General features: G+C 40.6%; 63 protein-coding genes and 1 riboswitch (2 of these 64 running past the window's edge). Of the genes, 54 read left to right on the top strand and 9 right to left on the bottom strand.

Features of this window, described 5'->3' with window-relative positions; translation table 11 throughout:
• Positions 1–453 carry the beginning of a dicarboxylate/amino acid:cation symporter gene (locus AJGP001_RS16690; protein ID WP_058383986.1) on the bottom strand. It extends 774 nt beyond the left edge of the window, so only the first 453 of its 1,227 coding nucleotides appear in the window; it begins with the start codon at positions 451–453; its stop codon lies off the left edge, out of view.
• A gap of 307 nt (positions 454–760) precedes the next feature.
• Between AJGP001_RS16690 and AJGP001_RS16685 the strand changes: the two genes are divergently transcribed.
• Positions 761–1,681 (top strand): NADP-dependent oxidoreductase, encoded by a 921-nt coding sequence (locus AJGP001_RS16685; protein ID WP_245830221.1) that lies wholly within the window; start codon positions 761–763, stop codon positions 1,679–1,681.
• 44 nt (positions 1,682–1,725) lie between these two features.
• Here the strand turns inward: AJGP001_RS16685 and AJGP001_RS16680 are convergent, their stop codons facing one another.
• Entirely contained in the window at positions 1,726–2,577 is an 852-nt protein-coding gene (locus tag AJGP001_RS16680; protein ID WP_071152878.1) for a MurR/RpiR family transcriptional regulator, read from the bottom strand.
• A gap of 126 nt (positions 2,578–2,703) precedes the next feature.
• Here AJGP001_RS16680 and gnd point away from each other — a divergent pair, with 126 nt between their 5' ends.
• The 10 genes from gnd (at position 2,704) to AJGP001_RS16635 (ending at position 11,838) form a co-directional block, all read left to right on the top strand.
• Positions 2,704–3,588: a phosphogluconate dehydrogenase (NAD(+)-dependent, decarboxylating) gene (gene gnd / locus AJGP001_RS16675; RefSeq protein WP_058383989.1), complete on the top strand. Its 885-nt coding sequence runs from the start codon at positions 2,704–2,706 to the stop codon at positions 3,586–3,588.
• Between the two features lie 94 nt (positions 3,589–3,682).
• Positions 3,683–5,023, top strand: a complete 1,341-nt coding sequence (locus tag AJGP001_RS16670) for a GntT/GntP/DsdX family permease (RefSeq protein ID WP_071152877.1) — start codon at positions 3,683–3,685, stop codon at positions 5,021–5,023.
• 66 nt (positions 5,024–5,089) lie between these two features.
• Positions 5,090–6,634, top strand: a complete 1,545-nt coding sequence (gene gntK / locus AJGP001_RS16665) for a gluconokinase (RefSeq protein WP_078080787.1) — start codon at positions 5,090–5,092, stop codon at positions 6,632–6,634.
• Between the two features lie 645 nt (positions 6,635–7,279).
• Positions 7,280–8,950, top strand: coding sequence for an FAD-binding dehydrogenase (locus AJGP001_RS16660; RefSeq protein ID WP_078080786.1), 1,671 nt, complete (start codon positions 7,280–7,282; stop codon positions 8,948–8,950).
• Complete coding sequence (locus tag AJGP001_RS16655; protein WP_078080785.1) at positions 8,940–9,371, top strand: DUF4181 domain-containing protein; 432 nt, start codon at positions 8,940–8,942, stop codon at positions 9,369–9,371. The genes AJGP001_RS16660 and AJGP001_RS16655 overlap by 11 nt, the downstream gene beginning before the upstream one ends.
• Positions 9,372–9,613: 242 nt before the next feature.
• Positions 9,614–10,081 (top strand): DUF4181 domain-containing protein, encoded by a 468-nt coding sequence (locus AJGP001_RS16650; protein ID WP_071152875.1) that lies wholly within the window; start codon positions 9,614–9,616, stop codon positions 10,079–10,081.
• Between the two features lie 31 nt (positions 10,082–10,112).
• Complete coding sequence (locus AJGP001_RS17575) at positions 10,113–10,265, top strand: hypothetical protein (RefSeq protein WP_169793174.1); 153 nt, start codon at positions 10,113–10,115, stop codon at positions 10,263–10,265.
• On the top strand, positions 10,258–10,560 hold the full coding sequence (locus AJGP001_RS16645; RefSeq protein WP_342743341.1) for a GNAT family N-acetyltransferase: 303 nt from the start codon (positions 10,258–10,260) through the stop codon (positions 10,558–10,560). Before AJGP001_RS17575 ends, AJGP001_RS16645 begins: the two co-directional genes overlap by 8 nt.
• A 156-nt stretch (positions 10,561–10,716) precedes the next feature.
• The gene (locus AJGP001_RS16640; RefSeq protein ID WP_071152874.1) at positions 10,717–11,256 is read left to right on the top strand and encodes a GNAT family N-acetyltransferase; all 540 of its coding nucleotides are present in this window, start codon (positions 10,717–10,719) and stop codon (positions 11,254–11,256) included.
• Between the two features lie 36 nt (positions 11,257–11,292).
• On the top strand, positions 11,293–11,838 hold the full coding sequence (locus tag AJGP001_RS16635; protein WP_071152873.1) for a GNAT family N-acetyltransferase: 546 nt from the start codon (positions 11,293–11,295) through the stop codon (positions 11,836–11,838).
• A 16-nt stretch (positions 11,839–11,854) separates the two neighbouring features.
• Here the strand turns inward: AJGP001_RS16635 and AJGP001_RS16630 are convergent, their stop codons facing one another.
• Positions 11,855–12,631, bottom strand: coding sequence for a nucleotidyltransferase domain-containing protein (locus AJGP001_RS16630; RefSeq protein WP_071152872.1), 777 nt, complete (start codon positions 12,629–12,631; stop codon positions 11,855–11,857).
• An 84-nt stretch (positions 12,632–12,715) separates the two neighbouring features.
• On the opposite strand from AJGP001_RS16630, the gene AJGP001_RS16625 reads away from it, so the two are divergent.
• The 6 genes from AJGP001_RS16625 (at position 12,716) to panB (ending at position 16,638) form a co-directional block, all read left to right on the top strand.
• Positions 12,716–13,402 (top strand): Type 1 glutamine amidotransferase-like domain-containing protein, encoded by a 687-nt coding sequence (locus tag AJGP001_RS16625; protein ID WP_071152871.1) that lies wholly within the window; start codon positions 12,716–12,718, stop codon positions 13,400–13,402.
• Between the two features lie 9 nt (positions 13,403–13,411).
• On the top strand, positions 13,412–14,191 hold the full coding sequence (locus tag AJGP001_RS16620) for an alpha/beta hydrolase (protein ID WP_071152870.1): 780 nt from the start codon (positions 13,412–13,414) through the stop codon (positions 14,189–14,191).
• Complete coding sequence (locus AJGP001_RS16615; protein ID WP_071152869.1) at positions 14,188–14,670, top strand: GNAT family N-acetyltransferase; 483 nt, start codon at positions 14,188–14,190, stop codon at positions 14,668–14,670. Before AJGP001_RS16620 ends, AJGP001_RS16615 begins: the two co-directional genes overlap by 4 nt.
• Positions 14,671–15,021, top strand: coding sequence for a DUF6176 family protein (locus tag AJGP001_RS16610; protein ID WP_078080784.1), 351 nt, complete (start codon positions 14,671–14,673; stop codon positions 15,019–15,021).
• A 29-nt stretch (positions 15,022–15,050) separates the two neighbouring features.
• A complete protein-coding gene (locus tag AJGP001_RS16605; RefSeq protein WP_078080783.1) occupies positions 15,051–15,584 on the top strand; it encodes a GNAT family N-acetyltransferase in 534 nt (177 codons plus the stop codon).
• 217 nt (positions 15,585–15,801) lie between these two features.
• Positions 15,802–16,638: a 3-methyl-2-oxobutanoate hydroxymethyltransferase gene (panB, locus tag AJGP001_RS16600; protein WP_071152868.1), complete on the top strand. Its 837-nt coding sequence runs from the start codon at positions 15,802–15,804 to the stop codon at positions 16,636–16,638.
• 109 nt (positions 16,639–16,747) lie between these two features.
• On the opposite strand, the gene AJGP001_RS17665 is transcribed toward panB, so the two are convergent.
• The 3 genes from AJGP001_RS17665 to AJGP001_RS16580 form a co-directional block, all read right to left on the bottom strand.
• Positions 16,748–18,256 carry a GGDEF domain-containing protein gene (locus tag AJGP001_RS17665; RefSeq protein WP_143039486.1) on the bottom strand — a complete coding sequence of 503 codons (1,509 nt, stop codon included), beginning with the start codon at positions 18,254–18,256 and terminating at the stop codon, positions 16,748–16,750.
• A gap of 94 nt (positions 18,257–18,350) precedes the next feature.
• On the bottom strand, positions 18,351–20,357 hold the full coding sequence (locus tag AJGP001_RS16585) for a sensor domain-containing protein (RefSeq protein WP_078080782.1): 2,007 nt from the start codon (positions 20,355–20,357) through the stop codon (positions 18,351–18,353).
• Between the two features lie 866 nt (positions 20,358–21,223).
• Positions 21,224–21,406 (bottom strand): hypothetical protein, encoded by a 183-nt coding sequence (locus AJGP001_RS16580; protein WP_071152867.1) that lies wholly within the window; start codon positions 21,404–21,406, stop codon positions 21,224–21,226.
• Between the two features lie 342 nt (positions 21,407–21,748).
• Between AJGP001_RS16580 and AJGP001_RS16575 the strand changes: the two genes are divergently transcribed.
• The 3 genes from AJGP001_RS16575 to AJGP001_RS16565 all read left to right on the top strand — a co-directional run bounded on the left by AJGP001_RS16575 (position 21,749) and on the right by AJGP001_RS16565 (position 24,641).
• Positions 21,749–22,240: an RNA polymerase sigma factor SigV gene (locus AJGP001_RS16575; protein ID WP_071152866.1), complete on the top strand. Its 492-nt coding sequence runs from the start codon at positions 21,749–21,751 to the stop codon at positions 22,238–22,240.
• Positions 22,241–22,242: 2 nt separating this feature from the next.
• Entirely contained in the window at positions 22,243–23,115 is an 873-nt protein-coding gene (gene rsiV / locus AJGP001_RS16570; protein WP_078080781.1) for an anti-sigma-V factor RsiV, read from the top strand.
• 149 nt (positions 23,116–23,264) lie between these two features.
• Complete coding sequence (locus AJGP001_RS16565) at positions 23,265–24,641, top strand: polysaccharide deacetylase family protein (RefSeq protein ID WP_078080780.1); 1,377 nt, start codon at positions 23,265–23,267, stop codon at positions 24,639–24,641.
• Positions 24,642–25,171: 530 nt separating this feature from the next.
• Here the strand turns inward: AJGP001_RS16565 and AJGP001_RS16560 are convergent.
• On the bottom strand, positions 25,172–26,506 hold the full coding sequence (locus tag AJGP001_RS16560; protein WP_071152864.1) for a murein hydrolase activator EnvC family protein: 1,335 nt from the start codon (positions 26,504–26,506) through the stop codon (positions 25,172–25,174).
• A gap of 367 nt (positions 26,507–26,873) precedes the next feature.
• Entirely contained in the window at positions 26,874–27,338 is a 465-nt protein-coding gene (locus AJGP001_RS16555) for a universal stress protein (protein ID WP_071152863.1), read from the bottom strand.
• Between the two features lie 185 nt (positions 27,339–27,523).
• On the opposite strand from AJGP001_RS16555, the gene AJGP001_RS16550 reads away from it, so the two are divergent.
• The 20 genes from AJGP001_RS16550 (at position 27,524) to pabB (ending at position 44,401) form a co-directional block, all read left to right on the top strand.
• On the top strand, positions 27,524–28,225 hold the full coding sequence (locus AJGP001_RS16550; protein WP_071152862.1) for a Crp/Fnr family transcriptional regulator: 702 nt from the start codon (positions 27,524–27,526) through the stop codon (positions 28,223–28,225).
• A gap of 149 nt (positions 28,226–28,374) precedes the next feature.
• Positions 28,375–28,497: a cytochrome C oxidase subunit II gene (locus tag AJGP001_RS16545; protein ID WP_071152861.1), complete on the top strand. Its 123-nt coding sequence runs from the start codon at positions 28,375–28,377 to the stop codon at positions 28,495–28,497.
• Positions 28,498–28,522: 25 nt separating this feature from the next.
• Positions 28,523–28,996 carry a cytochrome c oxidase subunit II gene (locus AJGP001_RS16540; protein ID WP_058384009.1) on the top strand — a complete coding sequence of 158 codons (474 nt, stop codon included), beginning with the start codon at positions 28,523–28,525 and terminating at the stop codon, positions 28,994–28,996.
• Positions 28,993–30,645, top strand: coding sequence for a b(o/a)3-type cytochrome-c oxidase subunit 1 (locus AJGP001_RS16535; RefSeq protein WP_071152860.1), 1,653 nt, complete (start codon positions 28,993–28,995; stop codon positions 30,643–30,645). The genes AJGP001_RS16540 and AJGP001_RS16535 overlap by 4 nt, the downstream gene beginning before the upstream one ends.
• Positions 30,646–30,875: 230 nt before the next feature.
• Entirely contained in the window at positions 30,876–31,433 is a 558-nt protein-coding gene (locus tag AJGP001_RS16530) for a methyltransferase family protein (RefSeq protein WP_071152859.1), read from the top strand.
• A 145-nt stretch (positions 31,434–31,578) separates the two neighbouring features.
• A complete protein-coding gene (locus tag AJGP001_RS16525; RefSeq protein ID WP_058384012.1) occupies positions 31,579–31,998 on the top strand; it encodes an organic hydroperoxide resistance protein in 420 nt (139 codons plus the stop codon).
• A 23-nt stretch (positions 31,999–32,021) separates the two neighbouring features.
• Positions 32,022–32,459, top strand: coding sequence for a MarR family winged helix-turn-helix transcriptional regulator (locus tag AJGP001_RS16520; RefSeq protein WP_071152858.1), 438 nt, complete (start codon positions 32,022–32,024; stop codon positions 32,457–32,459).
• Between the two features lie 39 nt (positions 32,460–32,498).
• Entirely contained in the window at positions 32,499–32,975 is a 477-nt protein-coding gene (locus AJGP001_RS16515; protein ID WP_071152857.1) for a glutathione peroxidase, read from the top strand.
• A 262-nt stretch (positions 32,976–33,237) separates the two neighbouring features.
• Positions 33,238–33,975 (top strand): GTP pyrophosphokinase, encoded by a 738-nt coding sequence (locus AJGP001_RS16510; protein ID WP_071152856.1) that lies wholly within the window; start codon positions 33,238–33,240, stop codon positions 33,973–33,975.
• Positions 33,976–33,997: 22 nt separating this feature from the next.
• A complete protein-coding gene (locus tag AJGP001_RS16505; RefSeq protein WP_071152855.1) occupies positions 33,998–34,603 on the top strand; it encodes a TetR/AcrR family transcriptional regulator in 606 nt (201 codons plus the stop codon).
• Between the two features lie 86 nt (positions 34,604–34,689).
• Entirely contained in the window at positions 34,690–34,875 is a 186-nt protein-coding gene (locus tag AJGP001_RS16500; protein WP_058384017.1) for a DUF3934 family protein, read from the top strand.
• Between the two features lie 207 nt (positions 34,876–35,082).
• Positions 35,083–35,859 (top strand): PAS domain S-box protein, encoded by a 777-nt coding sequence (locus tag AJGP001_RS16495; protein ID WP_071152854.1) that lies wholly within the window; start codon positions 35,083–35,085, stop codon positions 35,857–35,859.
• A 96-nt stretch (positions 35,860–35,955) separates the two neighbouring features.
• Positions 35,956–36,132: riboswitch (cobalamin riboswitch) on the top strand.
• A gap of 149 nt (positions 36,133–36,281) precedes the next feature.
• A complete protein-coding gene (locus AJGP001_RS16490) occupies positions 36,282–36,767 on the top strand; it encodes an acyl-CoA thioesterase (protein WP_071152853.1) in 486 nt (161 codons plus the stop codon).
• A 1-nt stretch (position 36,768) separates the two neighbouring features.
• Positions 36,769–39,054, top strand: coding sequence for a ribonucleoside-diphosphate reductase subunit alpha (locus AJGP001_RS16485; RefSeq protein WP_078080779.1), 2,286 nt, complete (start codon positions 36,769–36,771; stop codon positions 39,052–39,054).
• Between the two features lie 12 nt (positions 39,055–39,066).
• Complete coding sequence (locus AJGP001_RS16480; RefSeq protein WP_071152852.1) at positions 39,067–40,113, top strand: ribonucleotide-diphosphate reductase subunit beta; 1,047 nt, start codon at positions 39,067–39,069, stop codon at positions 40,111–40,113.
• Complete coding sequence (locus AJGP001_RS16475; RefSeq protein WP_071152851.1) at positions 40,094–40,546, top strand: flavodoxin domain-containing protein; 453 nt, start codon at positions 40,094–40,096, stop codon at positions 40,544–40,546. The genes AJGP001_RS16480 and AJGP001_RS16475 overlap by 20 nt, the downstream gene beginning before the upstream one ends.
• 456 nt (positions 40,547–41,002) lie before the next feature.
• Positions 41,003–41,407 (top strand): DUF1259 domain-containing protein, encoded by a 405-nt coding sequence (locus AJGP001_RS16470; RefSeq protein ID WP_071152850.1) that lies wholly within the window; start codon positions 41,003–41,005, stop codon positions 41,405–41,407.
• A gap of 26 nt (positions 41,408–41,433) precedes the next feature.
• Positions 41,434–41,781, top strand: coding sequence for a GNAT family N-acetyltransferase (locus tag AJGP001_RS16465; RefSeq protein ID WP_071152849.1), 348 nt, complete (start codon positions 41,434–41,436; stop codon positions 41,779–41,781).
• A 252-nt stretch (positions 41,782–42,033) separates the two neighbouring features.
• Positions 42,034–42,657 carry an anthranilate synthase component II gene (locus AJGP001_RS16455; protein ID WP_071152847.1) on the top strand — a complete coding sequence of 208 codons (624 nt, stop codon included), beginning with the start codon at positions 42,034–42,036 and terminating at the stop codon, positions 42,655–42,657.
• Entirely contained in the window at positions 42,632–44,401 is a 1,770-nt protein-coding gene (gene pabB, locus AJGP001_RS16450) for an aminodeoxychorismate synthase component I (RefSeq protein WP_071152846.1), read from the top strand. The genes AJGP001_RS16455 and pabB overlap by 26 nt, the downstream gene beginning before the upstream one ends.
• Before the next feature lie 57 nt (positions 44,402–44,458).
• Here pabB and AJGP001_RS16445 read toward each other — a convergent pair whose 3' ends face one another.
• Complete coding sequence (locus AJGP001_RS16445; protein ID WP_071152845.1) at positions 44,459–45,496, bottom strand: PTS sugar transporter subunit IIC; 1,038 nt, start codon at positions 45,494–45,496, stop codon at positions 44,459–44,461.
• A 181-nt stretch (positions 45,497–45,677) separates the two neighbouring features.
• On the opposite strand from AJGP001_RS16445, the gene AJGP001_RS16440 reads away from it, so the two are divergent.
• The 14 genes from AJGP001_RS16440 to AJGP001_RS16375 form a co-directional block, all read left to right on the top strand.
• On the top strand, positions 45,678–46,415 hold the full coding sequence (locus tag AJGP001_RS16440; RefSeq protein WP_342743356.1) for a GntR family transcriptional regulator: 738 nt from the start codon (positions 45,678–45,680) through the stop codon (positions 46,413–46,415).
• A 176-nt stretch (positions 46,416–46,591) separates the two neighbouring features.
• Positions 46,592–47,014: a phosphonate C-P lyase system protein PhnG gene (gene phnG, locus AJGP001_RS16435; RefSeq protein WP_071152843.1), complete on the top strand. Its 423-nt coding sequence runs from the start codon at positions 46,592–46,594 to the stop codon at positions 47,012–47,014.
• Positions 47,015–47,051: 37 nt separating this feature from the next.
• Positions 47,052–47,648 (top strand): phosphonate C-P lyase system protein PhnH, encoded by a 597-nt coding sequence (gene phnH, locus AJGP001_RS16430; RefSeq protein ID WP_071152842.1) that lies wholly within the window; start codon positions 47,052–47,054, stop codon positions 47,646–47,648.
• Positions 47,649–48,764 (top strand): carbon-phosphorus lyase complex subunit PhnI, encoded by a 1,116-nt coding sequence (locus tag AJGP001_RS16425; protein WP_071152841.1) that lies wholly within the window; start codon positions 47,649–47,651, stop codon positions 48,762–48,764. It abuts the gene before it with no gap.
• Entirely contained in the window at positions 48,754–49,620 is an 867-nt protein-coding gene (locus tag AJGP001_RS16420; protein WP_071152840.1) for an alpha-D-ribose 1-methylphosphonate 5-phosphate C-P-lyase PhnJ, read from the top strand. The genes AJGP001_RS16425 and AJGP001_RS16420 overlap by 11 nt, the downstream gene beginning before the upstream one ends.
• On the top strand, positions 49,613–50,452 hold the full coding sequence (locus AJGP001_RS16415; RefSeq protein ID WP_058384033.1) for an ATP-binding cassette domain-containing protein: 840 nt from the start codon (positions 49,613–49,615) through the stop codon (positions 50,450–50,452). Before AJGP001_RS16420 ends, AJGP001_RS16415 begins: the two co-directional genes overlap by 8 nt.
• Before the next feature lie 13 nt (positions 50,453–50,465).
• Entirely contained in the window at positions 50,466–51,647 is a 1,182-nt protein-coding gene (phnM, locus tag AJGP001_RS16410) for a phosphonate metabolism protein PhnM (RefSeq protein ID WP_071152839.1), read from the top strand.
• A gap of 210 nt (positions 51,648–51,857) precedes the next feature.
• On the top strand, positions 51,858–52,583 hold the full coding sequence (locus AJGP001_RS16405; RefSeq protein WP_058384035.1) for a phosphonate C-P lyase system protein PhnL: 726 nt from the start codon (positions 51,858–51,860) through the stop codon (positions 52,581–52,583).
• Positions 52,573–53,379, top strand: a complete 807-nt coding sequence (locus AJGP001_RS16400; protein ID WP_071152964.1) for a PHP domain-containing protein — start codon at positions 52,573–52,575, stop codon at positions 53,377–53,379. Before AJGP001_RS16405 ends, AJGP001_RS16400 begins: the two co-directional genes overlap by 11 nt.
• Positions 53,380–53,491: 112 nt before the next feature.
• Positions 53,492–54,532 carry a PhnD/SsuA/transferrin family substrate-binding protein gene (locus AJGP001_RS16395; RefSeq protein WP_071152838.1) on the top strand — a complete coding sequence of 347 codons (1,041 nt, stop codon included), beginning with the start codon at positions 53,492–53,494 and terminating at the stop codon, positions 54,530–54,532.
• A 77-nt stretch (positions 54,533–54,609) separates the two neighbouring features.
• On the top strand, positions 54,610–55,392 hold the full coding sequence (gene phnC, locus AJGP001_RS16390) for a phosphonate ABC transporter ATP-binding protein (RefSeq protein ID WP_058384037.1): 783 nt from the start codon (positions 54,610–54,612) through the stop codon (positions 55,390–55,392).
• Positions 55,393–55,404: 12 nt separating this feature from the next.
• Entirely contained in the window at positions 55,405–56,193 is a 789-nt protein-coding gene (gene phnE, locus AJGP001_RS16385) for a phosphonate ABC transporter, permease protein PhnE (protein WP_071152837.1), read from the top strand.
• The gene (phnE, locus tag AJGP001_RS16380) at positions 56,193–57,035 is read left to right on the top strand and encodes a phosphonate ABC transporter, permease protein PhnE (protein WP_071152836.1); all 843 of its coding nucleotides are present in this window, start codon (positions 56,193–56,195) and stop codon (positions 57,033–57,035) included. Before phnE (AJGP001_RS16385) ends, phnE (AJGP001_RS16380) begins: the two co-directional genes overlap by 1 nt.
• A 107-nt stretch (positions 57,036–57,142) precedes the next feature.
• On the top strand, positions 57,143–57,671 hold the 5' portion of the coding sequence (locus tag AJGP001_RS16375) for an SDR family NAD(P)-dependent oxidoreductase (RefSeq protein ID WP_071152835.1). 215 nt of this gene lie beyond the right edge of the window; only the first 529 of its 744 coding nucleotides appear in the window; its start codon is at positions 57,143–57,145; its stop codon lies off the right edge, out of view.

Here is a 57,671-nt window from a genome sequence, read left to right as displayed (position 1 = left end):
GGTAAAAATAATGCCGAGCAAGTTAAGCTCAGTAAAAGCTGTGAAAATATTAGAAGGAACAATGTTTAATAGCACATTGATGACTCCTGGGTTTTCTGGAACATCAAAGGTTTCATTGCCTTGTAATTGCATTCCCATGCCAGGCTGTAACAAGCTAGCCACTGCAAGGCCCACAATAATGGCAAAAGCAGAACTCAATGTGTAGTAAATAAACACTTTTCCACCCATTCGTCCAAGATCCCCAATGGATGATTGGTTAATGCCGACCATCATTGTGAAAAGAATTAACGGAATGATTAAGAAAGTTAACAAGTTCAGTAACAAATCACCAAGCGGAGCCAAAACAGCCGCCTGCTCTCCAAAAATTAGTCCAACGGCAACGCCGAGTATAAGTGCAATTGTGATTTTTAAAATCAATGATGTCGTAAGGTATCGATTCCATACAGCTTTCATATTTTCACTCCTATTTTCAATTACTGTCAATCCTTATAAAATCTATCGGGATTCATTTCATTAATTTATAACAGTCTATAGCTTAATGTCAAAGCATCTGTTTGCATGACCAATAGAATTCGTGACTGACAAGCACTGAGTTGCTCACTAACGATTTTCAATGACATTATTTTTTCAATAAAAGTTCATAAAATTTGAATCATAAGATTTTGTTGAGATACTAGTAAGTATAATGATTTTTAGTTTGAATATTCAAATAAATTAAGTCGATTGATTATCTATTCAAAGACTAGAGAGGATGGAGAAGATGAAAGCTTACGTCAGAACAAGTGCGTCAACTCAGGAAGTTGAATTACAGGAACTAGCAATTCCTAAAATAACTGAAGCCGAAGTGCTGGTAGAAATTCAAGCTTTTGGAGTAGGGATGCATGATCGGTATGTTGTTCCTCCGAATGCGACCTTTCCTTATGTGATTGGATCTGAAGCAGCGGGTGTCATTATAAAGATGGGGAGTGAAGTTTCCGGTTTTGGACTAGGCGATCGAGTGATTTTGTCGAGTAGCTTTCAACTAAAAGGCGGATGCTGGGCACAATACGCGGCTGTTTCGTGTGAGATGCTTGTAGCAATGCCCCATAGCATTAGTTTTATTCAAGGTGCCGCCATCCCAGTAGCCGGAAAAACCGCTTTAGAAAGCTTGCGGACTCTTGACCTTAAACCAGGAAATACGTTATTTGTAGCTGGGGCTTCAGGAGCAATTGGAACAATCGTGATTCAATTGGCGAAAAACCGAGGGATTCGAGTAATTGGTTCTGCCTCCAGCAAAAATCATCCACACTTACTGTTACTTGGAGCTGAAAAAGCAGTTGATTATTCAATTGCTGAATGGAAAGATCAAATCAAGCAATGGATGCCAGAAGGAGTAGATGCGGCTTTAGCCATTCACCGCGGAACAAGCAAAGATAGTATGGATATAGTAAAAACTGGCGGAAAAGTAGTAACGGTTTCAGGTGACAAAGTAGATTCGGAAAGAGAGACTAAAGTAGAGCAAATGCAGCATCAACTCAGCATACAAGAGGCAGTAAACATGCTAATTCAAGATATGGTAGAAAAAAAGCTCCATCTAGTAATAGAAAATGTCTACTCATTTGAACAAGCACTGGATGCGTTAGAGAAAACAGAGACAGGACATGCCAGAGGAAAGCTTGTTGTTTCTATGGAAGAAGCCTGATTAAAAAAAGCTCGCTCCTATCAAAAGGAGCAAGCTTTTTTTTGTTATAACCGTTTGTGAGCCATCGCTTCGCGCATATCTTGAAGTGCTTTTTTGCCGTCAGTGCCGCGAGCAATCATTAAATTGGTATAAAGCGCATCGATCAAACTCAGTTGGGCGATACGGGAAGCCAATGCTTCAGAACGGAAATCAGTTTCTTCTGAAACGGTATAAAGAGCGATGTCCGCTTCTTTCGACAAAGGCGATTTAGCAAAATTTGTGACAGAGATAATAGTAACGCCTTTTTCCTTCAACACATGAAGAACGTCAAGAATATCAGTAGTCGAACCTGAATGAGAAATAACAATCGCCACATCATCTGATTGCAGTTGAGAAGCGGCCATCAGTTGCATATGAGAATCCAAATTCATAGAAACGTGAAGGCCTAAACGAACAAATTTATGGTAGCCGTCCATCGCGACCATAGCAGAACCACCATTGCCATAAAAGTCGATCTTTCGAGCATGCATCAGTTTATGGGTCGCCTGTTCCATCGCTTCTGCATCCACAATTTGAAGCGTATCTTCAAGCGTTTTGATGTTAGAACGGAATACTTTTTCGGTGACAACGCGAATGCTGTCGCCTTCTTCAATTTTTTCGTGAATATCTTTTAAAGGCGCTACGACTTCCGCAGCAAGCGAAATTTTAAATGCTTGGAAACCTTTAAAGCCGATTCGTTGGCAAAAGCGGAAAATAGTTGATTCAGCTAAACCCAACTCATCCGCGATTTGATTGATGGTCAAATGAATAATGTTTTTTGGATCATGTAAGACATAATCGGCAATCTTTTTTTCTTTTTCACTAAAATGGCGGTAACTACCGCGTATGGCAGCCAGCGCAAATTGCTGTTCTTTCATACTCCGCGCCTCGTTTCTGTCTAAATAGTTTCGTCTATTATACAATAACATGTTGCGTGCGGAAAAATATTTGATACAATTAACTTAATAAAGAAAAAAATTCTTTTTTATGAGGAGGATTCTACAATGGAAATTGGGATTATAGGGTTAGGCAAGATGGGATTAAATCTTGCACTGAATATAGTGGATCACGGCCATGAGGTAATCGGCTATGACAGCCATACCGAAATCAAAGAAAGCGGTTTCACACAAGTTTCTTCTATTGAAGAAATGGTCAAGCAACTAGAAGCACCGCGCACGCTGTGGTTGATGGTACCTGCAGGCGAAATTACAGAAACAGTTATCGAGCAATTAATCCCTTTGCTTGAAGAGGGAGATGCCATTATTGATGGTGGAAACTCGAATTACAAAGATACATTACGACGCGCGGCGATTTTAAAAGAACATAATATGTTCTTCTTTGATTGCGGAACGAGTGGTGGAACAGATGGAGCACGTCATGGTATTTGTTCGATGATTGGTGGCGACGCAGAGAAGTTCAAAACCATCGAGCCCCTTTTAAAAGACATTTCTGTAGAAGACGGTTATTTGTACACGGGTGAAGCAGGTAGTGGGCATTTCTTGAAAATGATTCACAACGGTATTGAATATGGCATGATGCAGTCAATTGCCGAAGGCTTTGATATTCTCAACAAAAGTCCATTTGATTATAACTTTGAGAAAGTTGCTGACGTTTGGAACAATGGCTCGATCATCAGCTCCTACTTAATGGAAATGACCAAAAATGCATTTTCCAAAGACGCGAAACTAGAGGGCATCAAAGGGGTGATGAACTCTTCAGGCGAAGGAAAGTGGACAGTGGAAACAGCACTCGACTTAAATGTACCAGCACCGGTAATTACCTTGTCACTTATGATGCGCTACCGTTCATTAGAAGACGATACTTTTGCAGGAAAAGTCGTAGCCGCACAACGCAACGAATTCGGTGGACACGCAGTAGAGAAGAAATAACTTTTACTTCGTGAAAAGAGACTCTTGTGAAAAAACAGAGTTAATTTACGGAGTATCCAACTATAAATTAGTTACACATTGAGGGGGAGAAAATTTGTCAGGTTCAACGTTGATTATGGTCGCACTTGCAGGTATATTCTTATTGCTATTTTTAGTTATTCGTACGAAATTACACGCTTTTGTAGCATTATTACTAGTCAGTTTATTGGTAGGTATTGCGGCGGGCATGCCACTTAACGAAGTCATTACATCCATTCAAAATGGTATGGGAGGCACACTAGGCTTTGTTGCTGTCGTAGTAGGTCTTGGTGCTATGTTCGGTAAAATGCTAGAAGTATCGGGTGGGGCAGAACGTTTGGCTTCTACGATGATTAGTAAATTTGGTGAAGACAAAGCACCATGGGCATTAGGGGTTACGGGATTTATTGTTGCGATTCCTGTATTTTTTGATGTTGGTTTTATCATCTTAGTACCAATTGTTTACGGTTTGGCTAGAAAAACAGGCAAGTCGCTTTTGCATTACGGAATTCCGCTACTTGCGGGTCTAGCTGTTACGCATAGCTTTATCCCGCCAACTCCAGGACCGATCGCGGTTGCTGAACTGGTTGGGGCGGAACTTGGTTGGGTTATTTTGTTCGGTGTGCTTGCGGGGATTCCAGCGATGATTTTAGCAGGGCCAGTGTTTGGTCGCTTTATCGGCAAAAAAATTCATGTGTTAATTCCAGATTATATGGAACTTGAAAAAAAGGAATACGATAAAGAACTACCAAGTTTTGCGATGATCACTTCGTTGATTTTGATTCCACTTGTATTGATCCTATTAAATACGCTGTCAGCCGTCTTACTAGAAGAAGGCAATACCGTACGTGAGATTTTGACGTTCCTTGGTCATCCATTTGTGGCGCTGACAATTGCTACGTTGCTGACGTTTTATCTACTTGGGACAAAACGTGGTTATTCGCGTCAAGAAGTACAAGACATTGCTACTAAAGCGCTTGAGCCTGCTGGGATTATCATCTTAGTCACAGGAGCAGGCGGCGTTTTCAAACAAGTATTAATCGACTCAGGAGTTGGTGCAGTGCTTGGTGACATGATGGGCGATTCATCGTTGCCGCCAATCGTTTTAGCATTCCTGATCGCCGCAGCAGTTCGTGTTGCGCAAGGATCTGCAACGGTTGCGATGGTAACAGCAGCGGGTCTGATCACGCCACTTCTTGAAATCGTTGGTATGACCGGACCTGCTCTCGGACTTATTGTTATTGCTATCGCTTCAGGCGCGACCGTGTTATCACACGTCAACGATTCTGGATTCTGGTTGGTTAACCGATATTTCGGAATGGACGTCAAGGATACCTTAAAATCCTGGACGGTTATGGAAACCATTATCGGGTTAACCGGTTTCGTGGTAGTGTTAATCATCAGCTTTTTTATCTAAATTAAACTTGAAAGAGAAAAAGGGGATTTCGCCTTTTTCTCTTCTTGTCTATAGAGGAGGGCTCTTATGCCTGAACAGTCATATTATCTTGGGGTAGACATTGGTACGACTTCCACCAAAGCGGTTTTATTTGATAAATCCGGTAAAATCCTAGCGGCAGACACGGTTTTTTATGCGCTCGAAACGCCAAATCCGTTAGTGGCCGAACAAGACCCAGAGGAGATTTTCCGAGCGGTGTTAAGTTCCGTTCGAAAAATCATCCGTAAAAGTGAAATCGATACGAATCAACTGAAACTCGTATCTTTTAGCTCAGCCATGCACAGTCTGATTGCAGTAGATGCTAAGGGGAATTTGCTAACGCAAAGCATCACGTGGGCCGACACAAGAAGTTCAAAACATGCGAAGTACATCAAAGAACGACTAAATGGCCACGAAATTTACTTACGCACAGGTACGCCCATTCACGCGATGTCACCACTATCCAAATTGTTGTGGTTAAAAGACGAAAAGCCGGAAGTTTTTGAGCAGGCTGCTAAGTTTATTGGCATTAAGGAATTTGTCTTTCAGGAATTGTTTGGAGAGTACGTTGTTGATCATTCAATTGCGTCTGCAACCGGATTATTTAATTTGCGGGAACTGGATTGGGACAAAGAGGCGTTGGGAGTAGCAGGCATCACGCCCGAACAGTTGGCGCGACCGGTTCCGACAACCCATCAATTGACAGGTATCGACTCGGAACACGCCTTGTTTATGGGCATTCCTGAAGACGTTCCATTTATTATTGGCGCGAGTGATGGAGTGCTCGCAAATCTAGGAGTAGATGCCATCGAACCAGGTGTCCTAGCTGTAACAATCGGCACAAGTGGGGCCATCCGTACGGTCACGACCGAGCCGAAAACCGATCCAAAAGGACGGACATTTTGTTATGCCTTAACGGAAAATCATTGGGTAGTCGGCGGACCTGTCAATAATGGCGGTATCGTCTTACGCTGGCTACGTGACGAGTTTGCTTCATCTGAAGTGGAAACCGCGAAGCGTCTCGGCATCGATCCGTACGATGTGCTGACGAAAATCGCTGAGACGGTCAATCCTGGAGCGGACGGCTTGCTGTTTCATCCCTATTTAACAGGAGAGCGAGCTCCTCTATGGGACGCGAATGCGCGTGGGTCGTTTTTTGGATTGAGCATTCATCATAAAAAGCAGCATATGATTCGAGCTGTGTTAGAAGGTATTGTCTTTAATTTGTATACCGTCCTGCTGGCGGTCGAGGAATTGACCGGCGAACCAACACGTATCCAAGCATCTGGCGGCTTTGCTCGTTCAGGAATGTGGCGTCAGCTGATGGCTGATGTCTTCGATAAACCCGTAGTTATTCCCGAAAGCTTTGAAAGTTCGTGTCTTGGGGCAGTCGTTCTCGGCATGTATGCGATTGGCGAAGTTGATGATTTCAGCATCGTTTCCGAAATGATCGGCCAAACGCACACGCATGATCCAGATGAAACGTCAGCTGGTATTTATCGTGAGCTCTTGCCGATTTATATCCGCTTGTCGCGCCTTTTAACAGCAGAATATGAGAGCATTGCCGATTTTCAACGAAAGCATTTAGAGTAAGTGCAACATCCTGGACCAGTCTTGCTGGTTTGGGGTGTTTTTTGTCGATTTTCTTGTGGGTAGGTGCGGTTGTACACGATTTTTGAGGAATACGCACGTTCAAAGGAGAATACGCACGTTCAGCGGAAGATACGCACGTTCAGCAGAGATACGCGCGGTCAGCGGAAGAATACGCACGTTCAACGGAAGATACGCACGTTCAGCAGAAGATACGCACGTTCAGCAGAAGATACGCGCGGTCAGCGGAAGATACGCGCGTTCAGCGGAAGAATACGCACGGTCAGCGGAAGATACGCACGTTCAGCGGGAGATACGCACGTTCAACGGAAGAATACGCACGTTCAGCGGAAGATACGCGCGTTCAGCGGAAGATACGCGCGGTCAGCGGAAGATACGCACGTTCAGCGGAAGATACGCACGTTCAACGGAAGATACGCGCGTTCAGCGGAAGATACGCACGTTCAGCGGAGAATACGCACGTTCAGCGGGAGATACGCGCGGTCAGCGCAAGATACGCACGTTCCAGCAAATTTAGTTGCATAGTAGATAGAACTATCAGAAAATAATGAAAAATATCTATAATTTTCCAAACGTACATGATACGATAAAACGAAAAACTCATTGAACATCAAAGGGGATGTCTAAATGGAACCAAGTGCGATTGTGGTAGGAGCAGGGCTTGCAGGGTTAGTGGCGGCTGCGGAAATCGCAGACGCTGGCAAAAAAGTGTTGTTACTAGACCAGGAGCCAGCAGCTTCTTTTGGCGGACAGGCGTGGTGGTCTTTTGGCGGACTGTTTTTAGTCGACTCACCGGAACAAAGGAGAATGGGCATTAATGATTCAAAAGAGTTGGCTTGGCAAGACTGGCTTGGGGCAGCTGGTTTTGATAAAGAGCAAGATGAAGATTATTGGGGCAAGAAATGGGCTGAAGCCTACGTAGACTTTGCAACCTATGAAAAACGAAACTGGCTTGCTGATATGGGCGTCAAATTTTTTCCTGTCGTTGGATGGGCAGAACGGGGTGGTTATTTAGCAGAAGGACATGGCAATTCTGTGCCGCGCTTTCATATCGTTTGGGGAACAGGACCGGGAATTGTCGCACCATTTGAGAGACGTGTTCGGGAACATATCAAGAATGGGTTAATCGATTACCAGCCACGGCACCGAGTGGATGAATTAATGATAAAAGGTGGGCGAGTAACAGGTGTGACAGGATCGTTATTAGAGACGAGTGATGTAAAGCGTGGAGAAGCCAGTTCACGAAACGTTGTCAGCAATTTTCGGTGTGAAGCAAAAGCGGTCATTATCACAAGTGGCGGAATTGGTGCCAACCATGAATTGATTCGAAAAAATTGGCCAAGTCGTTTGGGTATAGCACCAGAAACCATGCTCACAGGAGTGCCTGCGCACGTAGATGGACGCATGCTGGCTATTACCGAAAAAGCAGGTGGGCGAATCGTTAAACGTGACCGGATGTGGCATTACACTGAAGGCATTAAGAATTGGAACCCGGTTTGGAACAAACACGGCATCCGAATTTTGCCAGGTCCGTCTTCGATGTGGTTTGATGCAACAGGTAAACGCTTTTCTGCGCCTAATTTTCCAGGATTTGATACGCTCGGAACACTTGAGACTATCCAAAAAACGGGCTACAGTTATTCGTGGTTTATTTTGACGCAGAAAATTATTGAAAAAGAGTTTGCGCTATCAGGATCTGAGCAAAATCCTGACTTAACCGGCAAAAGCATTCCTCAAGTCTTGTCTCGAGTCCGCGCAGGAGCAACAGCACCGGTAAAAGCTTTTATGGATAAAGGCGAAGATTTTGTTGTCGCAGAGACACTGGAAGAGTTAGTCGCTCGTATGAACAAATTAACGGGGGAAAACTTATTGGATTTTGCTCGAATCAAGCAGCAAATTAGCGCGCGAGATGCGCAGCTCGATAATAAATTCTCTAAGGATTTGCAAATTACGGCGATGCGCGGTGCTCGAAATTATCGGGGAGACCGTCTAATTCGAGTAGCGGCACCGCATAAATTACTGGATCGTAAAAAAGGACCGCTTATTGCCGTTCGTTTACACATTTTGAGCCGCAAAACTTTAGGTGGTCTGCAAACGGATTTATCCGCACGAGTACTCGGTGATACCGGTCAACCGGTACCTGGACTCTATGCTGCAGGAGAAGTTGCCGGATTTGGTGGCGGGGGTATCCATGGATATCGCTCATTAGAAGGAACTTTTCTTGGTAGCTGCCTGTTTTCTGGGAGAGTAGCGGGGAGAGCGGTGGCGAGCGAAGGAGGTGCTGAGAGTGATTGTTGAAGATGTTGGATGGCGGATTTTCCTTTTCCTACTTGGAGTCGTATCGAGTATCTTTTTAGTCAACATGTTGTTAAGGAAAATTCTTGGAGTGGAGAGAAAAGCATTTTTTTCAGACACTCGCGTAAATGATGTGCATAAAAAATGGGATCGGATATTGAATGGCCTCTCAGCAGTAATAGTCTTTATCATATCGCTTGTAGCGATCAATTATGGTCCAGCAGCCTTTTTTTATGTTCTACTGGTTTCTGTGCTGTTGGGGATTATACAGCTATTGGTCCGTTTAGGATTTGAAAAAAAACATGCTGAAAATCCCAATGACTATTTGTATACGCTATTGGAATCGGTAACTGGAACCATTATTTTAATTACTTTTGGGGTGAGTTTATTTCCAGACTACCTTTCGGTGGTGTTTAATATCTAAGGTAGATACGCCCAGTAGCTGAAAGTAGGTTCTGGGTGTTTTTTTGTCGTACCTTAATATATTAGAATAAAACCGTTCAGTACGCTTTAGGGGGCTTGTGTAGGCGTAAGAAAAATACACCCATACATGAGCCTTTACTGACAAGATAAAAAGAATTATCAGAAAATATCTATAATTTTCCATACGCTCGTGATACGATAAAAGACATTACAATATTACTCAACTTCGAAGGAGATATCTAAATGGAATTCAGTGCGTTTGTAGCGGGAGTCCATCTTGCAGCTGTAGTCGGGAGTGAGCTTTCTGAAAGTGAAGTGGCGCTTCGGTTTATCTTTTTCGTAGGTGGAAGCATAGCCAGTATTTACCTAGTGGACAAGGTTCTAAAGAAAATTCTCAAAATAGAAAAAAACAAATCGTCTACGGATAGTTATGTAAACGATCTTCACAAAAAGTGGGACAAAATCATTAGCCTCTGGTCAGGTATTGCTTTGACAGTCATAACGTTTATCCTTTTCAATACGAATGCATCTATAAATTTGTTTCTTTTGTTACCAGTCGCAGCCTTACCATTTTTACCGACAATTATCCAGGTTGGATTTGAGAAAAAATATGCAGAGAATCCCAATGATTATCTGTATACCTTATTGGGATTAGGAATGTCTAGCGGGATTATCATTACGTTGTTGCTGATCTTTTCGCCAGGAATCTAAGCTTAGTAGTCATAATAAAGGAGGAAAAAATATGGGAGACATTATCGCGGTATTTGCGTTATTAGTGCCGGTTTTTATTGCTGCGATGGCATTGAGGTGGGTTCGGATCATCCGCAGTAATTCGGAAAGACAGATAGAACAAAACGAAGAAATCATCGCTTTGCTGAAAAAATCCAATGAATAAACAAAAAGATGTGCTCATTCGGAAATACAACGAAGTTGATTTCCGAACGATTCATGAGTTGAACAAGCAGCAAGGATGGAACAATCTCGTTGAAAAGAAGCAAGAGACACAGCAGGCTTGGGCAAATTCTACGGTGGCTGTGGTTGCTGAAATCGATGGACGAGTCGTTGGGTGCTTAAGAGGATTAACAGATGGTTTCATTTCTCTCTATATTTGTGAATTGTTGGTAAACCAAGATCATCGTAAATTAGGCATCGGAAAAAAGATGCTGCGCTATGCTGCGCTATGCTCATAAGCTATATCCGAAAACTCGTTTGGAATTACTAGCTAGCGACGCTTCACGTAGTTTTTATAAAGCGCAGAGCTATCGGCCATTGTACGGTTTTCGTAAGACGATAGTAGAATAAACTGTTTCACGTGAAACGTTTAAATCTAAAGGAGTGATTTCCTAATGAGAAGTGAGCAGGTTTATATCCGATTTTTTCAGCCGAGAGATGCTGCTGAAAAGCTAAAGCTAGAGGTCGCAAACCGTAACTTTTTTGAAGCCTACTCGGTTACGCGTTATTCAGATTTCTATACGCTTGAAATGCAGCGAGAGCTTATTGAAATTTATGCCGATCAAAAAGAAGATGATTTATCGTATAGCTTTGGAATTTTTGAGAATGAAACCGACGTGTTGGTCGGAACAATTAGTTTAGTGCAAGTGATTAGAGGACCGTTGCAAAGCGCCATACTAGGGTATGCGCTAGACAAAACCTATAACGGTAGAGGCTATATGACAGAAGCAATTGAACTGACCGTGGCATATGCTTTCAAAAAACTAGCGCTACACCGAATCGAAGCAGGCGTTATGCCAGGAAATGATGCTTCAGTTCGCGTGTTGGAAAAAGCAGGTTTCCATCAAGAAGGTATTGCTTCAAAAAATGTTGAAATTAACGGCAAATGGCAAGACCATCAAATACTCGCAATCATCAACCCAAGAGACTTTTAATAATATACGAGTACGCAATCAAAAAGGAGCAGAGCGATGACATTTCCTCTATTAGAAACAAAAAGGCTGCGTTTAAACCAAGTTGAAGAAAGCGATGCGGTGCGATTTTTCGACATCATGTCGCGAGACAAAGTGACCGAATATTACGGAATGGATTCGTTGAGTTACGAAGAAGAAGCTGTAGAAGTTATTCGTTCATTCCGTCTTAGTTTTGAAGTGAACCGAAGCATACGCTGGGCGATTCGCCTCAAAGAGACAAACCAGTTTATCGGAACAATCGGTTTGAATAACTTGAATCCAAAAGCAAAGAAAGCAGAGATTGGCTATGAATTACATCCAGATTATTGGGGTCAGCAATTCATGCAAGAAGCTATACACAGCGTGCTAAATTATGCTTTTACAGAACTCGATTTATACCGAATGGGTGCTGTAACGTTTCCCGAAAATACATCATCTAATCGTTTGTTACAAAAGCTAGGCTTTACAGTAGAAGGAAAACTGCGTGGTTATTTGTATCAACGGAACCAATCTCATGATGCGTTGATCTTTTCTTTATTAAAACCGGAATGGTCATCTAGCTAGCTTTAAAAGCATCATTTTATGTGCTTTCCACTCGTTCAGTGATCATTTTTTGCATCAAGGGCATTATTTTATTAGGGTCAGTTACGTGCTGATGCATCCAGCCAATTTCTTTTGCTAAAAGACATCGAACAATTAAAGCGGCTTGTGCGTGATTTTCTGGCGTCATTAAGGTCGACATTTTCTCGACTTCTGCAAAAATAGTTTTGGGCAGTGAACGACTGATTGCTTTCAATCCAAGTTGCGCGCGTTCGGGTGTATACCGATATAGTAAAACCCGGGACAGATGTTCGAGGACTTGCGACAGCATCTTTACCGCCCAAATCTCATTTCCTCGTGCAGCGGCTTTCCGGTATTGGAATAAAAACCAAGCAACATCAATAACATGGTCGGTGTATTCCTCTTTACTCAGCGTAAGACTTTGCGACGCAACGAATTGTTCAAGTAAATTTTCAGGATCGTAAACGACTTTGAAAAAATCTTTTGCCGTGAATGATTCTACTGTCACCGTAAACAAATCGATATGCAGGAAATTATCAAAAACTACTATAAGCTGTGGCGCAATGACGAAGATGTCATCTTGAAATAGTACAGGGCGATACGCTTCAAGGTGAGACAGCCGCTCTTTCAAAAATAACGATTCTTGTTCTTGGTCGACCAGGCAATACAGGTCGATGTCTGAATGCTCGTCGTGCTCGTTCCTACCCATCGATCCCTTCAGAAAAACAGCCCGCACATATGAACTTTGTATTAAACTAGCCGTAATTTGTTGTACCGCAATTTCTTGAATGAGCATAATCGATTCCTCCAATAACTGAATTTTTTAATTGTATCATATAAGGATAAATATCCCAATTTTTTATAGAGGAGGATTTAAAATATGCGCCAAATTATTGCGATGGGCGGTGGTGGGTTCTCCATGGAACCGGACAATCCACTACTCGATCACTACATACTGAAACAAGCAAACAAAGCTCTACCCAAAATCTGTTTTATTCCAACGGCAAGCGGAGATGCAGATAACTATATTGAAAAATTTTATGATTTTTTCAATCAACAACACTGTGAGCCGAGTCATTTGTCTTTATTCAAACCACATACACGAAACTTAGAAGCGTTTGTATTACAGCAAGACATTATTTATGTAGGCGGCGGCAATACGAAAAACTTATTGGTGCTGTGGAAAGAGTGGGGACTGGATCAAATTTTGAAAAAGGCTTGGGAACAAGGCGTCATTCTTGCAGGACTCAGCGCAGGTTCAATTTGCTGGTACGAACAGGGTGTTACCGATTCGTATGGTGACAAACTCGAACCGCTCGAGGCGCTCGGCTTTTTACGAGGAAGTCATTGTCCGCATTACGACGGCGAAGCTGAAAGAAGACCGACCTATCGTCAGTTTATGAACCAAGGGGTAATGCAATCCGGCATCGCCGCAGACGACGGAGCGGCTGTTCATTATATCGACCAAAAAATTAAAAAGGTAGTCAGCTCAAGACCCTCAGCCAAAGCGTACCGTGTGTTTAAAGGTGGAGAAGAAGAATTGGCGGTTGAGTATTTGGGGGAGTGATCTGCAACAATGATGGATATTTTTTCGATCACATCAGAGAAGTTACAAGACAATCGAATGATTCGAGTTTCTATACCTAAAGATTACCGATTAACTAATAAGCAGTATCCTGTATTGTATATGCACGATGGCCAAAATGTTTTTCGAAACGATCATGCTATTGGCGGCGTATCACTAGAATTAGAAAATTATGTAGACAAAAATAGCTTGGATATAATCGTTGTAGCGATAGATCAAAGGAGGGAGCAACGAAAAAATGAGTATTGTCCGTGGAAAAATGGGGTTTATAGCAAGCCATTTCTAGAAGATAAAACAGTGTCTTTTGGAGGCAGTGGATCAAGCTATATAGAATTTATCGTTGAAGAATTGAAACCTTATATCGATAAAACATATCGAACAAAACAAAGCCAAACCGCAATGGCTGGAATTTCGCTTGGCGGGTTGATTACTTTATACGCAGCTTGTATTTATCCACATATATTCACAAACATCATTCTTTTTTCAGCCGGATTTTATGCCAATCAAGAAAAAATCGAAGAGTTGATAGATATAACAGACTTATCTGTACTAACTTCACTATATATGGACTGCGGTACAAGTGAAGCGGGGAGTAATTCAACCACTAGCCATGAATTTTTGGTTTCGAATCAGAGGATTGCAAAAAAGTTGAACAGAAAGTGTTCTGTTGTCACTTTTAACATATTAGAAGGGGAGAAACACAACTACCTTTCTTTTCAGAAAAGAGTTCCAGAGCTTTTTAGTTTTTTACAAAACGAGGTGCTTTCATGAAAGTAGAGTTAATTAAAGCAGAAGTTTCGGATGCCCCGTCTATTTTAGCAATGCAAAAAGAGTCTTTCATGCCACTATTAGTAAAATATCAAGACATGCAGACAAATCCTGCGAACGAAACACTTGAACAAGTTCTCACTCGAATCACAATGTCGGGCTCATTCTTCTACAAAATCGTAAAAGGACAGAAAATGGTAGGCGCAATACGCGTCAAGTACGGCGGAGAAAACTGTTTTTGGATTAGTCCTATATTTGTAGATCCACAGTTCCAAGGCCTCGGTGTTGCTAAAGAAGCAATGAAGCTAGTTGAAGAACGGCATGCAGAAGCGCATGTTTGGGAGCTCGCGACCATTTTAGAAGAAGAAGCAAACTGTAGGTTTTACGAAAAATTAGGATATCAATCAACAGGAGTAACTCAATCCTTAAATTCTAACGCGACATTAGGTTATTTTAACAAAATAGCAAAGGATGCGGACTAAATGAAACTAACTACAGAGCTTTCAAGATTTAAAGTGAAACAGGGAAAGGAAGTTGTAGTTGAGCAATGGATAGAATTTTTGGAAGAGCATATGGATAATGTATTACTCACACTTGAAGATGAAAAAATGTTCATCGAAACAATTTTTAGCGAAACACTTGATGGCAACACCTATCTTTACTGGTACTCGGTACAAGGAGAAGGGGGTGCAGAGTTGGAAAACTCAAGTCATGAAGTGGATCAAAAGCATATGGAATATTGGAACGACTGCATCGATTCAACTTACTCGCCAGTTGACTTAGAAGCAAAGCTTGTCATGATCCAGAAAAAAGTAAGGTCTGTAATGAATTGATAAAAGTGGAATTAGAGGAGAGACAAGTAATGCTTGAAACAAACCGCTTCTATTTGCGAGAGTTTATTAAAGAGGATTGGAAAGCTGTACATGCCTATGCCTCACAGGAAATAGTTACTCAATACCAACCATGGGGACCTAATACAGAAAAAGAAACGCAACAATATCTAGTAGATGTGTTAGAGCAACAGGTAACAAACCCTCGTACGAGTTTTACTTTTGCAGTGGTATGGAAACAAACAAACGAAGTGATTGGAGCGGGAGAGCTTTCTGCAATAGATAACATGAACCAGTCAGGTGAAATCGGTTATATTCTTCATCCGAATTTTTGGAGAAGGGGAATTGCGGCAGAAGTCACATTATTATTACTCGAATTTGGGTTTAGAAACAAAGAACTCAACAGAATTTCAGCTAGTTGTGATCTTCAAAACAGTGGGTCGCAAAACGTTCTAGAAAAATCAGGAATGGTAAAAGAAGGACTGCTTCGCCAAAACTTACGAATGAAAAAAGGCTGGCGCGATTCTCTGCTCTACAGTATTCTCAAAACTGAATACATGAGCTAGTATTCGTGTTCCCCTAACGCAACTTCTGCTATAGTGACATGAAGGGCAGTATCCTTGTTGAACTGCACCCCTCAAAATTGCTCAACAACTGCATAGTTCTGCCTTGATCTTAAATCGACAGGGACGGAGAAAACCTACAATAAACTTTCTGCCCGTCTGTCCAAAATTGGAAAGATGGGCTTTATTTTTGGTTTTCCTCCCAAAAGGAGAGAAAAAAATGAAGAATACCGCATCACTCATCAAAATGAAAACACAAAACGAAAAAATCGCCATGCTGACCGCCTATGATTACCCGTCAGCCAAGCTTGCTGAAGAAGCCGGAATTGATGTCATTTTAGTCGGCGATTCTTTAGGAATGGTCGTTCTTGGATATGATTCTACTGTAAAAGTAACCGTAGATGACATGATTCATCACGGCAAAGCAGCTCGTCGCGGAGCTCCCGACACATTTTTAGTGGTAGACATGCCATTTGCTTCGTTTCACGGAAGCGCACAACGTATACTGGATAACGCTGTTCAAATTTTTCAGGAGACTGGAGCGGAAGCGGTAAAAGTAGAAGGTGCAGATGAGGTAGTTGACGCCATACAATTATTAACACGTGCCGGCATTCCGGTTGTTGCGCATCTCGGATTGTTGCCTCAGTCAGCAGGTGTTCTAGGCGGTTATAAAGTGCAAGGCAAAACTGCAGATGCGGCACAAAAGCTAATTGAGGATGCACAAGCTTGTGAAGCAGCAGGAGCGTGTATGCTGGTCCTGGAATGTATTCCGTACCAATTAGCTGACAAAGTCACCACAGCTCTCACCATCCCGGTTATCGGCATTGGAGCAGGCAGTGAAACAGATGGCCAAGTTTTGGTTTATCACGACACCTTGAAATACGGATCGCACCATTTGCCGAAATTTGTACGGTCTTATGCAGAAACAGGTGAGATCATGAAAAACGGCTTGATTCAGTACGTCAATGAGGTGAAATCAAACACATTTCCTGCGGAGGAACACCGCTTTACGATGAGGGAAGAAGAACTCCACCAGTTGTATGGAGGAAAAGAATAGGTAAACAAGAAAACCCCGCCATCTTGAAAAAGATAGTGGGGTTTCTCTCTTTAAACTACTGTATTATAGGCCTATAAGAAAGAGGATTTACCTTTTGGAATAAAATCTTCTATATTTTATAGGTGTTGCCTCTCAAAAGCTTATTACTATACATATGTTTATCTGCTCGTTTAAATACTTCTTTAATTTCATAATTCTTGTTCTTCTTCGTTTCATGACCAAAGGAAACAGAAACGACAAGTGAACCTACCTTTTCTAGCCCCGACAACTCATTAATGCGTTCAATAATCAACTCTGCTTCAGAAGAGTCTGTGTTAGGTAACAGAATAACAAACTCATCGCCACCGATTCTGCAAATAACATCATTTGCTCGACAGCCTTGTTTGATTACTTCGGCAGATTTTTTCAATAAGACATCGCCCATGGAATGTCCAAACGAATCATTGATCAGTTTTAAACCATTTACATCTCCAATTATAATAGTCAAAGGTAGATTTTTTGCTGTATCCATTCTTTCTATTTCTTCCTCGTAAAATCTTCTATTATACAAACCTGTTAATTGATCATTATAGCTAAGATATAAAATTTCTTCATTTTGAAAGACCAGTTCTTTGTTGGCAATAGTTAATTCAGCGGCTCGTTTATCTTTCTCTTCGTTTTGAAAGATCAGCTCTTGATTTGCAATAATTAACTCTGCTGCCCGGTCAGCTTTTTCTTCGGTTTGAAAAATAATTTTTTTGTTGGCAATGACGAGTTCTGCTGCCCGGTCAGCTTTTTCTTCAGTTTGGAAGATTAGCTCTTTGTTGGCAATGACGAGTTCTGCCGCCCGGTCAGCTTTTTCTTCAGTTTGGAAGATCAACTCTTTGTTGGCAATGACGAGTTCTGCTGCCCGGTCTATTTTTTCTTCAGTTTGAAAAACAAGTTCTTTGTTTGCGATAACCAACTCGGCCGCCCGGTCAGCTTTTTCAGCAGTTTGAAAGGCCAGTTCTTTGTCTGCGATGACTAGCTCAGCGGCGCGTTTGTCTTTTTCTTCATGTTGAAAAGCCAGTTCCTTATTCGCGATGACCAATTCAGCGGCGCGTTTGTCTTTTTCTTCATTTTGAAAAACCAGCTCTTGATTCGCAATGATCAACTCGGCCGCTCGTCTATCTTTTTCTTCATTTTGAAAGACTAGCTCTTTATTCGCGATGACCAATTCAGCCGCCCGATCAGCTTTTTCAGCAGTTTGAAAGACCAGTTCTTTGTTTGCGATGACTAATTCGGCCGCCCGCTTTGCTTTTTCTTCAGTTTGAAAAGCCAGTTCCTTATTCGCAATGACTAGCTCAGCCGCGCGTTTGTCTTTTTCTTCATGTTGAAAGGCTAGTTCTTTGTTCGCAATGACTAACTCGGCCGCCCGTTTATCTTTCTCTTCGTTTTGAAAGACTAGTTCTTTATTTGCGATGATCAACTCAGCCGCACGTTTGTCTTTTTCCTCATTTTGAAAAACGAGCTCTTGATTCGCAATGACTAATTCAGCAGCCCGATCGGCTTTTTCTTTGCTTTGAAAGATCAATTCTTTCTTTGCATTAATCAGCTCGGCTAGACTTTCTTTGTTTGGTAAGTAAAGGTTATTGCCCATAGCACACTACACTCCAATTTTTTTATGGTGGGATATCTAAACTTCTAAGAATTATGGGTAATCCTCATAAGTTCATACTGCTTTTTTGTCTCTACTATGAAATATTCAAATATTTTTTGCTGAAAGCTTCAGGTGACAAAGGCTTATCGTGAAGATAACCTTGATGAATAGGACAACCATTTTCTTGTAGGAATAAAGCTTCTGCGGGTGTTTCAACACCTTCAGCTAACAATTGACAATCAATCCCTTTGACAAACTGGATCAGTGATTTGAGAACTGCTTCAGATCGGGCATCTTGACCAATTTTGCTGATAAACGATTTATCTAACTTAATTTTATCGATGGGGTAATCTACCAAATAGGCTAGCATAGAAAAACCGGTACCAAAATCATCCAAAGCAATTGAAATTCCTTTTGATCTGCAAGTCATTAAGTTAGTTAGCGTCAGTTCCGAACCGGTCAGTTCTACACTCTCTGTGATTTCGAGTTCAATCTGATCAGCTGGAATCTGATTTTTTTCCATCATGAGAAATAAATCATGAAAGAAAGTTTGGCTTGTGAGTAGCGATGAGGTCACATTAATAGCGGTTTTAGGGAAACTGTTACTGTGCTTTTTCTCTTCATTTATAAAAGTAAAAACTTCCTCTAGCAGATGATTTGTTAAACGTGATATAGTTCCTGTCTCTTCAGCGATGCCAATGAATTCAATAGGAGAAATAGGACCGAGCGTTGGGTGATTCCAGCGCGACAGCACTTCAACGCCGGTGAGATCCCCAGTTGCACAATTAATTTGTGGTTGTAAAACAAAATGATAGCCAATTTCTTGGAGATTTCCTGCCAGACTTTCTTCAATCAAAAATCGCCGGGCTAAATCAATTCCCATCCCCGAATGAAAATGGGAGTAGGAAGAACCATTTTGCTCTTTAGCTTTTCGCATCGCTGTCTCAGCATACGCGATGAGTTCTTCGGCACCGTAAGAATCTTGAGGATAGGAAGAAACTCCAATGCTCGCGTTTACTGTGATCGACTTAGCGTTTTCCAATACCATAGAATTAGGGAAGATGTTCCGTATTTTTTGCGGGAATTCTTCGATTTCTTCTTTTGGTTGATGCAAATGGAGAAGAATGAGTTCGTCGCCGTCAAGTCGACCAGCTAAATCTTGAGGAGACAACAAGTTTTCGACTTTTTCGACGATTTTTTTAATAACTTGGTCTCCAGTTTTGTGATTATAGAGTGTATTAATATGCTTAAAATTATCTAGATTAATATAGATGAGAGAAAAAGGGAGTTCTTTTTGCAGAATTTGTTCAATACTTTCTTCAAATTTTACCCGCGTTAACCAGCCCGTTAAATAATCGGTTGAGGGAACCTTTAGAAGTTTTGCTTCCAATGTCTCTTCCTTATGAACTTTTTGATAATAAACAGCGAGTCCTCCATCAGAAACTGGTGTAACTTTGACACTAAACCTAGTATCCAGGGGAGCATAGTATTCTTCAAATTGTAAGGGTACTCGATCCTGCATTGCCCGAATATAAGTCGAATAAAATTTAGTTCCAACAGCTTTTGGGAAGCAACTCCAAATACTTCGACCAATCAGTTCTTGTTTTTTACGCTGAAGAATTTTTTCCGATTCGGAATTTAAAAAGTGGAACCTCATTTGGTTGTCGAGAAGGAAAAAAGCTTCTGCCATATTCTCGAGAACAACTTCTGCCTTCAGACAACTTAATGAGGACACATTGGTCACCTGCTGTTTATAAAGGATGATTCCTTTTGAATTATTGTCGAGTGAAAAAGATTGATATTTTACAGACAGGTATTCTATGGTTTTTGGGTCGTAGAAAAGTGATAGCTGAATTACTTCCTTTTCGTTTCCCATCAATATATCTTTCATAGATTGAACCACGTTGAATTTCTTCATTTCTTCCAGACATTTGAAGTAGTTCCCTCCGTCTTTCCAAAGAGCGGTTGGCAGTTGACGACTCTGACAATACACTCTCCAATTTTGGCTAGAATGAGCAACGAATCCTTCTGTGTTCAAAACTAGAACAAAATCTACTTGCGTTTCATCTAACTCTTGAATTTGTTGTTCAATGTTTTGCATACTCAGTCATTCCTATCTATCTTCACTGTATTTTAAGTACGTTGTTATTTATGGCTGCTTAACTGACAATTATCGAAGATAGTCCATCTTTATTAAAACTGGATGTTATCTTTTACATAATCATTACTAATAAATCGATATTCATCCGCTAGTAAAACGATGATATTCAGTGTCCAAGGATTTGAAGCACGATAAAAAAATTGGAGAAATGTAATCTCCAACCCTTATTCTATATACTCCTCAAAATAGGCAATGATCTCTCAACTTATATAATGAGAGTTTTTATATCTTTTTACATATAATCCATTTTAAAAATGTACATACATCAAAAGAAAAAAATGCTTTTTTGGTGACTCGGTTAATATGAAACATCTAATTAATTGGGATTTATACTTAATAAGTATTTATTTTTTAATAATTTTTAGACACAAATGCTTATTTAAATGGATTAAAATGAATTATATATCCTTAATGTATAATATAATATAGGTATTTTGAACCTAAGATTTTATCGGTAAATAAATTGTATAGTAAGAATAAATAATTATTTTTTATTTTACCAATTGAATGTAAAAAGGACAGTAGAATAGAAGAAAAGAATAGCTAAACAGTAGAATCCCATCACCTTCATAAGGTGGTGGGATTCTACTTAATTAATTTAGCTTTTGCGCTAGCTTGCCTTATACAGAACGTATACCAGTTGCATTAGCTGCTTATCATTTAAAAAGAGAAAGCAATTGAATTTTGAACAAGCTCTTTAGTAGGTTTATCGGGTATTGGGAGTCATTGTTCAAACGGCTGGAGATTTAAATGTTGCGCTATTATTAAATTCAGAGTCTTTGGCTGCCATGAGCTTGAGTTCCATTTTATTGAAATAGGTTCGTTAGTCTGCGGCAGCCACTAGTTGGGTCGAACATCATTGCTCGGATTTTAATCTCTTTACGAACAAAGTCTTTTTGTACCATCTTTTTCTCGGTTGGTTTTGATTGGAGAATAAATTCCTTAAAATAGCTAGAAACACCATCTACTTTCAGAAGAGGGTAAGCCAATGTCACAACTCCAAAATCCGTATACGTTTTTCAAAGTTGCGAGGTAAATTTCCAAATCCTCAATAAAAATTTTCTGTTTTTAAAATAGTAGTATGGTAACTTCTATTTTTAAAGAAAAGGCGATTTTTTATCTACTTTTTAGAATTTTTAGGAGTCGTGTTTGAGGTTCTTTAAAAAAAGATAGTAAAATAGAGAATTCTGTAAAAAAATTACCGATTTACACACGAATATCTCCTGTTGAAAAAATAATAAGGACGATTCAAACTTTTAGATTGTCTAGCCCGTCAAATAATAAGAACGTGTACGCGACATGTTGGAATTGGAAAAGGTGAAAACTTTGTCATGACAAAAGAAGAAAAATTTAAACTCATAGAGAAATTTATAATCGAAAATCGAGAATCGCATTATCGACTTGCTTATAGTTATGTAAGAAACAAAGATACAGCACTCGATATTGTGCAAGACGCTATTGTGAAAGCTCTCAATTCGATTGATCGCCTAGACGACATCAATTTATTGAAAACGTGGTTTTACCGAATTGTCATTAACACATCGATTGATTTTATTCGAAAAAATAAACGTTCGATGGCAATGGATGATGAAGTGTTGAAAGTCTATTTGCCTCATTTAGAAAATGAACTGCATGATATGGATTTACAAGAAGCCATTGAACAACTTTCTCCAGAATACAAAACAGTGATTATTCTTCGGTTTTTTGAGGATTTAAAAATCGATACCATAGCAGAAATAACCGAACAAAATGTGAATACCGTTAAAACTAGACTGTATAGCGCCTTGAAAAAACTGCGCATTGAAATCGGAGGGGACCTTTAGTCATGAAAAAACTTGAGAAATTAAAAAAAGACTATGATGAAATTGAAATTCCATCAGAACTAGAAGGTCTTGTAAAGGACTCAATACGACAAGCAAAGTCAGCACAGAAAAAGCCAAGGCGTGTAAAAAAATGGTCTCTCGCCTCAGCAGCAGCAGCAGCCTTATTTGTTGGGAGCATCAATGTAAGTCCAGCATGGGCACAATCGATGTCATCGATTCCTGGACTTGGCGCGATTGTAGAAGTCTTCACCGTTCAAAAGGTAGCGATAGATGAAGAAACCTATCAAGCGAATCTTACGACACCTGCGATTGAAGGCTTAGAAAACAATGAGTTACAAAATTCGTTAAATGAAAAATACATTGAAGAAAATAAAGTGCTTTTAGAACAATTTGAACAAGAAGTTGCGGGCATGAAAGAGATTGGCGAGGGACACCTTGGAATTGATACAGGATATGAAGTCATCACTGACACAGAGCAATTGCTGTCCATTGCGCGTTATGAGGTTGAAATCGGTGGGTCATCTTCAATGACTATGAAGTATGACACAGTCGATAAAGAAAATAGTGTATTGATCACCTTGCCAAGTCTTTTCAAAGACGACCAGTACATTGATGTGATCAGTTTATATATTGCGGCTGAGATGAAACGACAAATGGCTGTGGATGAAGAAATTTCTTATTTTACTTCAGACGATATAACATCAGAATTTAGCACCATTAAACCGGATCAAAAATTTTATATCACTCCAACAAACAAATTGGTAATTGCATTTGATGAGTACGAAGTGGCAGCAGGGTATATGGGAGTTGTCACCTTTGAAATCCCGACTAATATAATTGATGATTTGTTAGTTAGCGACAAGTATATTAAATAGTTTCCTCCTATAGAAGCAGTAAGCGCATTTAATAGCTTACTGCTTCTATAATATAGTACTCAGTATTTTTAAAAAATTTTTGCGTAGTCCAAACTATTTGTAAGAAGTAGCCGTCTAACTATTTATAACCAATTAAAGGAGTCTTAATCTTGAACAGAAAAAAACTTAAACGTCGTTCTTTTTGGATCAATACGTTCCTCTTATTTTTTATCGGAATATTAACAATTTCTACATTTAGTTTAATGACAATGGCTACAAAGAAAGATAACGCTTCAACAGCTGAAGCAAATAAAGTGACGGTACCAACTAAAATAATGTTCAACACATCTGAATCTGATATTCCAGGCATAAAAATTGTTACAGAAACATCAACTGATGCATCAGCTCCTTTTGTGCTTCAATATCCTCAAACTGAATATAGCACTCATAATAAAGCTGTTTTTCAATACATAGAAAGAGCGAAAGAAAATTATTTAACGAAAACACAGAATGGCAAAGTCGAAGGAGATTTGACGATTTCTTATGAAATCATCTCTCATTCTTCAAAAAAATATTCAATTGCGCTAACGACCAATCGAGTAATTGGGGAGGCTAGTGAACAACAAAGAATAGAATCGTTTCACTGGAATCTTGAAACAGGTGAAAATTTCACAATTAAGGATGTACTCGAGAACGATTCAAAACACCTAATGATGTTGTCCACGTTAGTACGTCACAATCTATACAATAATTCGACCTTATCAAACGAATTTTCTCAAGACAAAATTCGTTTAGAGACGCAACCAACTTGGGAAAACTTTGATCAATTCGTCGTTACAGATAAATCCATCACTTTTTATTTCGCTGAATCAGAAGAAGAAATAGGTCTTGTTAATTCTATAGTTACAACCATTCCATTAACTACTATAAATGAGTTGCTTGCTGAGCCATTCCAATTACTAATAGAAGAAGATGAAGTGACACAAGCACCTGCCGAGACAACGAAGAAAGTCGCTTTAACATTTGACGATGGACCCAATCCGAAAACAACTGTACAAATACTAGAGATATTAAACAAATATGATGCCAAGGCAACATTTTTTATGTTAGGGAATAGGGTGCAAGCCTATCCTGAAATCGCTAAACAAGTGCGAGAAGAAGGTCATGAAATCAGCAATCATTCATGGAATCATCCTGATTTAACAAAGCTAAGTACGGAAAAGGTGCAAAGAGAAATTCAGGATACCAATACAATTATTGAAATGGTTACAGGTGAAAAATCAACTAGCTTCAGACCGCCATACGGAGCAGTAAATGCGGCTGTTCGCCAACAAACAAATCTACCTATAGTTTTATGGGATGTAGATACGCTCGATTGGCAAGATCGTGATGCTCATCAATTACTCGTTAATGTAAAACGTGATGTAAAAGGTGGGAGTACCATTTTAATGCATGATATCCACCAATCTACAGCAGACGGACTTGATGCCGTTTTAGCTTATTTACAAAGTGAAGACTACACATTTGTAAAAGCTTCTGACTTGTAATAATCTGAATCAGCTAGCGTGAACCGAGCGTTGTTTAGAAAAACTCAAGATCCACTTTATAAAAGAACAACGTTTCAATGAAACTTATGTGATGTTTAAAGATCCTCACGGCCTACAATTAGAATTGGTGGGACGCGAAGCTAGAAAAAATGACTTTGCTCTTGGGATGCTACTCTAGAAGCAATATGCGGGAGCTTCGGCGCGTCCAGAGTAAACAGTGATAAGGCTTAAAAAGTTGGAGAGGAAGAAGACTTTCTACGTTTCCCTTCTTCTAGTGAAATTGGCAATATTATCGATTTGGAAACGACACCTCTAGGTCATGAAGAAATTGGTATTGGAACTGTACATCACATTGCTTGGCGTCAAGATTAAGCAGGAGGGAAAGAATTGGTACGCAATCGAGAGTTTTGTGTAGTAGAAGTAAAAGATCGCAATTATTTCAACTTTGCCTGACAGATTTAGCTTTGACAACTTAAAGTAAAATAGAAAAAAAGCCGAATTCTCCACTGAGAATTCGGCTTTTTTTTCTATTATCGTACGTAAGGAGAAGGGTTAACAGCGTTTGAACGTGCGCCATTCCAAGGTCCTACGTGAATTTCAAAGTGAAGGTGTGTACCAGTCGAGCGACCAGTGCTACCCATGCCGCCTACTTGTTGACCTTGTGAAACAGATTGACCTACTGATACGTTGATGGAATTCATATGAGCGTATACCGTAGCGTGTGTTTGACCATTAATAGAATGGGTAACGATCACAACGTTGCCGTATCCGCTCATGTTGCCAGCATAAGAAACGATTCCGCTAGCTGCAGCAGAGATAGGTGTTCCAGTTACGTTCGCAATATCCATTCCGAGATGGGATTCTGCGCCTACGCCGATGTCTCTTCCGCCAAAGCCAGAAGTAAAGCGTCCAGATGCAGGTAAGATAAATGTGGAACTGCCTGCGCTAGAAGCAGGTGGAGCTACCGCTTGTACAGGTGCTGTAGCTGATGCTGATGCTGATGCCGATGCTTGACGCTGAGCTTCCGCTTTACGTGCAGCAGCTTCTTTAGCTAAACGTGCGACTTCTGCTTTACGTGCGACTTCTGCCAGGCGTGCTTGTTCTGCACCAATTTTCTTTTCAAGAGCTGCACTGATATCTAGTGTTTCACTATGTTTTGTTTCAAGCGTTGATTTTTCTTTAGCTAAACGTGCTTGTTCTGCTTTTAAGTCTTTTTCAAGTTTTGCTTGAGCTTTTTTCTGAGAGGCTAGTGAATTTTTCAAATTGACTAATTCCGCTTTTTGAGCTTCCTGCTCGGCTAACTTTGTTTCTACTTCCGCTTTTTGTTCAGCAAGAAGTTTTTTGTCTGCTGCTTGTTCACGCATGATTTCACGATCTGCTTCGATTAAGATGTTGACTGCTGAAAAGCGGTCAATGAAATCAACAAAACTATTTGCGCCAAGAAGCACATCTATGTAGTCTACTGATCCACCACTTAATTGAATGGCACGTGCACGTTCTTTTAAAAGTTCTTCGCGTTCTGCAATTTTTCGTTCAAGTTCTTTAATCGATTTTTGCAATTCGTCGATTTCAACTTTTGTTTGGTCGATTTCTGCTTGAGCAACGTCGATTTTGTCTTGTGTTTCGATGAGTTGATTATCCAACTCGCGGATTTTTGCGATGATTTTCTCGAGCGTGGTTTGGTTTTGAGAAATTTCGTTTGTTTTTTGTTGGATACCGGAGTTTAACTCGCTTTGCTTTTGCTTAACCTCTTGCTGTTGTTTCTCTAAATCGCTTAATTTATCTGCGCTTGCAGCAGGCAAAAACATCGTTAAAGCCAACACAGCCGATAAAGCGATCGTTAGAAATTTAGATAATGTATTCAAGCTTTTGCTCCCCTTTCGTTGTCCGTGACTATCTATGAGTTGTTTTAAAAAATTTTACTTAATGAGAATTTTCCTGCCCAGTTGTTTCGTTCAGGAAAAATCCAGCAGACTTATTGTAACACCGCATAAACCTATTTATTATTACAGTTTCTTATCAATTTGAATTCGAACATGACAAAACATCACGAAATAATAGTAAATTGTCATTTAATAATGAAAAAACGTTCATATAGCTTACGTTTTTTGAAAATTATATTTTTTCTAATTAATTGAATGATTAATATGGAGGATGATTATGAGGGGGAGTTGTGGTAGAGAGTGACTAGTCAAAAAAACCTTCTCCCAAATTTATGGGAGAAGGCTGTTGTTAGTCGGTTGCTAATAAGTCGGTTTGTTCTCTTCGAACGATTAACACATCACATTTAGCTGTGCGAACGATTCTTTCAGAGACGCTGCCCATTATGAATCGCTCAGCGGCATTTAAGCCAGTTGCTCCACAAATAATAACGTCAGCATTTAGTTTGGGTGCTAATTCTTTTGGAATAACGATTTTAGGTACACCATATTCAATGATGACATTTACATTTTCAACACCAGCAGCTAATGCTTCTTCTTTGTACTTACCTAATAATTCTTCAGAAGTTTTTTTCGTCCGATCTGCAATGGTGCGATCGTAAGCTTCGATAGAACCGAACGATCGATTATCGATGATATGAACCAAGTGCAAAGTGGCGTTATTGCGCGTAGCTGCGGCTGCACCTTTTCTAAAAGCAAGTTCTGATTCCTCAGAGCCATCTACTGCTACTAAAATATTCGAATATTTTAACGTCATTTTGCGATTCCTCCTCGTCTCTATAGCTAGTGATTCGCTATAAGTTAAAGGAGTTCCTTCTTATTTGTCATAATCTTTCCATGATAGATGTCCAAATGGTGAAGTTCCGAATAAATAACAAGAGATTTATGATAAGATGAGTCAAACTGAACAGTTCGGAAAACAGCAGGAGAGGCTGGTGCGAGATGAAAAAAAGCAGTGAAAGCACGAAGTCGTTGACAGGAATAGAAGAATTGCTGTCTATCCGCCATCAAGTTAAAGAATTTAAAAAGGCTCATTACTTGTTTCGTGAAGGAGATAGGGTCGAAGGAATTTTTATTATTCGCTCTGGTAAAATTAGCATTGAAAAAGTGACGCCGAACGGTCGTGAACTTACGCTAAAAATTTGCGGTCCAGATCAGCTCGTCGGTGAAGTCACTATTTTTTCGGAAGCACCCACATATATGTTAGATGCTCGTGCAGTTGAAGAGACCGTATGCTTTCATATAGGGATGAAAGATTTAGAAGAGGCATTGCTACTGAATAGTCAGCTTGCGATGAATTTTATGAAATGGATGGGCATCGATCAGCAAAAAACCCAAACAAAGTTTCGTGATTTATTGCTTCATGGTAAAAAAGGAGCTTTGTATTCAACGTTAATCAGGCTATCCAATAGCTACGGAGTTGAAACAGAAAAAGGTATTTTGATTGATATGGTGCTGACAAATCAAGAGCTGGCTAATTTTTGTGGGATGACGAGAGAAGTAGTTAATCGTCTACTCGGAAATTTGAAAAAAAATGGAACACTGAGCTTGTCTGAAGGAAAAATTCTTCTTCATGATATGGAATATTTAAAAACAGAAACAAATTGTGAAAACTGTCCCATTTACCTATGCAAAATCGATTAGTGAAACGCCTGCCCATGTGGCAGGCTTTTTTTGTTGTGAATTTGTGAATTTGTTAAAAAAAGATGTGCAGTGTGAGAAATATCACAGTGTGAAACCTCAAGATAGCATAGTCTAAAAGTAATGATGATAGGAATAAGAGGTGAGGGAAAATGCGTCAAGAAAAGCAAGAGCCGGAGACGAACCTTAAAGGAACTTTCGCAAGTGTTCTTATCGTGGGAGTAATCATTGTGGTGATGTGGGTCGCTGTTTATTTGTTGTATGTAGCTCGTTAAGAAATGACGAAAGGAGTAGGTTAATATGCATTTGCATAAGTATGAAAAAATTTGGCTCGCGTTAGGGATCGCATCTCTAGTTGTATTTTTAAGCGTAGTAGGAGTGAGTGCATTTTCTCAGAATCACACACCTGCTGGAGGAATGGAAACCATTGATCCCAAAAAGGTAAATGAAACGGCACCGTTTGACAATCCGGGCGTTACTCAATTAGATGACGACACCTATCAAGCAACAATTGTGGCGATGGCCTTTGGATACACCGCACCGGAATTGAAAGTTCCAGTGGGCAAGGAAGTTATTTTTAAAGTGACCAGCACCGATGTAGTTCACAGTTTTACAATTGATAACACGAAAGTCAATATGATGGTCGTTCCAGGTCGCATTACGACAAAATCTTACACGTTTGAAAAGCCCGGTACGTATTTGATTCTTTGCAATGAATACTGTGGGACTGGTCACCATATGATGTATACAGAAATAGAGGTGTATGAAGAATGATTGCTTTGCAAGATCGCAAAATTGCTTTATGGAATATTGGTGTCGCGTATGCTGCCTTTTTAATCGGAACTTTATGTGGACTTCTTCAAGTATTTATCCGAAATGATGCACTTCAATTACCAGCGTGGTTAGATTATTATCAGATTTTAACGGCACATGGTGTTTTACTGGCACTTATTTATACGACATTTTTTATTTTTGGATTTTTTATTACAGGTATGAGTAAAAGCTTAGGCAGCTTTGGACCTAAAGTTCGCTTGTTTTCTTGGATTGGTTTTTGGGTGACGTTGCTTGGGACTGTTATGGCAACGGTCATGATCATTTCTGGACAAGCCTCCGTCATGTATACATTTTATGCACCTTTAAAAGCAAGCGGCTTTTTCTATGTCGGACTTGCGTTGGTCATTATTGGAACGTGGATTAGCAGTTTCGCATTGGTCGGTCATTACCGCGTATGGCGTAAAAATAACAAAGGTCAATTGAGTCCTTTGTTTGCCTTTATGACCATTACCACCATAATTATGTGGATCATCGCATGTCTAGGTGTTGTAGCGACTGTGCTTTTCCAATACATTCCGTGGGCGTTCGGGTGGACCGATACAATTGACGTCGAACTTAGCCGCTCTTTATTTTGGTATTTTGGTCATCCACTTGTCTATTTTTGGTTGCTACCAGCCTATATGGCTTGGTACGTAATTGTACCAAAACTACTAGGTGTAAAAGTATTCAGTGATTCTCTAGCACGGTTGTCTTTCGTTCTGTTTATCTTATTTTCAATTCCAGTTGGTTTTCATCATCAGCTGACAGAACCCGGTATCTCAAATTTTTGGAAATTCCTTCAGGTTGTTTTAACATTTATGGTCATCGTTCCGTCCTTGATGACGGCATTTTCGATGTTTGCAACGTTTGAAATTGCAGGTCGTAAAAACGGCGGCAAAGGTCTTTTCGGTTGGTTTACGAAATTGCCTTGGAAAGATATTCGCTTTACGTCTATTTTTATCGCCATGCTGTTCTTTATTCCCGGTGGAGCTGGCGGAATTATCAATGCAAGTTTCCAGTTAAACGAAGTGGTTCATAATACATTATGGATTGTTGGACATTTCCACATTACTGTAGGAACTCCGGTAGCGATGACATTTATGGGCGTAACATTTTGGCTGATTCCCTATTTAACGGGTCGTAAATTTACTAAATCTATGAAAGTTTTAGGACTGGTGCAAATTATCACGTGGTCTATCGGGATGCTATTAATGTCGACAGCGCAGCATCTATTAGGTCTTCTCGGAGCACCAAGAAGAACCGCTTACTCTAGTTATAACAATCATCCCTCTTCAGCAGAATGGTTCGATGGTATTTTAACCAATCATGTCACAATGGCAATTGGCGGCAGCATTTTATTTGTGTCGGCAATGATCTTGATTTACATCGTTGTCATGACGATGTTCCTTTCGCCAAAAGCTGTTGAAGCGAAAGATAGGGTTGAGTTTCCGATGGCTGAAAGTGATATGAGCAATACACCAAAATGGTTAGAAAATTGGTGGATTTGGATTGGGCTTGCTTTGGCACTCATTGTACTTGCCTATGCAATTCCATTAACACATATGATTCAACATGCACCGCCAGGCTCAGAAGGATTCAAAACGTGGTAGGAGTTGAAGAATAATGTTCACAATGGTTTTATCGTTAATGGTTGTGTTTATCGCATTTACTGCAATGTTAGTTGAAATCTCTTCTATAGAAGATTGAACAGGAGGCAGTCAAGAAATCAGTTTACGTGATTTCTTGACTGTCTTTTTAATTTTATGAGTAGTCGCAATTGTGTTGTGTGACAGCTTTCGATATATTGGAAAGAAAGAGACAGGAAGTTGGGGCTTATGCGATGACGATTTTGGAATGGCTGTTTACAGCAATAAGTGTGTTTTGGCTAAGTGAATTTCTAATTTTTCGCAATCGTGGGATTGGCCAAGGCGATTCGTTGGAAAAACGTACGTTTTTTTCGATTTTCGGCGTCTTGATCGCAACAATTCTAGTGGCTTTTGCATTGCAAGAACTGGCACTGTTTGAATCACTCGTAGTTGTCGGGCAATTAGTAGGTGTCATCTTACTTGCTGCGGGTGTGTTTTTACGGTTTTGGGGAATTTTACACTTGAAAACACAATTCACACGTTACGTTACAGTTCGAGAAGGCGATGAAATCGTCAGTACCGGGCCTTACCAGAAGCTACGGCATCCATTGTATACGGGTTTGTTGTTGATCACAATTGGCATGGCGCTTTTCTTTAGCAGTATGATTGCAGCCGTTGTGGGAGGAAGTGCCATGATTTGGGCATTACTTCAACGCATCAATTATGAAGAGGCGTTGCTAATTGAGAAATTTGGGTCTGATTATGAGCAGTGGATGAAGCAGCGCGCGCGATTGATTCCGTTTATTTACTAATCATAAGATCTGAGCAAAAGCTATTATTTTCTTCTGTGGAGAATAATAGCTTTTTATTGAAAGTGTGAGCATTTTCTTTTACATCGTACACGATATAATTTAATGTAGATCGTGTAAGATATAAATGGATGGAGGAACATATATAATGAAAACACTATTTGAAACAACAATGATTAATACAGGCGGAAGAGACGGAGCGGTTTATTCACCGGATAACATTTTTTATATGGACGTAGCAAAACCACAAGCTCTTGGCGGAAGCGCAACAACTGCGACAAATCCTGAGCAGCTTTTTGCGGCAGGCTATAGTGCATGCTTTAACAGTGCGTTGGAATTGGTACTAGAAGCCGACAAAGTGGACATAGAGAAAAGCGAAGTAACCGCGACTGTTGCGCTGATTGTGGATAAAGACAACGGCGGTGTGAAACTAGCTGTGAAACTAGTTGTTGATATCACTGGGATTAGTGAAGAGTTAAAGCGGACATATGTTGAAAAAGCACATCATACGTGCCCGTACTCAAAAGCGATTCAAGGATCTGTGGATGTGGAACTAAGCATTCTATAATAATTCATGTAGGTGAGAGAAGAATGGAAAAACAAACAAAACTGGATCAGCAATTATGCTTTGAAGTGTATAAAGCTTCCAGTAATTTTTCGAAAATGTATGCTAAAGCACTAGAGCCGTTCAACCTAACATTTACGCAGTATCTCGTGTTGCTTGTTCTATGGGATGAAGACAAACTGCTAACAAAAAATATCGGTGAGCGACTAGGACTTGGCACAGGAACGTTAAATCCTATTCTTAACCGGATGATTGAACGTGGTAGGCTAATTAAACAGCAGTCCGAAACGGATAAGCGTGCATTTATCATTTCGTTGACGGAAAAGGCCAAAAGCGAACAATTAGCGGTTGAACAAGCTGTCTTTGAGAAAGTCACTAGCTGCAATTTTATGGGGGTCAACGCAATAGCGTTGATGAAAAATTTAAAAGAGTTGAATGCCGCTTTCAAAACCATGGATTTGTAAGGAAAATGACTTGAATCACTAAATAAGGAGTGATGGCAGATGGATATTTACGATATTGCCGTACCGAAACCGAATGGTGAAGAATATCAGTTAAGTGAATACAAAGGAAAAGCGATGTTAATTGTTAACACCGCCACAAAATGTGGGCTGAAAGATCAGTTTGATGGCTTAGAAAAAATGTACGAAGATTATAAGGAGCAAGGATTAGTGGTTTTAGGCTTTCCGTCCAATCAATTTAAACAAGAAGAAGCCACTGGAGAAAAAGCGCAAGAAGCTTGTCGTATGACATATGGTGTTACTTTTCCTATGCATGACTTAGTAAAAGTGAACGGCGAAGACGCACATCCGCTTTTTAACTATTTGACTAGCAACACAAAAGGATTTTTGACAAGTGGTATCAAATGGAACTTCACGAAATTTCTAATTGACCAGAACGGTAACATCGTTTCACGATTTTCTCCAAAAGATACACCTGAATCGTTTGAAAAGGACATTCAGAAAGTACTTTCCAAGTAACCAGCAAAGAGCCATGCCCACTCGATTGGGCATGGCTCTTTTTGTATGTGAATATGACACGTTGTCACTTCTTGTTAGACATATGACATGCTGTCATGTTAAGCTTTACTTGTGAAAGTGACAAGGTGTCACTGGTGTGCGTTTGATTTAGAAATGTAAAAATAAAACTACTATTGTACGCTGAAAAATCAAAATTGAGCAGAGCAGGTTCATAGTTGAAGAAGGATAAAGTGGATGTTTGAAAATTGAAGGAGACAACAAAATGGAAGCCAGTATAAAAGACGACTTACGAAAAATGAAAGATTCTCAAAAAGAAATTATGAGATTTATGATGGGCTACAAGTTCGCATTAGATGAAATAAATACAAAAATTAATATCTTACAGCAGGAATTCCAATTTGTTCATGACTATAATCCAATTGAAAATGTCAGTTCAAGAGTTAAATCTCCTGAAAGCATTATGAAAAAAGTGACAAAAAAAGGAATCGAACTTTCACATTCAGATATTAAAAAGACGATTAAAGACATAGCGGGAATTCGAATTACGTGTTCATTTGAAACGGATATCTATCGGCTAAGTACAATGCTACAAAACCAAGCTGATTTAAAAGTTCTTGAAGTGAAGGATTATATCAAGAATCCGAAGCCAAACGGTTACCGCAGTTTGCATTTATTGCTCGTGGTTCCTGTTTTTATGTCGGACCGCGTGGAAGAAGTTTGTGTAGAAGTGCAAATCAGAACCATTGCGATGGATTTCTGGGCCAGCCTCGAACATAAGATCTACTATAAATACAATAAAGAAGTTCCGGTTGATATTATTAGAGAGTTGAAAGAATCGGCAGACTCAGCAGCACAGTTGGATCGTAAAATGGAAAAAATTCAGCTGCGTATGAATAAGTTGAAAGACCAGATTGGTGATGATGAAGATCTTTCTGAGATTTTGATTGATAAAGAACGGTTCCGTTTACCAACTAATTTCACGTTAAATAGAATGACATAAGTTGATAGAAAGGGAGACAGCGATGCCAAAACTAACTTTTTATAATTTACCTAAGAACAAGCAACAGCATTTGATTGGAGCAGCTAAACAGGAATTCTCAAATGCATCTTTGTCAGAGGCTTCTATTGCCAATATCGTTAAAGCAGCGGGGATTTCTCGAGGCAGCTTTTATCAATATTTTGAAGGAAAAGAAGATCTTTATTTTTACTTGCTGAATGGCTACACGGTTGAACAAAAACAAATTTTCAGAGCAATATTGCAGAAAAAAAATGGGGATCTATTTCAAGCTATTAGTGAATTTTACCGATTTGCTGTAAAAGAAGAAGAATTACTCGACTTTAAACGAAACGTCCTTTTGAACATGACAGAACAAGTGGAGACGAAATTTATCAAAATCGTTAATGAAGAAGAGTCTGCAGAAGAATTCCAAGCGATTAGCCTTTTGATCGATACGACCAAGTTAAACGTTTCCGGAAACAAAGAACTATACCATTTGCTTAAAATTATGATTTCGGTGACCGTTAGGAATTGGATTGAATACTTCGCTAAAAACTTAACGATTGATGAGTCTATTGCAAATTACGAATTGGAATTAAAGTTGTTGAGAACAGGGCTTTCCCGTGTCTGACAAGAACATTTTGTTTAATTTTACGGCTTAATGTGATAAGATGTACTTCATCGTTGCAGTAATGTAGCAGTAATGGAGTGATTAAAATGAGCAAAGCAAAAGCGAAACCGAAAAGTGGTACGGGTCAGGGAACTGGCAAAAAAGGATGGACTCGCTGGAAATCTGGCGCCAACAAAGCCAAGAGCTTTAAACCGTATACGAGCAAAAATACTAAAAAAGCGGACGAGCCGAAAACAGAAAAAGAACTAGCTTCTGAATGGGTCGATGCATAGATAGGAAAGTAGGGGGAGTTGCTCAACTGGCAGCTCTTTTTTATTTGATGTGAAATCGCAATGGATGATAAGAATTTTTGTCTCATGAGTGGTAAAATTAGTAAGAATGAATGAGTTATTTTCGCGTATTGGTAAATACTGAAAGTTTTTTCGAAAAAGTGTAAAATGAGTAATAGATAGTTTCCGAAACGAAAGGGGTGAAGGGATATGACGAATGGACCAACTTCGTTAGTAAGTATTCCAGAAAAAGAAAAAATGTATCAAGAAATCGTGAATTATTCCGACGAGACAACAATTATCCATTCAAATCAGAAGGTTTTATATATAAACAAATCAGGTGCTGAATTTTTTAAAGCGAAGCAAGAAGAAGTTGTAGGGGCAGATGTAGTAGGAGTTTTTACAGATGACTTTAAAGAATTAATCACGAAACGGATTCAAAAAGGAATGGAAGATCGAACGATTGGAGAATTAATGGAGACGACTGTTAGACGTTTTGACGGAACTTTAGCCGATGTAGAATTGTATTGTTACCCGGTTCAGTACGGAGAAACGATAGCAATCCAGTCTATTATGCGGGACATCACGCTTCAGAAAAAAATGTCGCATGACTTTTTGCAACTTAAAAACGAAATTTCGGCACCAATTGTTCCGATCATTGATGGACTAGCTGTACTACCACTTGTAGGATCAGTCGATGGGGACCGAAGTATGCGCCTGCTCGATGTTATCCCGCAGAAAGTTCAAGGAGAAAATTTGCACTGTCTCATTATTGATGTTTCGGGGATTTACAATATCGATAATGTGGTTGCAGAATTTCTATACAAAATTGATCAAATCATGCGCTTATTAGGTATTCAAATTATTTTTACAGGAATTCGACCAGAACTGGCATTAAAAGCTGTCGATGTGCGCATAGACTTTAGCAAATTAAAGACAATAGGCACAGTAAAACAAGCTTTAAAACAATATTTGTTAGCTAATTAAAACGAGTTTTTAAATAGTCTTGTTAAAAGTATGAAAGTGGTTTATAGTGTATAGATACAATATTTAGTGTTTTTTATCATATTAATAACTATATGTAGTAAAAATAGTGATGAAGGTGCCTGAGAAGGCTTAAAAGGGAATCCGATAATACCGGAGCTGTACCCGCAACTGTAAGTGCTGACGAGCTATCACAATCCACTGTCCAATGGACGGGAAGGAGATAGCAGAGGACGACGCACAAGCCAGGAGACCTGCCTTTGTTTTAAGTTTATGATCTTCTCCGGGAGTTGAGAAGGATAACGAAGATATTCTGCGTAAGCAGCTGGTTTTTTGCTGCCTTTATTCGCTATTCTGCGTTTTCCAACCCATCCTCCTTGAGAGGATGGGTTTTTTTGTTTTACATAGAAGGAGGAAATGCAATCATGACAGAACCATTAGCAGCAGGTGTAGCAAGAACCATTCAAACAAAGTTAGTGTTGCCACCTGATACGAATCATTTAGGAACGATATTCGGTGGAACCGTACTCGCGTATATTGATGAAATTGCCGCGATTACTGCCATGAGGCACAGCGGAAAAGCAGTCGTAACAGCTTCGATTGATACGGTAAATTTTTTATCTTCTGCTAAAGTAGGGGACATCTTCATCCTAGAAGGTGTTGTGATATCGACAGGTAGAACATCGATGGAAGTGTACGTTAAAGCTGAATGCCAACAAATTGAAACCGGCAATAGAAATTTGACGACGACAGCCATTTTGACAATGGTTGCAGTCGACGGTGACGGCAAACCGACGCCAGTCGTTGGTGTTATACCGGAAACTCCTGCTGAAAAAGAATTATTCAAAAGCGCACAAGAGCGGAAGCAACGACGCATGAAAGTAAACGAATTCGCAAAGGAGTTATGCTGATATGAATATGAAAACAGATACAACAGAAATGGACGCAGTAGAAAAAGCGCTCAAGCGAGCAACTGAGGTTTATGGACTAGATACGCGCGAGCTACTAGAGCGAGCAGCAAAACTCGCTGAACAAGCAAAAGGCGAGCAATCCTTACTTTATGCATTAAATCGTATCACCATGGACGAGCCAGACTGGACTTACGTAGCGGCAGAGTTGTATGTCAGTGATTTGTATAAGAAAGCCGCAAGCAGCCGCAATTATTCCGCTACTGAAAAATATGGTGACTTTTATAAGTTAATCAAAGTATTAACACAAGTCGGGATCTACTCAAAAGAGCTCTTAGCTTCTTATTCACAAGAGGAGATTACAGAAATAGGTCAAGAAATCGAGCCGAGTCGGGATTTGCTATTTAACTACATCGGTTTGTTTTTACTGGCAGATCGTTATTTGGCAAAAGACTATGAAGGGCAGTTGTTTGAACTCCCGCAAGAGCGCTTTTTAGTTATTGCCATGACGTTGATGCAAAATGAGCCGCAAGAGCGTCGATTAGAGCTTGTTAAAGAAGCGTATTGGGCGATGAGTCATTTGTATATGACCGTTGCGACTCCAACTTTATCGAATGCAGGTAAAAGTTTTGGGCAATTGTCTTCGTGCTTTATCGATACGGTAGACGATTCTTTAGACGGCATTTACTTAAACAACTGGGATATCGCGCGTCTTAGTAAAGATGGTGGGGGCATCGGCATTTATTACGGCAAAGTAAGAGCGTTAGGCTCAGACATTAAAAAATTCAAAGGCAATTCCTCAGGCGTTGTACCGTGGATTCGCTTGCTTAACGATACGGCGGTCAGTGTGGATCAATTAGGTCAGCGTCAAGGAGCTGTCGCGATTTACTTAGATGTCTTCCATAAAGACATTATGAATGGCTTCTTGGATTTGAAAACCAATAATGGCGATGAGCGCCGTAAAGCACATGATATTTTCACAGGTGTGTCACTTCCAGATTTGTTTATGGAGCGTTTGCAAGAAAAAGACGAAAACGGACGCAGTATTGGCGAGTGGCATACGTTTTGTCCGCACCAAGTTAAGCAAGTGATGGGTTGGAAAGACGCAAATGGCAATGCCTTAGGACTTGAAGATTTTTACGATGAAAAAGACACCAAATACTTTAGCGAAAAATACCAAGAAGCAGTTGATCATCCGTTGTTGCCGCGTAAAACTTACCGCGCAATGGAGATTATGGCGCGCATCATGGTGTCTCAGCTAGAAACTGGCACACCGTATATGTTTTACCGTGACGAAGTCAATCGTCAAAACCCGAACAAGCACACAAGAGGTCGCGGGCTGACATCGATTTATTGCAGTAACTTATGTACAGAAATTATGCAAAATATGTCAGCTACTACTATTGTTAAAGAATATACTGATGAAGACGGCAACCTCGTCATGATCCGCAAACCAGGCGATTTTGTGGTTTGTAATTTGTCATCGATCAACTTGCCAAGAGCGGTTGGAGCGGACGTATTAGCGCGTTTAGTGCCGATTCAAACACGCATGCTTGATAATGTCATTGACTTGAATACGATTTCAGTAGGACAAGCTGAAGCAACAAATAAAAAATACCGCGCAATTGGTTTAGGAACGTTCGGATGGCACCACTTACTTGCACTTGAAGGCATCCATTGGGAAAGTGAAAAAGCGGTTGAGTTTGCCGATAAGCTTTACGAGGAAATTGCTTATCAAACGATACGTGCTTCTATGCAACTAGCAGAAGAAAAAGGCGCGTTCAGTCAGTTTTTAGGTTCTGAATGGCACACAGGCGAGTATTTTGAACGTCGCAACTACACAAGTGAGCGGTGGAATGACTTGCAACAGCAAGTGGCAACAACAGGAGTTCGAAATGGCTGGATGATGGCTGTTGCACCTAACTCATCAACTGCGAAAATTGGTGGTTCAACAGACGGCATTGATCCGCTATACGCAGTGGAATACGCAGAAGAGAAAAAGAATTTCAAATTTAAAGTGACTGCACCAGACTTGGATCACAACACGTATGATTATTATCGTCGTTCGCGTCACGTATTGGACCAAAAATGGAGCATTCGACAAAATGCAGCGCGTCAACGCCATATTGATCAATCGATTAGCTTTAACTTTTATGTGCCGCACACGATTAAAGCAAAAGAGTTGTTGGAATTACATTTAGAAGCATGGAAGCAAAACTTAAAAACGACTTACTATGTCCGCAGTACGTCTCAGGCAGAAATCGAAGAATGCGAAGCATGCCAAAGCTAAAGGAGAATGATCATGACCATACATGAACCGTTAACAAAGATTAAATTATTAAATCCGGAGCACCCAAACAAATCGACTGGCGTGTTGAACGGCCAGTCTTCGGGGCTGTTAAACTGGAACGACATTGCTTATCCGCAAATGTATGATTTGTATCAAGCATTGCTTGCTAACTTCTGGAAAGCACAAGAAATTAATATGCAAGACGACATCAAGCAATGGGATAGCTTGAGCGATGTAGAAAAGGATGTCTTTTTACGGATCAACACGCAATTAGCGTCACTCGACAGCTTGCAAACACCAACAATGAGTCAAGCAATGGATTATGTGACCGATTCGAGCTTCAAAGCCATTTTTGCCGTCATTTCTCAGCAAGAAGCGGTACACACGGAGTCATATTCGTATATATTGAGTTCACTGGTATCCGTAAGCGAACAAAACGCACGCTTCGATCAAGCGAAAAGCGATCCGGTTGTTCAGAAACGAAATGAATTGATATTAGACGCATACGAGGAATTTCGACAAAATCCAACGCCGCAAAACTTATTTAAGCTGAGCGTCAATTCCATCAATCTCGAAGGCATTTATTTTTATGCTGGCTTTGCGTTTTTCTACCATTTGGCGCGTCAGCAAAAAATGCTAAAAACCAGTACGATGATTAGCTATATTCAACGCGACGAAATGCAGCATGCCTATTTTATCGCGCAATTTATCCGCATTATGCTGACAGAAAATCCGGAATTGCATACAGATGAAAACATTCAATATATTTATACAACGATCGACAAAGCAGTACAGCTAGAAAAAGAATGGGCGCATTACATTTTGGCTGATATTGAGGGCTTGGATTTGGTTGAGTTTGAGGGCTACGTTGAGTATTTGGCCAATAAGCGTCTGCGTCAGCTAGGACTAGATAATTTATACGAAGAACGCAGCAATCCGATGCCTTGGATTCACGTATTTGGTGATGACATGATGAACGACACAAAATCGGATTTCTTTGAACAGAAATCACGCACGTATACGAAAGTGTCGCAGTCGAATGGTTTTGACGAGCTATAAGCCGAAACTGGCGATTGTCTATGCTTCTGTTACCGGCAACACAGAACAACTAGCAGAGATGCTACAAGCAGCTATTTTGCAACAAGGACTTCATACCGAGCTATACAAAATAGAAGATTTTCCACTAGCAGCCTTGTCGGATTTCGATACGCTGTTAATTGGAACGTATACGTGGGGAAGTGGTGAAATTCCTGGAGAACTGCGCGATTTATATCATGCGATTGAAAAACTAGAACACAAAGAATTACAAACGGCGGTTTTCGGGACAGGCGATAGTTTTTTCGCAGAGTTTTGTGGAGCAGTCGATCGTTTTCGAGACATGCTGTACGTAAAGACAACACTAGTTGCCAGTTTGAAAGTAGAATTGACACCGCAGCCGCGTGACTTTATTCGCTGTGAAAAATTAGCTGAGCTGATTCAATCTACTAAATGACAAAACCCAGATAGTGAACTAGCCCCTAAACGATAGCCACTTTTAATGTGAGCCATTTAGGGTTTTTTTATTTTCCGAAAAGTGTTTACTTTTCGGAAACAGGGTATAGAAGATAAAAGAGCGAAAATGTAAATTCTCTCTACTTCCAGTCGTATAAAACGTTGGAACTTTTTGTTGTGAACTTTTATTTGCTGTATTTTAAGATGCCAGATACACCTATACGAGAGAGCAGATTAAAAAGTACGGAAATTCGGCGTTCCCGTCAAAAAAATCTACTCCATAGATGTCTATAAATGTAATCATATATATCGTTAATGATTTGGCTGGATGTAACAGACAATAGTGCTGTAAACAACGCCGAAGAGAATCGTACGGTTCTTTTCGGCGTTTTTCTGTCTACATTTCTTTTCCAAAAGGATAGATAAGTTTGTGCAAAAAATAGAGAGGGTGAGCTGGATGAAGCAATTGCAACAATTAGCTGAACGAGTAGGTATGCTGATGAATGCAGAGGTAGAGTTGCAGGCAGGAGAATGTTTAGTTAAAAGAAAAAGAACAATCAATATTGTTTCTCATAATAAAAATTTTAGTTGTACGTTAGATCACGATATTTCTTTTAAACATGTACAAGAAAATGGAGATGCACTCAATCAGGCAGAGATTTTTTTGCTGCCAAGCGAGCTAGATTCGTTTATCAATGCGCTTCATCAATATCCGATTCCATTGCCAACGACTTATCAGCATCGTGTGGATACGAATCCGGACATCATCTGCGTTTACTTGTCGTCAGAAGAACCACCTGAAGATTTTGCTAGGAGACTAGCAACTGCTCTCGATGCCATTCAACAAAATTCTTTAGTTTGAAGGACTAGCGAAAGAGGGGGGTATTGGTGATTCACAGATATAGAAAATCGCATGAAAAAATTGCAATGGGTTTGCTAGCATACATGCCCCAAGAGCGAAATGTGAAACAGTTGAAAAAGACGATGGCGCTATACAACGAGCGTCCGAATTGGCAACTTTTCTTCTGGAAAGCAGACAATTACTATGTGGGCATTATTGGTATTCACGTAGAAGACGACGAGTTTTTCACAGTCCAGCATATTTCCGTGCTTCCTTCATTTCGAGGAGAAGGTATTGGTCATGAAATGATAGTATCTGTCGGAAGAGTAATGGGGAACCGCCAAGCAAAACCTTCTAAAGAAACAAAGAATTTTATGACGAAATGCAGCGCATAAAGGGGGTTTCAAAATAGATTGATGGAGAAAAATGATTGGTTTTCCTCCATCAATTTTTATTTTGTAGCCCTAGTAAAAGCAGGCTAATTGGAACGGGGGCGGAAAAGGGCAAACATCACTACGCTAAATTCGTCGCAAAGACATTGCTCAAACTCTTGTATTTGCTATGGATAAATTTCCATCAAACGCTTTTCACAGCGTATAATAAAAATAGCGAAACGATTCACTAAAGTAGAGTTAAGAGGTGTGCCCGTGATTATCATCATCGATAACCAAGATTCATTTACTTATAATCTCGTTCATTATTTTGAGCAGTTGGACGACGCTGTAATCGTTTTTCAAAATGACGAACTTACTGTAACACGACTAGAAAATCTCGCGCCGGACCTCATTGTACTGTCACCTGGACCTGGACGTCCGACTGCAACTGGCGCGAGTCAAGCTGTATTGACAGAGCTAAGTGGACAGATCCCAATACTAGGTGTTTGCCTTGGCCATCAAACTATTATTGAACATTTTGGAGGACAGGTTGTAAAAGGAAGTCGGCCAATGCACGGGAAAGTTTCCATCTTAACGCATGATGAAGGCGGATTGTTTAAAGGAATAACCAATCCAACAGCTGTCACTCGCTATCATTCACTAGTAGCACAAGAACCTCTTCCTACCTGTTTAGTCGTGACCGCACGTTCAGAAGACGGAGCAGTCATGGCCGTTCGGCACCAAAGCATGCCGGTTGAAGGCATCCAGTTTCATCCAGAATCGATTTTAACAGCTGAAGGCTTTGCCATGCTGAAAAATTGCTATGAACTTGCGAAGTGGTGGAAAGAAAATAATAAGGGAGGTGCTGGAAATGTCAAACCCTCACCTATTGTATGAGTTTCGAAATGAAGCAGGCGAAATTGAACCGCTTTTTTTTAGTGAGCCAGTAAGCATCTTCGAAACAGCTGTATTAGCAGAAGTGCCAACAATTATGGATAAGGTAGAGAAGGCAGTCGGAGATGGATTTTACGCAGCGGGCTATGTTTCTTATGAAGCAGCTCCAGCTTTTCACCCCGAAATGCGCGTGCAGTCACAAGGAGAAATGCCACTCGTTTGGTTTGGCATTTTCAATGAACCCCAACAATATGCACCTGTTGAAGAACTACAAACATATGCTGTTTCAGAATGGAACATGACGAGCTCTATCGATCACTACAAAACAGGCATTCAGCAAATCAAGCAGGCAATTGAAAGAGGTGACACGTACCAAGTAAATTACACAGAACGGCTGTCTGCAAAGTTCACAGGGAACGATTTGGCATTTTATCGTCAACTAGCGAGAAACCAACAAGCAGATTACGGGGCCTATTTAAACCTCGGCAGGTTCCGTGTACTTTCCGCGTCTCCAGAACTGTTTTTTAAAGTGCAGGGAGGCAAAATTACTGCTAAACCAATGAAAGGCACAGCATCAAGAGGTCGCACGACACATGAAGATAACGAGCACGTAAAGGCATTAGTAAGTTCTGAAAAAGAACAGGCTGAGAATTTAATGATTGTCGATTTGCTTCGAAACGATATGAGCCGATTAGCTAAAAAAGGAACAGTCAAAACAGAGGCACTGTTTACAGTAGAAACGTATCCAACAGTTCATCAGTTAACATCTACAGTTCAAGCGGAACTAGATGAAACAGCGACAATTTTAAACTGGTTTCAAGCCTTATTTCCATGTGGTTCGATTACCGGTGCACCTAAAATTAGCACGATGAAATACATAGCTGATTTAGAACAAACACCACGAGAAGTATATTGTGGCGCTATCGGATTTATAACGCCTGAAAAACAAGCCGTCTTTAATGTGCCAATTCGAACCGTTGTCATCGACCGGGAAAGAGATACTGCGCGTTTCGGAGTGGGTGGGGGTATTACATGGGATTCAACTTCTGAAGGGGAATTTCAAGAACTTCATACAAAGGCACAAGTGCTAACAGCGAAAAGGCCTGTGTTTCATTTGTTAGAATCCTTGAAACTAGAAGACGGAAATTATCCATTGCTGCCGTATCATTTAGCTCGTCTTAAAGATTCCGCAGAATATTTTCATTTCCCGGGAAATATTCAGAAAATCGAAAGTGAATTAGGGAGACTTGCAGAGAAACATGCAGTAGGGTTATACAAAATTCGGTTGCTAGTGGATAAAGACGGTCAAATAGAGCTGCAAGCACAAAACATAATACCCATCGCTCAACCAGTCAAGTGCATCTGGGCGCCTCGCGCGGTAGATAGTCGTGATCCGTTTTTATTCCACAAAACGACGCATCGTGATGTATACGAGCAGGCGTCTGGAAAACTACCAGAAGGAATATTTTCGACCATTTTATGGAATGAACAGCAGCAGATTACAGAATTTACGATTGGGAACGCAGTGCTCGAAAAAAACGGTAAGTTTTTTACGCCTCCGGTTTCTTGCGGCTTGTTAGCAGGAACATTTCGACAGCAATTGGTAGACCGGCAAGTTATCGAAGAAAAAATGATAACTAAAGAAGAACTGGCTGACTGCGACGCTTTGTGGTTGGTCAATAGTGTACGAGGATGGCTAGCTGTAGAGCTAGTAAATGACCACGATGTAACTAGTTTGACGCTGTAGCGTGTGAATATGAAAAAGCCCAGCCGAGAAAAATTCTCTCGCTGGGCTTTTTCATTTTTATTCAAAATCAATTTTGTAATCATCAGCTTTAATTATTTTCAGCTTACGTGTGAAGATGTACAGCAAACCAACATTCAAAATGACTGGAAGTACTAGAAATGTACTGAGCATGACTGCAACATTACGGCCACTCCAACCACCTTCTGCTAGGTTTATGTAATTCAATGGACCAACGAGACCAGACAATCCAAAACCGGCACTATAAGGAGTGCCTTGTATGTTCAAGATGCCGGCCAAAGCGCCTAGAACAGCAGCTGTAATGACCATGGGTATGGCGATTTGTGGTTTCATTAAAAAGTTTTTCATTTGAATTTTCGGAGACCCGAGTACGTGCACGAGTGCGGTTCCTAGAGAATTGGCTTTATAGCTCGAAATAGCCAAGCCGATCCCTGCTGCCACGATCCCCAAATTTGCAGCGCCTGCCCCGACACCAGATAGCATGATAACTGTAGCAATCCCAACGGTGGATACCGGGAGTAGAATGACAACGCAAAAAATCATTGCAATAATAGCCCCCATGACTATGGGCTGCAAAGAAGTAGTATGCGCAACCAGTGAGCCGATCAACCCAGTCGATTGTTTCATCATTGGTAGCAATAAATAACCAATCATTCCGGGAATCATAATACTTAAAGTAGGCATTAATAGAATCGCGTACGCTTTTAGTTTATCGCCGATTAATTGGACAAACAACACTGCCAATGCCGCTGTAATGGCAATATTGACGACAATGCCAATCCCATTTAACGTCATAACGCCTTCTGCCGTTTTTTCGACGACACCGCTACCAACCATAGCTGCAAGGCCGACACTTGCTGTTTGAATTGGAGTTAATTTAAAAGAAATACCAACCATGACGCCAACTGTTACGGGCAATAAGCTCATGGTGAAAATTGTAATATCAAACAAATGCTGCAATGGAGGAAAGTGCGGGATCAATAGCTTTAAAATCTCGCCTAATAATGCGTTGGGAATTAGGGCTACGACCACGCCAATACTTACACCATTCAACAGTTTACTCATAAACTCTTTCATCTCTGCAACTCCTACCTTGCTTAGTTAAATTATGTTACTACTATAATGAATGCTAGAGTATAAAGCAATGAAAATTTAGTGAATTAACGCGTTGGTGTACGAAAGTATTTAATTGGACAGAATAAAAGACAGTAAACTAACTAAAATTGAAAATAGCGTATAATGACCATAGTGAAAGTAGATAGAAAAGGGAGGGGTATTTATTTCGGTTAATAAAGAGACGCAAATTTTAGATGAATTAATGGAAAAAATCACATTAAAAAAATTTGTTGCTGGTGAAAAATTGCCTTCAGAAAACGAACTAGCGAATTGGTATGGCGTGCCCCGTATGACTGTCCGCGCAGCGTTGACTAAGCTAGAAGAACGTGGTTTTATCTTTTCAAAACAAGGCAAAGGAAGATTTTTAAAAGAAAAGTCTACGCTGATCAAGTTGCATTTAACCGGAAAAGTGAGTTTTACTGAAAAAATGCAACAAGCTGGTTATGATTTGAAGACGCGTCTTATTCGTTGTGAAGAAGCTCCGTACGAAGAAAAAATTTACAATTTGTTGGAGTGTGAATCAACAGACAAGGTCTACAAGGTTTCAAGAATTCGGATAATCGGTGGACAGCCCATTGCTATTCATCATTCTTTTGTCAGTGAGAAAATATTTTCTGAAATAGCAACAGAAGGACCTCATATTCGTTCAATGTTTGCGTACTATCGACAACATGGCTATAGCGAATTTGTCGACAGCAACACCTTATTAAGCATCTCTTTTCCAACTTCGGCAGAGCAACAGCTTCTGCTTTGTAAAAGCATGGTGCCTCTTTTGTTAGTAGAGAATGACTGTATTGATGAAAAGACGGGTAAAGTGCTTGAGCATACGAAAATTTTGTATCGCAGTGATAAATTTACATACGATATTACGATGAATTAAACAAGTCACACCCTCTCATACGTAATAAAAGCAGGTAGAGAAAACGATTCAGTTTCCTCTACCTGCTTTTTGGGTTGTCCAATTGTTAAGCGCCTTTACAAAAGCTTAACGACAGCTTAAAACACGGCCACTTGGCGACAAGTTACGATGAACTTACAGACGAGGAGGCAGTGAACATGAAAAGGCGCAGACGAACAGAAATTCTTATTCAAGGCGATGGCAGATTGGCAAAAGAAATGGCAACCAGTGTCACAAATAAATACGAATATCGTGAAGTAACAGCTCCTGAACAAGGAATGATTATGGTGAAGATGAGAGAATCTGCTAAAAACTCTTTGTTTTATATGGGGGAAGTCCTAATAACAGAAGCAAAAGTAGAAATTTCAGGAGAAATTGGGACAGGTCTATTAGTCGGAATGGACGAATTGCGCGCTGAATATTTGGCGATTATTGATGCAGCCTTTAAAGCGCAACTTCCTGAAATGCAGGATTGGGAACTAAGATTGCTAGAAGAAGAACAGCAAATCAACAAAGCCAAAGCCCAGCAACAAGCTGAACTTTTCAAAACAAAAGTTAACTTCGAAACGATGGAAGTCTAAGCAACAGCCTAAAAACTAACTGAGCAGGAGAGATAATATGGCGATTGATCGAATACATGACTTGCAGCAAGTTTATCGAAAAATAGTACATAGTATGTCACGACCAGGAACTATTTCTACCATTAAACAACAAACAAAAAATGTGGACGTTGATTTTGGCTGTACGGACGCACTTATTTTGAGTGCGATGGCACTGTTGGATGCTGAAGTCACATTTCATGTAATAGCGAAAAATAGAACAGACTTAATCGGTAAAATTTCTGAGTATACTTCAGCACGTTTTGCATCAGTGCAAGCAGCCGATTTTATTATCGTCTTAAAAGAAGATAAAGAAATAGACATTTTAGAGGCGATGATACAGTGCAAAATCGGTAATTTGATTGATCCGCATCAATCGGCAACTTGGATCATTGAAAGTGCGAATTTGGTTAATGAAGGGCCCCTGCAGTTGACTGGACCAGGAATACGGACAGAAGCTCACTTACAAACCGACCAATCCAATCAGTTTTGGCAAACGAGAGACAGTCGCATCAAAGAGTATCCAATGGGCATCGATCTCATTTTTGCAGACAAAGCGGCTCAAATCGCTTGTATACCGAGAAGCGTTTCGGCAATTCCGATGGAGGTGAAATAGATGGGCTATGTTCCTGTAAAAGGTGGAACTCAGGCGATTGATGCTTCGATTAAACGCCTGACGTACGAACGATTAAAAGGTCAAGAAATTTTGGAAATCAAGACAATTTTGTCGACAATGGGCAGTATGGTGGATCAAGTAATGTCGGAAAGCAGTCTGTACTCACCAGAACTAGCAGCTTTGGCTATCAAACAAGGTGAAGGCAGTATGGAAGAAGCCGTTTTCTTGATGCGTGCGCATCGTTCGACTTTGCCGCGTCATTACTATAGTGAGACGGTCGAAGTTGAGACGATGCTTGTCGAACGGCGAATATCGGCAAGCTTTAAAGACGTTCCCGGTGGCCAATTGTTAGGTGCTACGTACGATTACACACACCGTTTGTTGGACTTCGGAATGATGGAAGAAAACGCTGAAGTTAATCGAAAGTGGCTGCAAGATTACCGAGACAGTTTGTCAGTCATCCAATCGGGACAAGAGGTTGTCTATTTCCCAAAAGTTGTCGACTACCTACGTGAAGAAGGCTTGTTCGAAACATTCGAACCGGATAATGCGCAACCTACTGATGTTACTAAACAAAGTTTGCAGTTTCCAACAACGAGAAGTGCCCGTTTACAAGTAATGACACGGGGCCAAACAGGAGCTGTTACTTCATTTGGATATGCATCGTTACGAGGATATGGAGAAGTCCATCCGACTGTCGGCGAAGTTCGTGTCGGAAAAGTTCCAATTTATACAGCTCATCCGAACAAAACGGATTTGGACCCCGAAGACCAATTTTATATCGGTGAAATACGCATAACCGAAGTAGAGTCATTTGTACCGGTCACTGTAAAAAACACCAACAATGAAGATGCATTGGAATTTGAAATTGGTTACGGTGTTTGTTACGGCCAAAACGAAACCAAAGCGATTGCGATGAGTATTCTAGATCAGTGCCTAGAACATCCAAACACCGAATTCCCAACTCATGACGAGGAGTTCGTCTTATTACATATCGATTCAGTAGAATCTACTGGTTTTATTTCTCATTTGAAATTACCGCATTACGTCACGTTTCAATCTAAACTAGACAGTATTCGCCAAGTAAAAAAGGAGGGAACGGCAGTTGAGAGCTAATACGCATTTTGCCTTTTTTGATGAAGGTTCTAAAAAAGAGATTCGACGAGCTACATTGAAAGCTGTGGCGATTCCGGGATACCAAGTACCTTTCGCTTCAAGGGAAATGCCGATTGCACGTGGTTGGGGAACAGGCGGCCTGCAGTTGACGCTGTCTTTAATCGGCCAATCGGATGTACTAAAAGTCATCGACCAAGGGGCTGACGAGTCAGTCAATGCAGTCAGTATTAAAAAACTCGTTCAAGAAACGACAGGTGTTCAACTCACTGATCAAACTGAAAATGCTGATTTGATTCAGTCACGCCACCGAATCCCTGAAGTGCCGTTGACAAAAGATCAAATCCTAATTCTTCAAGTACCTATACCTGAACCTTTGCGACCTGTTGAAGCAAGCGAATACAAAACAAAGCGCATGCATGCTGAAGATGATTATAGCGGAGCTTGGCTAATGTTGTTCGAGCAAATTGTGAAATACGGCAAAACCGCAACTTATGCAGATCATCCAGTTTATGTGAATGGACGCTATGTCATGGCACCAAGTCCGATTCCGCGTTTTGACAATCCTAAAATGCATCATTCAGAAGCCTTGATTTTACTCGGTGCGGGACGTGAAAAGAAAATTTACGCCGTTCCACCTTATACAGCTGTCGAATCATTAGCATTTGATGATTATCCGTTTGCTGTCGAATCATTTAATGGACAAGGATGCCGTCTTTGCGGCACAGGAGACGTTTTCTTAGATGAATTAATTGATCAAGAAACAGGGGAAACTGTCTACCAATGCAACGACACGAGTTATTGTATGGATCAGTTGAACAGCAAAGAGAAAGTCGGGGTGACGAGCAGCTATGCGTGAAGAACCCATTTTGAAAGTCCGCAATCTACGCAAACAATTTGGACCCGGTTGTCCCCATTGCGACAATTTGGATGCCGCTCAATTAGAGAAAAATTTCTGTGCGAAATGTGGCACAGTTTATGCAGTGCGCGATGTATCTCTTGATTTATACCCAGGCGAAATTCTAGGGATTGTCGGAGAAAGCGGAAGCGGGAAATCAACGTTAATGCAATGTCTTTACTTTGACACTGACGTTGCGTCAGGGAATGCGTATATTGATAAACCCGCTTTAGCTGGTATCAATGTATTTGAATTGTCTTCTCAACAAAAGCGTTCCATTCGCAACCACGACTACGGAATGGTTTATCAGAATCCAGTCCATGGGTTAAAAATGAATTTTTCTTCTGTCGGAAATATTGCTGAAAAACTAATTGCAGCAGGCAATCGAAATGTTGGAGAAATGGAAATGATCAGTAAAAGATTGCTTGATAATGTCCATATTCCACTCCACCGCATGAAAGAAGAACCACGCAATTTTTCAGGAGGAATGCAGCAACGTGTTCAAATTGCAAAAGCATTATCAAATAATCCTCCTATTCTATTTTTAGATGAAGTGACGACCGGTCTCGATTTATCTGTACAAGCTAATGTTTTGGATTTAATTAAAAAAATACAACGGGAACTTGGCATCAGCATGATCGTTGTGTCACACGATTTGGCAGTTATTCGCATGCTTGCAGACCGAACGATTGTCATGCTAAATGGCGAAATTATCGAACAAGGATTGACCGATCAAGTATTAGAAGACCCACAACATGCATACACGCAGCAACTTGTGTACTCACTACTCTAGGAGGATCGATACTTTGTATATTATTCATAACGGCAAAATCGTAACCGAGCAAACGATACTAGAAGGATTTGTAGTCGTAGTTGAAGGAGAACTTATCCGAGCAATCATTCCTAAAGAGCAAATCGGTGATTATCCAGAAGCCCGACTGATCGATGCCCGCGGAGGATACATCTCTCCCGGCTTTATCGACATTCATTCTGATTACATCGAAACAATCGCTTCACCGCGTCCGACAAGCATGATGGATTTTGATATTAGTTTACGAGAAGCGGAAAAAATTCTCATCAGCCATGGCATCACGACAATGTTTCATTCGTTATCGTTCTATAAAGAAGATGTTTTTTCACACAAGCCGATGCGCAACCCTACGAACATCCAACGAATGGTAGATGCTATCGAAACGACGCATAACCGACTGCATTTAATTCGCCACCGTTTGCATGCACGCTTTGAAATCGACAACATCGATGAAGTAGACCAGTTGGTGAAAAACATTGAAGATGGCAAAGTACACTTGCTGTCATTTATGGACCACACACCCGGACAAGGCCAGTACCGCAATCTAGAAGTCTACCGAGAAACGTTAAAGGGCTACCGAGACATTTCAGATGAAGACGTCAATGTGCTTATTGCAGAGCGACAAAGCATGGAATGCCTAACAACTCAAAAAATAAAAGAAGTAGCAGATATTGCACGGGCTCATGGAATCGCGGTCGCTTCACATGATGACGATGACATTAAAAAACTCGATTTGGTAAAAAGCTTTGGCACAACCATCAGCGAGTTTCCCATCACACTAGAAGTTGCGGCAAAAGCAAAAGAATTGGGCATTCATACCATTGCCGGCGCTCCAAACGTCATGCTAGGTGGCTCGCATTCAGGCAACCTATCCGCTGCAGAAGCTATCAGCCAAGGGTGTATGGACATTTTATGCAGCGATTACTACCCACCCGCGCTGCTGCACGCCGTCTTTGACCTTCACGAGAAGTATGGCAACAACTTACACGAGATGTTCATGATGGTTACCTTGAATCCCGCAAAAGCAGTGAAAATGGACGATGAACTAGGCTCCATTAAAGTCGGAAAAAGAGCGGACCTCCTAGTAATCGAGCGAATGGACGACGGCTACCCAATGCTAACCACCACAATGGTCAATGGCGTATTGATCACCACAACAAACTACCGAATTAAATAAGAAAAGCGCAAGCGCCCGTGTAGATTCGACGGGCATAATCTAAGTTTCTACACATAGTAACGGAATGTGACGACGTCTAACGATTCCACAACCCAAGAAGACTATGGTAGTTCTCGCTGGTTGCCTTGACGTGGAGGCGCTCTACTCCTAGGAAACACGAGCGCATCCACGCTAAGCAGCTGTCTCAAGCTAAAAACAGGAGGCAATACAATGACAATGTTAGAAATAACAGGCTTTGAGAAACGGTTCACAATTCATCATCTAAACAAAATAATGCCAGCTATAAAAGATATTAACTTCTCTTTAAAAGCAGCCGAATTCATTGGCATCGTTGGAAAAAGCGGTAGCGGTAAATCTACCATTCTGAAAAGCATTTACCGTACATACTTACCTGACCGCGGAGAAATTCTCTACAACTCTGCGGCTTTCGGAAAAATCGACCTGTCACATATTACCGAACGACAAATGCTCCATTTGCGAAAATATGAAATCGGCTACGTGTCGCAGTTTTTGAACGTCATGCCGAGAACTACGTGTCGTCAATTGGTAACCAACGCTTTACTAGAAATGGGTTCAGCAGCATCAATCGCACACGAAGAAGCGGAAAAAGCATTGGCTCATTTTGAAATTGATCCGAAACTTTGGGATAGCTACCCCAATACATTTTCAGGCGGTGAAAAATTACGTTTGAACATTGCAATGGCAACTGTAAAAAAACCGCGCTTGCTCTTGCTCGATGAACCGACTGCCAGCCTTGATTATCAATCAAAACTGAAAGTGCGGGAAATTATTGAAAAGTTAAAAGCCAATGGCACGACACTTGTTGGAATTTTTCATGATATTGAATTCATGGAAGGGCTTTGCGACAAAGTTTACGACATGCAAACAAGAACACTGACCGTTACTGACAAAGTAGGTGTTGGCACTGAAAGCTGACCTGCATGTACATAGCCACTATTCAGATGGAGCAGATTCGGTCACAGACGTCATAAAAAAAGCCGAAAAAGCAGGAGTCACGACTATCAGCTTTGTCGACCATGACACAGTTGCGGGTTGGCAAGAGCAGCAACGTGTCGCTGAAGCCTATGGAATACAAGCTATACCAGGCATTGAAATTTCGGCTTATGATTTCAAACGACAGCGAAAAGTGCACATACTCGGCTATCATTTCCGTCCGGAAGCATCCGCTATTTCTAAGTTATGCAAAGGACTATCAGAACTTCGCCACAGCCATTCAATGTGGCAGATGGACAGGATCAAAGAAGCAGGATTTCAATTGGATGTAGAAGCAGTTATCGAATCGGCTAACCCTTCAGCCACCGTTTACAAACAGCACATCATGCAACAATTAACAGATGATCATTACATCACTAAAGAATATCAAACCCTTTACAAACGTCTATTTAAAGGGAATGGCGTTGCAGCAGGTGACATTGAGTATGTCGCAGCGGTTGATGCTGTTCGGGCCATTGTCTCTGACGGAGGCGTAGCAGTTGTGGCACATCCTGGACAGTTAAATTCATTTGATTTGATACCTGAATTACTTGATGCAGGTCTTGGTGGAATTGAACGTAATCATTTTGATCATTCACTGGAAGATCAGCAGAAGGTAGAAGAATTAGCGAGGCGATACGGTTTGGTCATGACCGGTGGTAGCGATTATCACGGCGCTTTCGGTACAGCAGTAGAGCCAGGAGCGATTGTTAGTCCTGAAGATCTTACCCATCGTTAAAACTCTGTAAAGTTCCTGTAAATTTCAGTATTTTGTCGTGGAAATATGTTGTACTGTAACCAACAAATAGAATTTCTTGTCTATTCCAGACAAATCCAAAGGAGAATCGACTATGACAAAGAGAAGTTCAGCACTGGCTATACTTGTAGGATCAGCTTTACTGTTAGGTGCTTGTACAGATGGCAACGCAGAGGCAGGCAAATCAGAAGTTGACGATGTGATCAAAGTAGTTTGGTATCCAAATGAGTCTGGATCGGATATGACATCATCTCGTGATGAAATTGGAGAAGCCATTGAACAAGCAACCGGTAAAGAAGTCGAACATCAGTTAACAACCGATTACGCCATTGCGATTGAAACCATGGTCAACAATAATGCGGATTTGGCATTTATGGGAGCGCAAGGCTATATTGAAGCCAAAAATGGCAATGATGCAATTGAACCTTTAGTCGTACCAACAGGAGAATCTGGCACGCTTGACGACGCGGTCTACCACAGTTGGTTAGCGGTCAATGCGGATAACCAAGAAGAGTTCATGGTGGATGGAGAATTCTCACTAGACACATTAGAACAAAAAAAAATGTCCTTTGTTTCTAATAGCTCTACATCAGGGTTTGTTATCCCATCTTCTACCATCATCAATCATTTTGCTGACAAGCCGGGTTATGAAGACTTAGTCGCAGAAGATATGATGGAAGGCGGTCCGTTGTTTTCTCAAGTACTTTTTGGAAATTCTCACCAAGGCTCAGCTGTTAATTTACTAAACGACAGTGTAGAAGTGGCATCGTTTTGCGACACTTGTGCTGAAAATTACGTAGAAGTAACAGAAGGCGAAGCCAATAAAGTCGGTTCGATCTATAAAGTTAAAGACGATGCGACTGAACCATTTAACACAGTAGCAGGAAGTGAATTCGCATTGATGGATGTTATTCCTGTACTCAATGCACCATTTGTAGCCAATTTAGACGTGATGGGTCAAGAAGATTACGATACGTTAAAAGAACTATTCAGTTCAGACGAAATTGCAAACAATGAAAAAATATTCGTTCCGGAAGAATCCGGAAAACCAGGATTGTTCTTCAAGTCAGCAAACAAACGATTTGTATCAGTTGAAGATGATTGGTTTGATGCCATTCGTAAATTGTCGAAGTAACAACCAAAAGACAGCAGCGCATTCCTTCTACTGGGAATGCGCTGTCTGACAAACGAGGCGAGAAGGAGACGGTGAGCATGGCTTTATTGCAAATCAAAGATCTTGGTAAATCCTATAATCCCCATACGAAAATTCTTCAAGGGCTGAATTTTGAAGTGGAAGCTGGCGAATTTCTTTCTGTAATCGGACCTTCTGGTGCAGGAAAATCGACACTACTTCGATGCATTAACCGGATGGTGGAAATTGATGAAGGACAAGTTATTTTTAACGGTCAGAACGTAGGAGATTTGAATAAAAAAGAACTGCGAAAACTGCGTACTAACATGGGCATGATTTTTCAACATTATAATTTAGTGCCCCGTTTATCGGTCATTGAGAATGTATTGCATGGTCGCTTTGGCTATAAAACGACATTTCAAGGAGTATTGGGTCGATTTACAGAACAAGAAAAAGAACACGCTTTTTTCTTGTTGGAAAAGCTAGGCATTGAAGATCACGCCTATAAACGGTGCGATCAATTAAGTGGCGGTCAACAACAACGCGTCGGCATCGCGCGTTCACTGATTCAAGAACCAAAAATTGTCTTATGTGACGAACCGATTGCCTCACTCGATCCAAATGCCTCAAAAGTTATTATGGATCATTTAAAATCGATTACACAAGAACTCGGCATCACTTGTATCGTCAATCTTCACCAAGTTGAAATTGCCAAAAGTTATTCCGACCGAATCATTGGATTGAACAAAGGCGGAATCGTGTTTGATGGACCAAGTTACCGCTTGCACCGAAGTCACACGGACATCATTTACGGTACTGAGACACAGACGAGCCCAGAAATCAGAGAATTGATTACGGTTTAAGGAGCAACTACAGTGAGTGAAAAAACAATAAAAGCCAATCGCAAATGGCACACAATCTTTTTTGTCTTTCTGATTGCTGTGATGACTTTTGCTTCTATCACAATTACCGACTTCAACATTTTTCATGGCATTGCGACTTTGCCAAAAGCCATCGCATGGATTTTCTCGAATATGTGGATTAGCCAGGAAACATGGGAACGCCTGCCAACCATTTTGGAGAAATTGCTGGAAACTGTTCTTGTATCGATTGCAGCCACGACTACAGGAACAGTCGTCGCATTCTTTTTAAGTCTGATGGGATCAAAAACGACAGGGACGAGCACAATTTGGGGTGCATTTGCACGCTTTGTGGCATCTGTATCACGGAATATTCCAGTCGTGGCGTGGGCGCTAATTTTATTGCTGTCATTTGGACAAAACTCAATGACTGGATACTTGGCTTTGTTCGTAGGGTCTGTCGGATTTTTAACGAGAGCTTTTATCGAGTCCATAGACGAAGCGAGTCAAAGTGCTGTCGAGGCGTTACGCGCAACCGGGGCAACATATTTTCAAATTGTTTTTAAAGCGGTTGTGCCGCAATGTTTGCCCCAGCTGATCAGTTGGATCCTGTTTATGATTGAAACTAATATTCGCAGCGCGACCTTAGTAGGTATTTTAACGGGTACCGGCATTGGCTACACGTTCGACTTGTATTATAAAACGTTGAATTACAATGCTGTGGCTCTTGTTACCTTTAGCATTATTCTTGCGGTGATTGTCATCGAGCTGATGTCAAACTATATCAGGAAGGTGATTATTTAATGGAGGCAAGTACATACATAAAACGCGGAGCAAGTGGACGAATAGCCATCAAAATGGGAAGCAGACCCGAACGCATCATGAAATGGACGGTTACCACGCTTGTCATATTGACGGTCATTGCCTTTTTGCTATTTGACTACACAGGACTTGATTTGACGACAGCTATTCCAGAAACGCTTGATAACTTAAAAACAATGTTTTTGGAGCCGGCGCTTAGCCATTTCACATGGGGACAAGCCTTTTATCAACTAGGTGTCACGCTAGGACTGGCTTTTTTATCGACAATTTTTGGAGGAATTATTGCCTTTTTCCTAGCTTTGCTTGCAGCTGCCAATTTATCTAAGCCTTGGATTTCAAAAACAGTGCGTATCATGGTGGCTTTTATACGAGCGGTTCCTACGGTCCTGTGGGTATTAATCTTTGCCATTGCTGCAGGACTTGGTAGCGAGGCGGCCATACTTGGGATGTTGTTTCACTCGATTGCCTACTTGGTCAAAGCTTTTTCAGAAGCATTTGAAGAAGTAGATCAAGGTATTATTGAAGCCCTACGCGCAACAGGAGCTAATTGGTGGCATATCGTTATCCATGCCGTTTTGCCTTCAACTTTTACGTATTTATTGTCTTGGACGTTCCTCCGTTTTGAAATTAATTTCTCAGTGGCTGTTGCTATGGGAGCAGCTGCAGGAGCGGGCGGCATTGGTTTCGAATTATTTATGGCTTCGGGATTCTATTTCGATTTACGTGAAGTAGGAATGATTACGTATATGGTGTTAATTTTCGCCATCATTTTGGAGGTTTTCTCCACAAAAATGAAAGACCGTTACTTCCCTGCTGCTAAATAAAAGAGATGAAAAGAAGAGTAACTTTAAAAAATAATAAGTTGTAATGTTCAGACCATTGAGGTTTAATGAGGAGTGACAGAGTTTTCCAATCCAAGGAGGCAGAACAGATGAACTTAGCAGGAAAAGTGGCAATCGTAACAGGTGGCGCATCCGGAATTGGTTTGGCAACAGCAAAGGCATTTCTTGATAAAGGCGCAAAAGTAGTCATTGCGGATTTTAACGAAGAAGGCGGCAAGCAAGCACAACAGCAACTAGAACAAAGCGATGCTGAAATTGTGTTTGTCAAAGTTGATGTAGCAAGTGAAGAATCGGTTGAACAATTAGTCGCTACTACAGTCGAACGTTACGGCAGAGTTGACATCATGGTCAATAATGCAGGCATCGGTGTACTAGGTGTTACTCATGAGTTGACGTATGAAGACTATCATAAAGTCATCTCCGTCAATCAAGACGGTGTCTTTTTCGGAGCCAAGCATGCGATCAAAAACATGTTAGAACATGGGGATGGTGGGGTTATTATCAACACGTCTTCTATTTTGGGCTCTGTTGGGGAAGGTGGCGCTTTTGCCTACAACGCCTCAAAAGGGGCTGTAAACCTTATGACCAAATCGTTGGCATTGCAATATGCTGAACACA

The sequence above is a fragment of the Planococcus faecalis genome (genome assembly GCF_002009235.1).
Classification (GTDB): domain Bacteria; phylum Bacillota; class Bacilli; order Bacillales_A; family Planococcaceae; genus Planococcus; species Planococcus kocurii.
The sequence above is the reverse complement of the archived record's forward strand: the minus strand, read 5'-3'. Positions and strand labels throughout refer to the sequence as shown.

Bases quoted from the DNA above. Each gene is read 5' to 3' on its own strand.
- AJGP001_RS16685 (WP_245830221.1), top strand. From the start codon at position 761: ATGAAAGCTTACGTCAGAACAAGTGCGTCAACTCAGGAAGTTGAATTA.
- AJGP001_RS16680 (WP_071152878.1), bottom strand. From the start codon at position 2,577: ATGAAAGAACAGCAATTTGCGCTGGCTGCCATACGCGGTAGTTACCGC.
- gnd (WP_058383989.1), top strand. From the start codon at position 2,704: ATGGAAATTGGGATTATAGGGTTAGGCAAGATGGGATTAAATCTTGCA.
- gntK (WP_078080787.1), top strand. From the start codon at position 5,090: ATGCCTGAACAGTCATATTATCTTGGGGTAGACATTGGTACGACTTCC.
- AJGP001_RS16660 (WP_078080786.1), top strand. From the start codon at position 7,280: ATGGAACCAAGTGCGATTGTGGTAGGAGCAGGGCTTGCAGGGTTAGTG.
- AJGP001_RS16650 (WP_071152875.1), top strand. From the start codon at position 9,614: ATGGAATTCAGTGCGTTTGTAGCGGGAGTCCATCTTGCAGCTGTAGTC.
- AJGP001_RS17575 (WP_169793174.1), top strand. From the start codon at position 10,113: ATGGGAGACATTATCGCGGTATTTGCGTTATTAGTGCCGGTTTTTATT.
- AJGP001_RS16645 (WP_342743341.1), top strand. From the start codon at position 10,258: ATGAATAAACAAAAAGATGTGCTCATTCGGAAATACAACGAAGTTGAT.
- AJGP001_RS16640 (WP_071152874.1), top strand. From the start codon at position 10,717: ATGAGAAGTGAGCAGGTTTATATCCGATTTTTTCAGCCGAGAGATGCT.
- AJGP001_RS16635 (WP_071152873.1), top strand. From the start codon at position 11,293: ATGACATTTCCTCTATTAGAAACAAAAAGGCTGCGTTTAAACCAAGTT.
- AJGP001_RS16630 (WP_071152872.1), bottom strand. From the start codon at position 12,631: ATGCTCATTCAAGAAATTGCGGTACAACAAATTACGGCTAGTTTAATA.
- AJGP001_RS16625 (WP_071152871.1), top strand. From the start codon at position 12,716: ATGCGCCAAATTATTGCGATGGGCGGTGGTGGGTTCTCCATGGAACCG.
- AJGP001_RS16620 (WP_071152870.1), top strand. From the start codon at position 13,412: ATGATGGATATTTTTTCGATCACATCAGAGAAGTTACAAGACAATCGA.
- AJGP001_RS16615 (WP_071152869.1), top strand. From the start codon at position 14,188: ATGAAAGTAGAGTTAATTAAAGCAGAAGTTTCGGATGCCCCGTCTATT.
- AJGP001_RS16610 (WP_078080784.1), top strand. From the start codon at position 14,671: ATGAAACTAACTACAGAGCTTTCAAGATTTAAAGTGAAACAGGGAAAG.
- AJGP001_RS16605 (WP_078080783.1), top strand. From the start codon at position 15,051: ATGCTTGAAACAAACCGCTTCTATTTGCGAGAGTTTATTAAAGAGGAT.
- panB (WP_071152868.1), top strand. From the start codon at position 15,802: ATGAAGAATACCGCATCACTCATCAAAATGAAAACACAAAACGAAAAA.
- AJGP001_RS17665 (WP_143039486.1), bottom strand. From the start codon at position 18,256: ATGGGCAATAACCTTTACTTACCAAACAAAGAAAGTCTAGCCGAGCTG.
- AJGP001_RS16585 (WP_078080782.1), bottom strand. From the start codon at position 20,357: ATGCAAAACATTGAACAACAAATTCAAGAGTTAGATGAAACGCAAGTA.
- AJGP001_RS16575 (WP_071152866.1), top strand. From the start codon at position 21,749: ATGACAAAAGAAGAAAAATTTAAACTCATAGAGAAATTTATAATCGAA.
- rsiV (WP_078080781.1), top strand. From the start codon at position 22,243: ATGAAAAAACTTGAGAAATTAAAAAAAGACTATGATGAAATTGAAATT.
- AJGP001_RS16555 (WP_071152863.1), bottom strand. From the start codon at position 27,338: ATGACGTTAAAATATTCGAATATTTTAGTAGCAGTAGATGGCTCTGAG.
- AJGP001_RS16550 (WP_071152862.1), top strand. From the start codon at position 27,524: ATGAAAAAAAGCAGTGAAAGCACGAAGTCGTTGACAGGAATAGAAGAA.
- AJGP001_RS16545 (WP_071152861.1), top strand. From the start codon at position 28,375: ATGCGTCAAGAAAAGCAAGAGCCGGAGACGAACCTTAAAGGAACTTTC.
- AJGP001_RS16540 (WP_058384009.1), top strand. From the start codon at position 28,523: ATGCATTTGCATAAGTATGAAAAAATTTGGCTCGCGTTAGGGATCGCA.
- AJGP001_RS16535 (WP_071152860.1), top strand. From the start codon at position 28,993: ATGATTGCTTTGCAAGATCGCAAAATTGCTTTATGGAATATTGGTGTC.
- AJGP001_RS16530 (WP_071152859.1), top strand. From the start codon at position 30,876: ATGACGATTTTGGAATGGCTGTTTACAGCAATAAGTGTGTTTTGGCTA.
- AJGP001_RS16525 (WP_058384012.1), top strand. From the start codon at position 31,579: ATGAAAACACTATTTGAAACAACAATGATTAATACAGGCGGAAGAGAC.
- AJGP001_RS16520 (WP_071152858.1), top strand. From the start codon at position 32,022: ATGGAAAAACAAACAAAACTGGATCAGCAATTATGCTTTGAAGTGTAT.
- AJGP001_RS16515 (WP_071152857.1), top strand. From the start codon at position 32,499: ATGGATATTTACGATATTGCCGTACCGAAACCGAATGGTGAAGAATAT.
- AJGP001_RS16510 (WP_071152856.1), top strand. From the start codon at position 33,238: ATGGAAGCCAGTATAAAAGACGACTTACGAAAAATGAAAGATTCTCAA.
- AJGP001_RS16505 (WP_071152855.1), top strand. From the start codon at position 33,998: ATGCCAAAACTAACTTTTTATAATTTACCTAAGAACAAGCAACAGCAT.
- AJGP001_RS16500 (WP_058384017.1), top strand. From the start codon at position 34,690: ATGAGCAAAGCAAAAGCGAAACCGAAAAGTGGTACGGGTCAGGGAACT.
- AJGP001_RS16495 (WP_071152854.1), top strand. From the start codon at position 35,083: ATGACGAATGGACCAACTTCGTTAGTAAGTATTCCAGAAAAAGAAAAA.
- AJGP001_RS16490 (WP_071152853.1), top strand. From the start codon at position 36,282: ATGACAGAACCATTAGCAGCAGGTGTAGCAAGAACCATTCAAACAAAG.
- AJGP001_RS16485 (WP_078080779.1), top strand. From the start codon at position 36,769: ATGAATATGAAAACAGATACAACAGAAATGGACGCAGTAGAAAAAGCG.
- AJGP001_RS16480 (WP_071152852.1), top strand. From the start codon at position 39,067: ATGACCATACATGAACCGTTAACAAAGATTAAATTATTAAATCCGGAG.
- AJGP001_RS16475 (WP_071152851.1), top strand. From the start codon at position 40,094: ATGGTTTTGACGAGCTATAAGCCGAAACTGGCGATTGTCTATGCTTCT.
- AJGP001_RS16470 (WP_071152850.1), top strand. From the start codon at position 41,003: ATGAAGCAATTGCAACAATTAGCTGAACGAGTAGGTATGCTGATGAAT.
- pabB (WP_071152846.1), top strand. From the start codon at position 42,632: ATGTCAAACCCTCACCTATTGTATGAGTTTCGAAATGAAGCAGGCGAA.
- AJGP001_RS16445 (WP_071152845.1), bottom strand. From the start codon at position 45,496: ATGAAAGAGTTTATGAGTAAACTGTTGAATGGTGTAAGTATTGGCGTG.
- phnG (WP_071152843.1), top strand. From the start codon at position 46,592: ATGAAAAGGCGCAGACGAACAGAAATTCTTATTCAAGGCGATGGCAGA.
- phnH (WP_071152842.1), top strand. From the start codon at position 47,052: ATGGCGATTGATCGAATACATGACTTGCAGCAAGTTTATCGAAAAATA.
- AJGP001_RS16425 (WP_071152841.1), top strand. From the start codon at position 47,649: ATGGGCTATGTTCCTGTAAAAGGTGGAACTCAGGCGATTGATGCTTCG.
- AJGP001_RS16415 (WP_058384033.1), top strand. From the start codon at position 49,613: ATGCGTGAAGAACCCATTTTGAAAGTCCGCAATCTACGCAAACAATTT.
- AJGP001_RS16405 (WP_058384035.1), top strand. From the start codon at position 51,858: ATGACAATGTTAGAAATAACAGGCTTTGAGAAACGGTTCACAATTCAT.
- AJGP001_RS16395 (WP_071152838.1), top strand. From the start codon at position 53,492: ATGACAAAGAGAAGTTCAGCACTGGCTATACTTGTAGGATCAGCTTTA.
- phnC (WP_058384037.1), top strand. From the start codon at position 54,610: ATGGCTTTATTGCAAATCAAAGATCTTGGTAAATCCTATAATCCCCAT.
- phnE (WP_071152836.1), top strand. From the start codon at position 56,193: ATGGAGGCAAGTACATACATAAAACGCGGAGCAAGTGGACGAATAGCC.